Source organism: Streptomyces sp. NPDC048182 (genome assembly GCF_043202555.1).
GTDB lineage: Bacteria > Actinomycetota > Actinomycetes > Streptomycetales > Streptomycetaceae > Streptomyces.
Window position 1 is genome coordinate 392,478 of the sequence record NZ_JBIDAQ010000006.1, and the last position, 47,508, is coordinate 439,985.

Genomic DNA, 47,508 nt, shown 5'->3' on the forward strand with positions numbered 1-47,508 from the left:
CCTCGTCCTTCTGCCCCTGGGCATAGGGCTCCAGGAACTGGCGGTCGGTGGCGATGGCGTAGCCGCGCAGGCCGGTCTCCTGGTTCACCAGGGCCGACTGGAGCCGGTACGCCTCGGTCTGGGCCGGCTGGAGGCGGTCGGCGACCTGGTCGGTGGCCTCCGAGGTCTGCCCGAGCACCCGGACGCCGATCACCGTGCCGGCCACGACCAGCAGCACCATGAGGGCCAGCACGACCTGGAACCAGCCCTGCACGGTCATCCGCCGCCCGACCCGACGCCGGGACGCCGGGGCACCGCCGTGCACGGCCGCGCCGCTCTGCGCACCCGCGCCGTCCCGCGCCGTGGCGCTGTCGTCCGCCGCCGCGCCGTCGCGCGCCGCCTTGCCGTCGTCGGCCACCGCGTCGTCCTCCGCCACCGTGCTGTTCTCCGCCGCGCCGCTGTCCGGCACCGCGCTGTCTCTCGTCCCCGCGTCGCTTCCGGGCGCCGCACCGCTGCTGCGGACCGCCCCGCCGCTGCGGACCGCGCCGCTGCCGGGAGCCGCGCCGCTCACCCAGGCACCGCCCTCTGCCGCCGCGGCGTCCATCCGCCCCGGCTCGTCGTCGAGGCGCACCGCACCGTTCTCCGTCACGTCCCGCTTCCGCCCGTTCTCAGTTCCATCGCAGGTGCAGTACGGCCACGTCGTCGTCGAGGCCCCCACGGCTCTCGGCCAGGGCCTCGGCGCGTTCGATCAGGCCGTCCACGAAGGGCGCGGGCTCGTACCCGGCGACCTCGCGGGCCAGCCGCAGCAGGCCGTCCTCGCCCAGGCGCTCCCTGCCCTCGCCGATGTAGCCCTCGAAGAGGCCGTCGGTGAAGAGCACCAGCGCCGCGCCGGCCGGCACGGCCATGTCCCGCTCGGGCCAGTGGGCCCCGCCGGGGACGACGCCGAGCGCGGGGCCGCCGTCGATCTCGACCCACCGCACGCCGCCGTCCGCGGTGCGCAGCAGCATCCCGGGGTGGCCGGCCCGGACGACCCGCACATGCGGGGTGCCCGGGTGGGCGGTGAGCACGGTGAGGGTGGCGAAGACATGGGTGCGGGCCCGCTCCGCGACGAGGATCTCCTCCAAACGGACCAGCTGCTCGGCGCCGGTGATGCCGCTGAGCACCAGGGTGCGCCAGGCGATGCGCAGGGCCACGCCGAGCGCGGCCTCGTCGGGGCCGTGCCCGGAGACGTCGCCGATCAGGGCGTGCACCGAGCCGTCGCCGCTCTGGACGATGTCGTAGAAGTCGCCGCCGAGCAGGGCCTGCGCACGCCCGGGGCGGTAGCGGGTGACGATGTCGACGTCGGCGTCCCGCAGCAGCGGACGCGGCAGCAGGCCGCGTTCCAGGCGGGCGTTCTCCTGGGCCTGCATCTGGCTGGCCTGGAGGGCGACGGCGGCCTGCTCGGCCTGCTTGCGCTGGATCGCGTAGCGCACGGCGCGGCCGAACAGCTCCGGCTCCACCCGGCCCTTGACCAGGTAGTCCTGGGCACCGGCGGCCACCGCCGCGAGCCCGGTCTCCTCCCCGGCTAGGCCGGTGAGCACGACGACGGCGACCTGCTCGTTGACCGACTGGATCATGGACACGGCCTCCAGGCCGCGCGCGTCGGGCAGGTTGAGGTCGAGTAGCACGCAGTCGGGCACCTCGGCCGCGAGCACCTCGCGCGCCTCGGCCATGGACCGCACCCACCGCAGCCGCATCTTCAGCGTGCTGTCGGCGACCAGCTCCTCGACGAGGAGGGCGTCCCCGGCGTCGTCCTCGACCAACAGGACCGAGGGGTCCGGCGACTGCCAAGCCTCCGCCCCGGCTCCGCCCACGCTCCCCGCCTCTCGCACCCTGTCCCCGCACCCTGTCCCCCGGGAAACAACCACTGGGAGTTTACCGGCAGCGCTCGACCAGGTGTTTGCCGGATGCGCACAAAAAGGTCACGACTTCCCCAGGGGTCTGGACCAGGTGCGCATCCGGCGGGGTACGGCGGGTCAGCTCAGGGTGGTCAGGGACGCCGCGTCGAAGGCGGCCAGCTCCCCGAAGCGCCCGGCGAGGACCTTCTCGGCCCACTGCGGGTCCTGGAGCAGGGCGCGTCCCACGGCGACGAGGTCGAACTCGTCACGCTCCATGCGGTCGAGGAGGTCGTCCAGGCCGGCGGCCGGGGCTCCCTCGCCCGCGAAGGACGAGGTGAAGTCGCCGTCCAGGCCGACCGAGCCGACGGAGACGACCGGCTTGCCGGTGAGCTTCTTGGTCCAGCCCGCGAGGTTGAGGTCCGAGCCGTCGAACTCGGGGCGCCAGTAGCGGCGGGTGGAGGCGTGGAAGGCGTCGACGCCGGCCGCGGCGAGCGGGGCGAGGATCGCCTCCAGCTCCTGGGGGGTCTCGGCGAGCCGGGCGGCGTAGTCCTGCTGCTTCCACTGCGAGTAGCGGAAGAGGACCGGGAAGCCGGGCGAGACGGCCGCGCGGACGGCCGCCACGATCTCCCGCGCGAACCGGGCGCGGGAGACCGGGTCGCCGCCGTAGGCGTCGGTACGGCGGTTGGTGCCCGCCCACAGGAACTGGTCGACCAGGTAGCCGTGGGCGCCGTGCAGCTCCACGCCGTCGAAGCCGATGCGCTCGGCCGCGGCGGCGGACTCGGCGAACGCGGCGATCACGTCGTCCAGGTCCTGCTGGGTCATGGCCCGGCCGGTGACCTCGGCGCCCTCGGTGACCAGGCCGGAGGGGCCGACGGCGGGGGCGTCCGCGAAGGGCGGCTCGCCCTGCTTGCGGACCATGCCGATGTGCCACAGCTGCGGCACGATCGCGCCGCCCGCCGCGTGCACGGCGTCCGCGACCCGCGCCCACCCGGCCAGCTGCTCCTCGCCGTGGAACCGGGGCACCCGGTCGCTCTGCCCGGCGGAGTCGTGTCCGACGTACGTCCCCTCGGTGACGATCAGCCCGACGCCGGCGGCGGCGCGGCGGGCGTAGTAGGAGAGGACGTCCTCACCCGGGACACCGCCCGGCGAGAACATGCGGGTCATCGGCGCCATCGCGATGCGGTTGCGGACGGTCAGTCCGTTGATGGCGGCCGGGCGGCCGAGAACCTGGGCCGCGCGGGAGGCGGCGGCCTCCGCGGTGGTGGCGGTCGTCATATGGGGGGCTCCTCGTGGACGGAGGGGTGAGGGATACCACTCGGTATGTGCACGCGCATGGTGCGCCACCCGGCGACAACCCCACCGCCCGTCCGCCCATTCCACGCGTCAGGAACGAGTGACCGGCACCACAACGACCGGTTCCCGGCAGACCGGAGACCTCCGTGGCGCGTCCACCGGCGAAACCGCCCGAGGGCGGCACCCCCTGTCCAACAGGGGGTGCCGCCCTCGGTTCGTGCGACGGACGGGTCCGATCCTCGGGGCGAGCCCCGGTGAGGATCAGAAGTCCATGTCACCGCCCGGCATGCCGCCGCCGGCCGGGGCCGCGGCCTTCTCCGGCTTGTCGGCGATGACGGCCTCGGTGGTGAGGAACAGCGCGGCGATGGACGCGGCGTTCTGCAGGGCGGAACGCGTGACCTTCGCCGGGTCGATGATGCCCTCGGCGATCATGTCGACGTACTCACCGGTCGCGGCGTTCAGGCCGTGGCCGACGGTGAGGTTGCGGACCTTCTCCACCACGACGCCGCCCTCGAGGCCGCCGTTGACGGCGATCTGCTTGAGCGGGGCCTCAAGCGCGAGCTTCACGGCGTTGGCGCCGGTCGCCTCGTCGCCGTCCAGCTCCAGCTTCTCGAAGACCTGGGAGGCCTGGAGCAGGGCCACGCCGCCACCGGCGACGATGCCCTCCTCGACGGCCGCCTTCGCGTTGCGGACGGCGTCCTCGATGCGGTGCTTGCGCTCCTTGAGCTCGACCTCGGTGGCGGCACCGGCCTTGATGACGGCCACGCCGCCGGCCAGCTTCGCCAGGCGCTCCTGGAGCTTCTCGCGGTCGTAGTCCGAGTCGCTGTTCTCGATCTCGGCGCGGATCTGGTTGACGCGGCCGTTGACCTGGTCGGTCGAGCCGGCGCCGTCGACGATGGTGGTCTCGTCCTTGGTGATGACGACCTTGCGGGCGCGGCCCAGGAGGTCCAGGGTCGCGTTCTCCAGCTTGAGGCCGACCTCCTCGGAGATGACCTCGCCGCCCGTGAGGATGGCGATGTCGCCGAGCATGGCCTTGCGGCGGTCGCCGAAGCCCGGGGCCTTGACGGCGACGGACTTGAAGGTGCCGCGGATCTTGTTGACGACCAGGGTCGACAGGGCCTCGCCCTCGACGTCCTCGGCGATGATCAGCAGCGGCTTGCCCGACTGCATGACCTTCTCCAGGAGCGGCAGCAGGTCCTTGACGTTGCCGATCTTGGAGTTGGCGATCAGGATGTACGGGTCGTCCAGGGACGCCTCCATACGCTCCATGTCGGTGGCGAAGTACGCCGAGATGTAGCCCTTGTCGAAGCGCATGCCCTCGGTGAGCTCGAGCTCGAGACCGAAGGTCTGCGACTCCTCGACGGTGATGACGCCTTCCTTGCCGACCTTGTCCATCGCCTCGGCGATCAGCTCGCCGATCTGGGTGTCGGCGGCGGAGATGGAGGCCGTGGAGGCGATCTGCTCCTTGGTCTCGACGTCCTTCGCCTGCTCGAGCAGGGCGGTGGAGACGGCCTCTACGGCCTTCTCGATGCCGCGCTTGAGGGCCATCGGGTTGGCACCCGCGGCCACGTTGCGCAGGCCCTCCTTGACCAGGGCCTGGGCGAGGACGGTGGCGGTGGTCGTACCGTCGCCGGCGACGTCGTCCGTCTTCTTGGCGACTTCCTTGACCAGCTCGGCGCCGATCTTCTCGTACGGGTCCTCGAGCTCGATCTCCTTGGCGATGGAGACGCCGTCGTTGGTGATCGTGGGCGCGCCCCACTTCTTCTCGAGGACGACGTTGCGGCCCTTGGGGCCGAGCGTCACCTTGACGGCGTCCGCGAGCTGGTTCATGCCGCGCTCGAGGCCGCGCCGCGCCTCCTCGTCGAACGCGATGATCTTGGCCATGTGAAGTGGTCCCTCCAGGACTGGGGGTGATTCCTTCGGACCGCGCCCGCGCCCGCGACGGACGGCTCACCGGCCTTGTGGTTCCTTCCCCACCCGGCCCGCGGGCCTCACCGACCCGGTCCTTCGTTGTCACTCTCACCTTCAGAGTGCTAACGCCAATGATTAGCACTCGCCCCCTGCGAGTGCAAGCGCCTCTCCGGGATCGGCGGCCGGAACAGGCCGAAGGGCCCGCACCCCTGGCTGAGGGTGCGGGCCCTCCGGAGAAGAACCGTGCTGCTTGCGGTGGCCGGACGTCTCAGGCGCTGAGGCGAACCATGTCGGCCTGCGGGCCCTTCTGACCCTGCGAGATCTCGAACTCGACCCGCTGGCCTTCTTCGAGGGTGCGGTAACCGTCCATCTGGATCGCGCTGTAGTGGACGAAAACATCCGCACCACCGTCGACCGCGATGAAGCCGTACCCCTTCTCCGCGTTGAACCACTTGACGGTGCCCTGAGCCATGCCTAACTCCCCTGTTACTGGCCCTTGCGCAGATCCACACCTCGCGGATCCGGGTCAGACCTCACTCCCCAACGGGTGGGGGCGTGCGCCGGAACGCGTCGACCGCGGCTGAATGTATCTGTCCAACTGCCGTGTGCAACAGGTCAATCGGACGAGAAATCTGGACGCCACGGGTCCGGAATGTGGGGAGAATGCGGTGGACTTCAGGTCAAGTCGGGCCGCGCAAAGGACCCAAAAGCCGCGAAAAGCGCGCACACTTTGGCTACATCTTGTCGGGCACGGGCGACGGATTTCGAAGATCCCGACCGAGCGGCCGGCGGCGCATTCCCCAACCCTACCGCGCTCAATCACATGGAATTGCCCCCTCCGCATCTCTCACGGAAGGGGCAATGCCGGTCAACGGTGCGTCACGCGGTCAGCCGCCGGCGACCGCCGGGATGATCGAGACGCCGGCGCCGTCCGGCGTCGCCGTCTCCAGGCCCTGCTCGAAGCGCACGTCGTCGTCGTTGACGTACACGTTGACGAAGCGGCGCAGCTTGCCCTGGTCGTCCAGGACGCGGGCGGCGATGCCCGTGTGGTTCTTCTCCAGGTCGGCGATGACCTCGCCCAGGGTGCCGCCGGCGGCGTTCACCTCGGCCTGCCCGCCGGTGTAGGTGCGCAGGATGGTCGGGATGCGGACGGTCACGCTCATGCGAGGCCAGCCTCTCGGAAGGAGTCCAGGTTCGGGCGGATGGTCGCGGTGAGGCCGGTGCCGGCCACCGCGTCCAGGGTCTTCAGGCCGTCGCCGGTGTTGAGAACGACGGTGGTCTTGGCCGGGTCGAGCGCGCCGCTCTCGATGAGCTTGCGGGTGACGCCGACGGTCACGCCGCCCGCGGTCTCCGCGAAGATGCCCTCGGTGCGGGCGAGCAGCTTGATCGCGTCCACGATCTGCTCGTCGGTCACGTCCTCCACGGCGCCGCCGGTGCGGCGGGCGATGTCCAGGACGTAGGGGCCGTCGGCCGGGTTGCCGATGGCGAGCGACTTGGCGATGGTGTCCGGCTTCTGCGGGCGCACCACGTCGTGGCCGGCCTTGAAGGCGGCGGAGACCGGGGAGCAGCCCTCGGCCTGCGCACCGAAGATCTTGTACGGCTTGTCCTCGACCAGGCCGAGCGCGATCAGCTCCTTGAGCCCCTTGTCGATCTTCGTGAGCTGGGAGCCGGAGGCGATCGGGATCACCAGCTGGTCGGGGAGCTGCCAGCCGAGCTGCTCGCAGATCTCGTACGCCAGGGTCTTGGAGCCCTCCGCGTAGTACGGCCGCAGGTTGACGTTGACGAAGCCCCAGCCCTCGCCGGCCGGGTCGCCGATCAGCTCGGAGCAGAAGCGGTTGACGTCGTCGTAGTTGCCCTCGATGCCGACCAGCTCGCCGCCGTAGACCGCGGCCATGACGACCTTGCCCTGCTCCAGGTCGTGCGGGATGAACACGCAGGAGCGGAAGCCGGCCCGGGCGGCGGCGGCGCCGACCGCGCCGGCCAGGTTGCCGGTGGAGGAGCAGGACAGGGTGGTGAAGCCGAAGGCGCGGGCGGCCTCCAGGGCCTGCGCGACGACGCGGTCCTTGAAGGAGTGCGTCGGGTTGCCGGAGTCGTCCTTGACGTAGAGGCCGCCGGTGACGCCCAGCTCGCGGGCGAGGTTGTCGGCCTTGACCAGCTTGGTCCAGCCCGGGTTCAGGTTCGGCTTCTCGGCCACGTCGGCGGGGACGGGCAGCAGCGGCGCGTACCGCCAGATGTTCGCGGGGCCCGCCTCGATCGTCCGGCGCAGCTCCTCGGGGTCGTGGCCCGAGAAGTCGTAGGCGATCTCCAGCGGGCCGAAACACTCCTCGCAGGCGAAGAGCGGGCCGAGCGGGACGCGGTGGCCGCATTCGCGGCAGGAGAGCGCGGTGGCGGGACCGAGGTCGGTCGCGGAAGCGGTGGTGGTGCTTTCAGCAGTGGTGCTTTCGGCAGTCTGCACAGCCATGTGAGGCGAGGCCCTTTCTCCTCATCTTCCTCACGACGCATCTCGTCGCGAGACGGAATTGGCACCTTCCCGAGCCGGGAGCCTCGCGATGGCGAGACCGGCTGGAGGGTTGCCGGGGCTTCAACGGGCCGTTCCCTCTGCCCCTCTGGATGAGCGGTATGCGGTTGTGTCTGCGGTTGTCGGCGCCCGGGCCCCCGGCATGCGGAGGTCACCGGCGCTGTTCAAGACTGTAACCGAAGGCCAGGACACTTGAGATAGTCGTCCGTACCGCGAGATGGATCACAGAGGAGCCGCCGACCGTGCTGGAAGAAGTCGAGCGCTGGCTGAGCACGCGCTCCTGGTCCGCCGCCGACCGGCCGCTCGCCCGGCTTCTCGCGGCCAAGCGGGCCACCGGCCAGACGGTCAGCGTGGTGCTGCCCGCCCTGGACGAGGAGGCGACGGTCGGGCAGATCGTCGCGGTGATCCGGCGCGAGCTGATGGAGCGGGCGCCCCTGGTGGACGAGGTCGTGGTGATCGACTCCGGCTCCACCGACCGCACCTCCGAGGTGGCCGCGGCGGCCGGCGCCCGCGTGGTGCACCGCGACGAGGTGCTGCCCCGGCTGCCGGCCGTGCCCGGCAAGGGCGAGGTGCTGTGGCGCTCGCTGCTGGTGACCGGCGGCGACATCGTCTGCTTCGTCGACGCCGACCTGCGCGACTTCTCGGCCGACTTCGTCTCCGGCATCGTCGGCCCGCTGCTCACCGACCCGGAGCTGCACCTGGTCAAGGCGATGTACGACCGCCCCCTCGGGGAGGCCGCCGGCGAGGGCGGCCGGGTCACCGAGCTGGTCGCCAGGCCGCTGCTCAACCTGCACTGGCCCCGGCTGGCCGGCTTCGTGCAGCCCCTCGGCGGCGAGTACGCGGCCCGGCGCACGCTCCTGGAGCGGCTGCCGTTCCCGGTCGGCTACGGCGTGGAGCTGGGCCTCCTCGTGGACGCCCTGCACCTGGTCGGCCTGGACGCGCTGGCACAGGTCGACGTGGGGGTGCGGCTGCACCGGCACCAGGACGGGCGGGCGCTCGGCCGGATGGCCGCGGCGATCTACCGCACGGCCCAGCTGCGCCTGGCGCGCGGCCATCTGGTGCGGCCCTCGCTGACCCAGTTCGAACGCGGCGCGGACGGCTTCGAGCCGCGCACGTACGCCGTGGACACCGAGGAGCGCCCGCCGATGGCGGAGCTGGCGGAGTACGCGGCGCGGAGAGTGGCGTGAACTCGGGAAACGCGCGACGGCGTACGCGTGTTTGAGCGCTCGGGGGCCGGGCTACGTTGAGGCGTATGTCGACGTTCGGTGATGCCCAGGTGCTGGTGGCCTCCAATCGCGGGCCGGTCTCCTACGAGGTGCGGGAGGACGGCTCCCTGCGCGCGAAACGCGGCGGGGGCGGGCTGGTGTCCGGGCTGTCGGCCATCGGCCCCGACGCGGGGGCGCTGTGGGTGTGCTCCGCGCTCGGCGAGGGCGACCGCGAGGCGGTGCGGCAGGGCGTCGGCGAGGACGGCGTGCGGATGCTGGACGTGCCGGCCGAGGTGCACGCGGACGCGTACAACGGGATCGCCAACTCGGTGCTGTGGTTCGTGCACCACATGCTGTACCAGACCCCGCTGGAGCCCGTCTTCGACGCCGAGTTCCGCCGCCAGTGGGCGTCCTACGAGGCGTACAACCGGGCCTTCGCCGAGGCCCTTGCCGAGGAGGCCGCCGAGGGGGCGGTCGCCGTCGTGCAGGACTACCACCTGGTGCTGGTCCCCGGCATGCTCCGCGAGCTCCGTCCCGACCTGCGCATCGGGCACTTCTCGCACACGCCCTGGGCGCCGGTCGACTACTTCCGGATGCTGCCCGACGACATCGCCGAGCAGGTGCTGCGCTCGATGCTCGGCGCCGACCGGCTCGGCTTCCTGACCCGGCGCTGGGCGGACGCCTTCACCGCCTGCTGCGACGCGCTGGTGGGCGGCACGGGCGGCACGGAGATCGGCGTGCACGGGCTCGGCGCCGACGCCGACTTCCTGCGCAAGCGGTCCCACGAGGCGGACGTCGACGAGCGGATGGCGGCGCTGCGCGAGCAGATCGGTGAGGGCCGGCGCACCATCGTCCGGGTCGACCGCACCGAGCTGTCGAAGAACATCGTGCGCGGCCTGCACGCCTACCGGCAGCTGCTCGCCGGCCGCCCCGAGTGGCGCGAGCGCGTCGTGCACGTGGCCTTCGCCTACCCCTCGCGGCAGGACCTCGCCGTGTACCGGGACTACACGGCCGAGGTGCAGCGGGTCGCCGAGGAGATCAACGCCGAGTACGGCACGGCCGGGTGGACGCCGGTCGTGCTGCACGTCGAGGACGACTTCGCCCGCTCCCTGGCCGCCTACCGGCTGGCCGACGTGGCCCTCGTCAACCCCATCCGCGACGGCATGAACCTGGTCGCCAAGGAGGTCCCGCTCGTCTCCGACCAGGGCTGCGCGCTGGTGCTGTCGCGCGAGGCGGGGGCGTACGAGGAGCTGGGCGAGGACGCGATCGTAGTCAACCCGTACGACATCACCGGCACCGCGGATGCCCTCCACCGGGCGCTGACCCTGCCGTCGGCGGAGCGGGTCGCGCGCAGCGAGCGCCTCGCGGCAGCGGGGACGGCGCTGCCGCCGGCCCGGTGGTTCATGGAGCAGCTGGAGGCGCTGCGGGGCTAGGGGGGCGGAGGGCGCGGGTCGTGGTCGCCTGCGGGCGCGTCGTGGCTGGTCGCGCCCACGCGGCGGAGCCGCAGATCGACACAGCCCCGCGCCCCTAGGGCATGCAGTCACGTCGGCCGCACGTGTGCCGCCGCTGCCCCCAGGCGCGCCCTAGCCGAGCGCCGCTGACAGGGCGCGCAGCAGGCGCACCACGCCCGCCGGGCCGTCCACCGTCAGGTCGGCCCGGTCGCGCAGCTTCGTGACCTCGTCGCTGCCGCTGCACACCAGGAGGCCCGGGGTGCCGGCGGCGCGGAGGGCGTCGACGGCGGCGAAGGCGGGCAGGTCGCCGAGGTCGTCGCCGGCGTAGAGGACCGAGGTCGCGCCGGCCGCACGGGCGTACTCGCGCAGCGCCACGCCCTTGTCCATGCCCGGCGGGCGCAGTTCCAGGACCATCCGGCCGGGCTCCACGACCAGGCCGTTGCGCTCGGCGAGGGCGGTCAGGGGGCCGCGCAGGGCGTCGAAGGCGGCCTGGGGGTCGGGGGCGCGGCGGGTGTGGACGGCCACGGCGTGCCCCTTCTCCTCCAGCCACGCGCCCCCGACCCCGGCGAGCAGGCTCGGCAGCTCGGCGCGTACGGCGGCGACGCCGGGGTGCGGGGCGGGGGCGGAGAGGGTGCCGGTGGCGGCGTCCCAGCGCTCGGCGCCGTAGTGGCCGAGGACGACGAGGTGCTCCAGGCCCGGCACGTCCGCGAAGCCGCCGTGCTCGACGGCGACGGCGGCCGGGCGGCCGGTGATCACCGCGACGGAGGCGAGCCGGGGGGCCAGGGCCGCCAGCGCGGGCACGGCGTCGGGGTGGGCGCGGGCCCGGTCGGGGTCCGGCACGATCGGCGCGAGGGTCCCGTCGAAGTCCAGCGCGACGACCGCCCCGCCGGGCCGCGCGAGCAGCGCGTCGAGCCCGTCGCGCCCGGCCCGGGACGACGGCACGGGAAGGTCTGCTGAGGTGGAGTACGCGTGGCTGCCCATGGCCGGAACCTATCCCGCGTGCGGGAATCGACGCCTCAGCGCTCCGCGCGCCGCGCCTCCCGCACCCGGCGCAGCCGGTTGACCGTCACCGGGTCGGCGGCCAGGGCGCGGGGATCGTCGAGGAGGGCGTTGAGCAGCTGGTAGTACCGCACCGGCGCCAGCCCCAGCTCCTCCCGCACGGCCCGCTCCTTCGCCCCGGGCCCCGGAAACCCGCGCCGCTCCAGGGCGAGGATGTCCAGCTCCCGGCGCTCCAGCGGTCCGTCGTCCATGCCGGGCAGCCTAACTGCCGCTGTCCGCCCGCACCGCCGACGACTGGATATCGGTCAGGACCGCCTTCGGGCTGCCGCCGGAGACGACCGTCTGGCCGATGCGCTTCTTGACGTCCGCGCTGACCGAGGCCCAGGACGCGTCGCCGACCGGGTACAGCTCCGAGAGCAGGAGCTCGTCCAGGAAGGGCTTGAGGGCCTTGTCCTCGGCGGCCGACGACATGGTCTCCGACGCCGAGGTGGTGACCGGCAGGAGGTCGTACTCGCGGGAGAAGTCCAGGACGTTGTCGTCGCTGTAGACGAAGTCGAGGAAGTCGCCGATCTGGTCCTGGTGGCCGTTCTTCTTGAAGGCCGTCATCCAGTCGCTCACCCCGAGGGTGTTCTTGCTCTCCCCGTCGATGCCCGGCGTCGGCACCATGCCGTACTTCACGCCCTTGGCGGAGGCCGCCTTCATCAGCGACGGGTGGCCGTTGAGCATGCCGACGTCGCCGCGCGTGAAGGCGGCGAAGGCGTCGGCGCGGTTCAGCTTGCCGGGCGCGACCGGGCCGGTCAGGCCGGGGCCGACCAGGTCGTCCTTGAGCCAGGTGAAGGTGTCGACGTTCTGCGGGGAGTCGACGGAGTAGGTGCCGACGGTGTCGGTGTAGCCGCCCCCGCCGCTGAGCATCCACTGCATCGTCTCGGCCTGCGCCTCCTCGGGCCCGAGCGGCAGCGCGTAGGGGTACTTCACGCCCTCCGACTTCAGCGCCCGCGCGGCCGAGGCCAGCTCGTCCCAGGTCTTCGGCGGGGTGGCGCCGGCCTTGGCGAACAGGGCCTTGTTGTAGAACAGCACCCGCGTCGAGGCCGCGAACGGCATCCCGTACTGCACCCCCCGCACCTGCCCGGCCGCCGCCAGCTGCGAGACGAAGTCGGCCTGGACGGGGATGGAGAGCAGGTCGTCGGCGCGGTAGAGCAGCCCCCTCGCCGCGTAGTCGGAGTACGCGCCGATCTGCGCCATGTCCGGCGGGTCGCCGGCGTCGACCATCTCGCGGACCTTGCGGTCGACGTCGTTCCAGGAGTAGACGGACACCTCGACGTGCGTGTCCGGGTGCTGGGACTCGTACGCCTTGGCCAGCTCGTTCCAGTAGGCCTGCGAGCCGTTGGCCCTGCTGTCGCCGTAGTCGGCGGCGACCAGCTTCAGGGTCGTCGTGTCGGAGTCGCCGGTGAGCCCGCAGCCGCCGAGGGCCGCCGTCATGCCCACCGCGGACACCATCGCGGTCATTGCCGTCCTACGCCGCTGCACCCTCACTGCCCCAACCCCGCTGCCGCCGTACCCCGAGCACGCGCGGACGTCACCGCGCGTTCACTTACCGGACTAAGGTCTACACCACCCCAATGGACTAGACCTCTCCCGGGTGTAAGGGCCACACTGTCCCCCGTGAGACATGTCATCGCCCTCGACGTGGGCGGCACCGGGATGAAGGCCGCCCTCGCGGGACCCGAGGGCGAGCTGCTGCACCAGGCGCGCCGGGCCACCGGGCGCGACCGGGGCCCCGAGGCGGTCGTCGCCGAGATCCTGGACTTCGCCGCCGAACTGCGCGCTCTCGGCGCCGAGCGGTACGGCGAGAGCGCCGCCGCGGCCGGTGTCGCGGTGCCCGGCATCGTCGACGACGCCGAAGGCATCGCCGTCTACGCCGCCAACCTCGGCTGGCGCGACGTCCCGCTGCGCGCCCTGCTCACCGAGCGGCTCGGCGGCATCCCCGTCGCCCTCGGCCACGACGTGCGCACCGGCGGCCTCGCCGAGGGCCGGATCGGGGCAGGGCACGGCGCCGACCGGTTCCTGTTCGTGCCGCTGGGCACCGGCATCGCCGGCGCGATCGGCGTGGACGGCCGGGTGGAGGCGGGGGCGCACGGCTTCGCCGGCGAGATCGGCCACATCGTCGTCCGCCCCGGCGGGCTGGCCTGCCCGTGCGGGCAGCGCGGCTGCCTGGAGCGGTTCGCCTCCGCGTCGGCGGTCAGCCTGGCCTGGGCCGAGGCGTGCGGCGACCCGGCGGCGGACGCCGCCGACTGCGCCAAGGCCGTCGAGTCGGGCGACGTCCGCGCCGTCGCCGTCTGGCAGGCCGCGGTGGACGCGCTCGCCGACGGCCTGGTCACCGCGCTCACCCTGCTGGACCCGCGGGTCCTGATCATCGGTGGCGGGCTGGCCGAGGCGGGGGAAACCTTGTTCACACCGCTGCGGGACGCCGTCCGGCGGCGGGTCACCTTCCAGAAGCTGCCGGAGATCGTCCCCGCGGCCCTGGGCGACACGGCCGGCTGCCTGGGCGCGGGCCTGCTGGCCTGGGACCTGCTGCACGCGGGCTCCCCCACCCCCACTCATCCGGAGGTAACCACCTGATGGCCCCAAGCAAGGTTCTCGCCGGCGCCCGGGTGGTCCTGCCCACCGGCACCGTGGACGACGGCCGCGTGGTCGTGGACGGCACGCGGATCGCCGAGGCGGCGCCCCCGGATGCCGAGACCTACGACCTCGCCGGCCACTGGGTGGTCCCCGGCTTCGTGGACCTGCACAACCACGGCGGCGGCGGCGCCTCCTTCGCCGGCGGCGACGCCGAGGCGGTGCTCAAGGGCGTGCACACGCACCGCCTGCACGGCACCACCACCCTGGTCGCCTCCGCCGTCACCGGCGACCTGGACTTCCTCGCCCGGCACGCCGGGATGCTCGCCGAACTGGCCCAGCAGGGCGACATCGCGGGCATCCACTTCGAGGGCCCCTTCATCTCCCCGTGCCGCAAGGGCGCGCACGACGAGACGCTGCTGCGCGACCCCGACCCGGCGGAGGTCCGCAAGCTGATCGACGCGGCGCACGGCCACGCCAAGATGATGACGCTCGCCACCGAGCTGCCCGGCGGCCTGGACTCCGTCCGCCTCCTGACCGAGCACGGCGTGATCGCGGCGGTCGGCCACACCGACGCCACCTACGAGCAGACGCTCCAGGCCATCGACGCCGGCGCCACCGTCGCCACCCACCTCTTCAACGCGATGCCCCCGCTCGGCCACCGCGACCCGGGGCCGATCACCGCCCTCCTGGAGGACGAGCGGATCACCGTCGAGCTGATCAACGACGGCACCCATCTGCACCCGGCCGCGCTCCAACTGGCCTTCCACCACGCCGGCGCCGCCCGGGTCGCCTTCATCACCGACGCGATGGACGCGGCCGGCTTCGGCGACGGCCGCTATCTGCTCGGCCCGCTGGAGGTCGAGGTCCGCGAGGGCGTGGCCCGGCTGGTGGAGGGCGGCTCCATCGCCGGCTCGACGCTCACCCTGGACCGCGCCTTCAAGCGGGCGGTCACGGTGGACGGCCTCGCGGTGGAGGACGTGGTCACCGCCATCTCCGCCAACCCGGCCCGCCTCCTCGGCCTCGCCGACCGGATCGGCTCCCTGGAGCCGGGCAAGGACGCCGACCTGGTGGTCCTGGACGCGGGCTTCGACGTGGTGGGCGTGATGCGGCGCGGCGAGTGGATCGTGGAACCCCAGCTCGCCCCCTAGGCCGCTCGGCCTCGATTTGGCATGATCGTGTTCCCGGAAGGTTCCCGGAAGATCCTTTGCAGGCGTCTTCCGCCCTTTCCGCGACCCACTCATGCATGCACGCAGCGACCGGGGGAGGTCGGCACCGGTGATCCTCACCGTCACCCTGAACACCGCGCTGGACGTCACCTATCGCGTCCCGGCGCTACAGCCGCACGCCTCGCACCGGGTGCGGGAGGTGACCGAGCGCCCCGGCGGCAAGGGCCTGAACGTGGCCCGCGTGCTGGCCGCGCTCGGGCACGAGGTGACGGTCACCGGCTTCGCGGGCGGCGCCACCGGGGCCGTCGTGCGCGAGGGCCTCGCGGGCACGGACCGGGTGACGGACGCGCTGGTGCCGCTGGCGGGGCAGACCCGCCGCACGGTCGCCGTCGTGGACGAGACCACCGGCGACACCACCCAGTTCAACGAGCCGGGCCCGACCGTCTCGCCCGCCGAGTGGCGGGCCTTCCAGGACGCCTACGAGTCCCTGCTGGCCGGCGCCGCCGCGGTCGCCCTGTGCGGCAGCCTGCCGCCGGGGGTGCCGGTGGGGGCGTACGCCGGTCTGGTGCGGGACGCGCGCGCCGCGGGGGTGCCGGTGCTGCTCGACACCAGCGGGGAGCCGCTGCGCCGGGCGATCGCCGCCCGGCCCGACCTGATCAAGCCCAACGCCGACGAGCTGGCCGAGCTGACCGGCTCGCACGACCCGGTGCGCGCCACGCACTCCGCCCGCCGCCGCGGGGCCCGCGCGGTGGTCGCCTCGCTCGGCGCGGAGGGACTGCTCGCGGTGACCCCGGAGGGCCGCTGGCGCGCCGCCCCGCCGGCCCGGGTGCGGGGCAATCCGACCGGCGCGGGCGACTCGGCGGTGGCGGGCCTGCTCTCCGGCCTGGTGGAGGACCTCCCCTGGCCGGCCCGGCTGACCCGCGCGGTCGCCCTCTCGGCGGCGACGGTGCTCTCCCCGACGGCCGGCGAGTTCGACTCCCGGGCCTACGAGGACCTGCTCGGCCGGGGCATCGCGGTGACGGCCGAAGCCGCGTAACCGGCCGCCCTAGTCGCGCTTGACCTGGCCGGCCTTCAGGTGGAACTGGTCGAGCAGCACGTTGCACTTGTCGCCCTCGGCGCAGGACAGCGTGATGGTGTTGGTGCCCTTGGTGAGCGACGGCCAGGCGTAGGTCTCCGTCCAGCCCTTGGCGAAGTCGCCGCCCTTCGCCTGGGCGAAGTTGCCCAGGTTCAGCTTGTTGCCGAACGGCTTGCCGTTGACCGTGAGGGTCATCGACTGGTCCTCGTCGGTGGTGCTGTAGTTGGCGAAGAGGGTGTAGACGCCGTCCTTCGGTATGCCGTTGACCTGCCAGGTCACCGAGGCGCCGGGCTGGTTCAGATTGCCCACGTACGCCCCGCCGTCGGCCTTCGCGCCCGGGACGTCGGTCGCCGTGGCGACCCCCGGCGACAGGCGGAGCGCCTTCGCGTCGGTCTTCGGCAGCTCGGCCGCCGGCTCGCCCCCGTCGCCGGCGGACGGCGTCGGGTCGGTCGGCTGGGCGGACGGGGCCTGGGTGGCGGCGCCGGCGGCCTGCGAGTCGTCGCCCTTGCCGTCGTCGTCCGTGCCGCTGCTGGTCATCGCCACCGCGATGCCGACGACGACCGCGGCGACCACCGCGACCGCGCCGATCAGCAGGCCCTTGGTGTTGGGACCCCGGCGCCCGCCGCCGCCACCGCTGCCGCCCGCACCGCGCTGCGGCTGCTGCGGGCCCGAGGGGGCGCCGCCGCCCGGGAAGGTCTCCGGCGCGGCGTAGTGCGCGTTGGGCTGCCCGTAGGCGCCCTGCTGCTGGGGCGGCGCGGCCTGCGCGTACGCGGCGGTCGGCGCGGTGCCCTGGCCCTGCGGCGCTCCGTACTGCGGCGCCCCGTACTGCCGGGCGCCGACGGGCCGCACCCGGTTGACCGAGCCCGGGTAGCCGTAGCCACCGGACGGCGGCTGGGCCCCGTTGGCCTGCCCGTCGGCGTACAGATAGCCGAAGGGGTCGTCGTCCTCGGGCGTGCTCGCGCCGTTGTTGCCGGGCGTCATCCCTTGGTCTCCTCACCAGGTGCGGGTGCTGTTGCGATTCGAGTGGCGATACGAGCCGTAAGAGGCCGAGCCTACCCGCTCCCGCTGGGCCGAACGGGTGACCGGTCGCACGTCAACCCGCTGACCTGGGGCTCATCCCGCCCGGCGATGCTGTTTGGGACGAGATCGTTTCTCTACGTACATCCGCTCGTCGGCGGACTTCAACACTTCGTCCGCGGTCATGCCGCAGTGCGCCCAGCCGATGCCGAAGCTGGCGCCCACCCGGACGGCCCGGCCCTCGGCGCGGATCGGCTGGATGATCTCGTTGCGCAGCCGCACCGCGAGGTCGGCGGCGTCGGCCCGGCCGAGCCCGTCGGCGAGGACGACGAACTCGTCGCCGCCGAGCCGGGCCACCGTGTCCCCGTCGCGCAGCCCGCCGCTGAGGCGCCGGGCGACCTCGATCAGCACGGCGTCACCGGCGTTGTGCCCGAACCGGTCGTTGATCGACTTGAAGCCGTCCAGGTCGCAGAAGAGCACCGCGAGGCCCTTCGCCCCGTCGTCCGGCCCTTCCGGGCCGTCTTCCGGGGCGGTGACGTGCTCGTGGTGGTCGAAGGCCCCGTACGGCCCGGCGGCGGCCGGGGCGAAGTCGTCCGGGGGCGCCGAGAAGTCGTAGGTGTGGCCGCCGGAGTCGATCACTGGGTGCCCGTACGCCGCGTCCATCGCGTCGGCGACGGCCGCGTGCCCGGCGGCGGCCTGCGGGCGCCGGCACAGCCGGGCGGCGAGCCGGGCGCGCAGCTCGGCGGAGTTGGGCAGGCCGGTCAGGGAGTCGTGGGAGGCGCGGTGGGCGAGCTGGAGCTCGCGGCGCTTGCGCTCCTCGATGTCCTCGACGTGGGTGAGCAGGAAGCGGGGCCCGTCGGCGGCGTCGGCGACGACGCTGTTGCGCAGCGAGACCCATACGTAGCTGCCGTCGCGCCGGCCCAGGCGCAGCTCGGCTCGGCCGCCCTCGGCGGAGGTGCGCAGCAGGGTGCCGATGTCCTCGGGGTGGACCAGGTCGGAGAAGGCGTAGCGGCGCATCGCGGAGGCCTGGCGGCCCAGCAGGCGGCACAGGGCGTCGTTGGTGCGCAGGATCCGCCCGTGCTGGTCGCCGCCCATCTCGGCGATGGCCATGCCGGAGGGGGCGTACTCGAAGGCCTGCCGGAAGCTCTCCTCGCTGGCGCGCAGGGCCTGCTGGTCGCGCTCCAGGCGTATCAGGGCGCGCTGCATGTTGGAGCGCAGGCGGGCGTTGGTGATGGCTATCGCGGCCTGGAAGGCGTACATCTGCAGGGCCTCGCGGCCCCAGGCGCCGGGCAGCCGGCCGTTGCGCGGCCGGTCCACGGAGAGCACGCCGACCAGCTCGCCGCTGCTGGTGCCGCCGGGCGGCCCGGGCGCGTACATCGGGGCGAAGAGGCGGTCGGAGGGGTGCCACTCGTCCTCGAAGCGGGGCGCGGGGCCGTCGGTGTACCACTGCGGGACGTCGTCGTCGTCCAGCACCCAGCCCTCGCTGTGCGGGATGAAGACCAGCCCGCCCCACTGCCGGCCCATGCCGAGCCGGCGGTCCCAGGACGCGCGGGAGCCGGTGCGGCCGGTGATCAGCGCCTCGGCGGCCTGGTTCCCGGAGAAGGCCGCGACGACGAGATCGCCGTCGGGGCGGACCAGGTTCACGCAGGCCAGCTCGTACCCGAGCGCGGCGACGACGCCGTCGGCGACGGTCTGCAGGGTGTCGGCCAGGCTGCGGGCGGTGTTCATGTCGGCCATGACCTGGTGCAGTTGCCGCAGGGAGGCCAGGCGGACATAGGGCTCCGACTCGGTCTCCATGCTCACCCTCCCCCCGAGACCCCACCGAACGATGCCCTTGCACTGAATCACAGCGCGCTGCTCACTCGGTACACAGGGTCAACAATTATCGCCCCTTGTGACCCAAGTCACAGCGAAACCTGAGCAATTGCGTGGCGATTGTGCGTTTTCCCGGTGCGATTTCTGAACGCGAAGTGTGGAGGAGGGTCCTAGGACCAGGTCGGGACCCGGTCGGGACCATGGGCCGAGGCGGGGGTGGTGGGTGGGCCGTTAGCGTGATGATGTGCCGAATACGCCTGTGCCCGCCCCCGCCCTCACGTCCGCCGCCCAGCACGCCGCCGCGGCCGTCGCCGCCGGGCATGCTGAGGGGGTGAGCAACGACGAGTTCCGTGCCGCCATGTCCCGGCTGGCCTCGGGCGTGGTCCTGGTGACCGCGCAGGAGGCGCCGCTGGACCCGGACGACCCGGGGGCGCCGGCCGGCGAGGACGTCGGGATGACGGCGACCGCCTTCCTGTCGGTCTCCCTGGAGCCGCCGCTGGTGATGGTGAGTCTGCGCGAGGGCTCCCGGATGGACGATCTGCTCGCCGAACAGCCGCTGTGGGCCGTCTCCGTGCTCGCCGAGGGCCAGCATCAGATCGCCGGCCGCTTCGCCATGAAGGGCCGCGTCAGCGACCGCCTGCTCTTCGCCGACCTCCCCCGCACCCGGGGCGCGGCCTCCGGGGCGCCGATCCTGGACGGCGCCCTGGCCGCCCTGGAGTGCCGCACCGAGCAGCGCGTGCCGGCCGGCGACCACGTCCTGGTCATCGGCCGCGTCCTGACCGCCCGCACCGGCGGCACGGACACCGGGCCGCTCGCCTACTTCCGGGGGCGGTACCGGCACCTGGGGTGAGGCGTCCTAGGGTGCGGCCATGAGCACGCCCCCGACGCCGAACCCCCGCCTGGTCGAGATCGACCCGGCCAACATCGACGCCGCGCTCGGCATCCGGGTCCACCCCGACCAGGAGTTCGCGGTCAGCCCGGTCGTCAAGTCCCTCGCCGAGGCGTACGTCCACCCCGGCACCGCCTGGCCCCGGCTGATCCTCGACGGGGAGCGCGCGGTGGGCTTCCTGATGGCCTTCCTGGACATCGACTGGTTCGGGGACGGCCGTGAGCGGCGCTCGGGGCTGTGGCGGCTGAACATCGCGGCCGGGGAACAGGGCCGCGGGTACGGACGGTTCGCCGTGGAGTCGGTCGCCGCCGAGATCCGCCGGCGCGGCGGCACCGAGCTGTACGTCACCTGGCACCGGGGCGAGCACGGCCCCGAGGACTTCTACCTGCGCCTCGGCTTCCGGCCCACGGGCGAGCTGAGCGAGGGCGAGACGGTCGGCGTGCTGGGACTGGCCTGAGCACCTGGGGCCACTGCCCCGGGGCCACTGCCCTGGGGCTACTCCCAGCTCCGCCCCGAGCGGCCCCGCTTGGTGTCCGAGCGCTGCTTCTTCTCGCGCAGCCGGCGCTCGTTGATGCCGCGCGGGATGCGGGTGGGGCGGCGCGGACGGGGCGGCGGCGCGGTGGCCTCGGCGAGCAGCGCCGCGAGGCGCACGGCGGCGGCCTCGCGGTTGCGCCACTGCGAACGGTGCTCGGAGGCCCGTACCGCGATGACGCCGTCGGTCAGCCGGCCCGCCAGCCGCTCAAGAGCCCGCCGCTTCCAGACCTCGGGCAGCGCCTCGGTGCGGGCCAGGTCGAAGCGCAGCTCCACCTGGGAGTCGGTGGTGTTGACGTGCTGTCCGCCGGGCCCCGAGGAGCGCGAGAAACGCCAGACCAGCTCGGCCTCCGGGAGGGAGACGGAGCCGCGGATGACATGGGGACCGGACATGCCCTCCATGTTCCCGTCCGGGCCGCTCCCACGTCACCCGAATATCCCGTCCGCGGCGGTCGGGTGGGCGGTCGGGTAAAGAAAGTAAAGCCGGGCGGAACCTTGCGGACCCCTCTCGGCGTTCATGGAGGTAGCTGTACCTTTCGTGCCAGCGCAAGAACACTTCAGGAAGGGACTCCCGACAATGGCAGTAAGCCTGTCCAAGGGTGGCAACGTCTCGCTCACCAAGGAGGCTCCGGGCCTCACCGCGGTCACCGTGGGCCTCGGCTGGGACGTCCGCACCACCACCGGCACCGACTTCGACCTCGACGCCTCCGCCATCGCGGTCAACACGCAGGGCAAGGTCTACTCCGAGGGCCACTTCGTCTTCTTCAACAACAAGCAGACGCCGGACAACACCATCGTCCACACCGGCGACAACCGCACGGGCGAGGGCGCCGGCGACGACGAGGCGATCAACGTCAACCTGGAGGGCCTGCCCGCCGACATCGACAAGATCGTCTTCCCGGTGTCGATCTACGACGCGGAGAACCGCTCGCAGAACTTCGGCCAGGTGCGCAACGCCTACATCCGCATCGTCAACCAGGCCGGCGGCACCGAGATCGCCCGCTACGACCTCTCCGAGGACGCGGCCACCGAGACGGCGATGGTCTTCGGCGAGCTGTACCGCAACGGCGCCGAGTGGAAGTTCCGCGCCGTCGGCCAGGGCTACGCCTCGGGCCTGACGGGCATCGCCCAGGACTTCGGCGTCAACGTCTGACGGACGCGTGTGTGCTGCCCTGGGGAGGAACCCCTAGGGCAGCAGCCGGCGTTCCTTCGCCACCGCGACCGCGCCCGCCCGGGTGTCGACGCCGAGCTTGTCGTAGATGCGGCGCAGGTGCGTCTTCACCGTGGTCTCGCTGATGAACAGGGCCCGCGCGATCTCCCGGTTGCCGAGCCCCGTGGCGAGCTGGGCCAGGATGTCGCGCTCCCGGCCGGTCAGCGCGGGCCGCGGGCTGCGCAGCCCGGCCAGGACCCGCCCGGCGACCGGCGCCGACAGCGTCGTACGGCCCTCGGCGGCGGCGTGGATGGCGGCGAACAGCTCCTCGGGGCGCTCCGCCTTGAGGAGATAGCCGGTGGCGCCCGCCTCGATGGCGCGGGTCACGTCGGCGTCGGTGTCGTAGGTGGTCAGGACCAGTACGTACGGGTTCGGGCCGGGGCCCGCGGTGAGGCGGCGGGTGGTCTCCACGCCGTCGATGCCGCCGCCCAGCGAGAGATCCATCAGCACCACGTCCGGCGCCAGCCGCGCCGCCAGCGCCAGCGCCTCCTCCCCCGTGCCCGCCTCCCCCGCCACCTCGATGCCGGGCGCGCTGTCCAGCAGGGCGAGCAGCCCGGCGCGGACGACGACATGGTCGTCGCAGACCAGGATGCGCACGGGGCGAGGGCGGCGGGCGGGGCCGGTGGCGTCGGTCACGGGGCGGGCTCCAGGGGTACGGCGGCGGACAGGACGGTGCCCTCGCCGGGCGCCGACTCCACGGTGAGGGTGCCGCCCAGCTGACGCAGCCGCGCGCGCATCGCCGGCAGCCCGTGCCCGCGCGTCCCGTCCGGGGCGTCGGGCAGCGCGGCCGGGTCGAAGCCGCGCCCGTCGTCGCCGACGTCCAGGACGGCCTGGTCGTCCAGGAGGGTCAGGGTCAGCGCGGCGGAGGACGCGCCCGCGTGCTCGCGCACGTTGGCCAGCGCGCCCTGCGCGATGCGCAGCAGCGCCGACTGGACCGGGTCGGGCAGCAGCGGGGCCCGCCCGCCGTCGTCCACCCGGACCCGTACGGCGAGACCGGCGCCGGACTCCCGTGCCGCCAGCGCCCGCAGCGCCGCCGCGAGGCCCCCGCCGCGGGCGAGGTCGGCCGGCGCGAGGTCGTGCACGAAGCGGCGGGCCTCGGCGAGGTTGTGCTCGGCGACGGACGCGGCGGAGCGGACGTGCGCGCGGGCCCGGTCCGGATCCCCCGCCCAGATCCGCTCGGCGGCCTGCAGGAGCATCCGCTGGCTGGACAGGCCCTGGGCGAGGGTGTCGTGGATCTCCATGGACAGCCGCTGCCGCTCGGCGAGGGTGCCCTCGCGGCGCTCGGCGGCGGCGAGTTCGCGCCGGGTGCGCAGCAGGTCGTCGATGAGGGCGCGCTGCCGGGCCGTCTGCCGCTCGCCGCGCAGGAAGACGGCGGTGGCGAGGGCGGCGACGGCGGGCGGCGCGAGCAGCAGGTTCGGGTCGAAGTCGCCGGCGAGGCGGAGCTGCGCGCCGACGACGAACACCGTCAGCACCGCGACCAGGGCGAGCGAGGCGCGGACCGGGAGGGTGCGCAGGCCGGTGTAGAAGAGGGGGACCGCGCACCAGGCGAAGCTCGGCGCGAGGACGACCAGGACCATCCACACCGCGACCACCGCCCCCAGCCAGGCCGCGCGCCGGGGGGCGGGGTGCGCGGCGGGGCCCAGCAGATGGAGCAGGGCCAGGGCCACGGAGAGGGCGAGCACCCAGGGGGTGCGGGGCTCGCCGGGGTGGTGGAGCAGGAAGCGGGCCAGGGCGCCGCCGAGCAGGAGCAGGAACGCGGCGTGCACGACGGCGGCGAACCAGCGGGCGTCGGGGGCGTGCGTCGCCTCCGTGGGCGTCGGCATCCGCGTCCACGTGGGCGTCGGCATCCGCGTCGCCTCCTCCCTCTCGCTGTCCCGAAGTGCGCAAACACTCCCATCATCACCCGTCGGCGGACCGCGCGTGTCGTCCGATCGGACGACCCCCGCATCGTCCGTACCGCCGCCCGGCACCGGCCTTACCGCCGACGGTCCCCGCCCCGTTCCGGGCGGAGGGTGGAGAGCGGACACAGCAGCCCCCACCCCGACCGAACCGAGGAGCCACCCGCATGAAGAAGACCCTCTCCCGCCGCGCCCGCCTCGCCGCCGGCGGCGCCGCCGTGGCCGCCGTCGCCGCCGCCACCTTCGGCACCGTGGCCGCGAACGCCTCCGCCCCGGCCGCCCCCGCCTCCGTCACCGCCGCCCCCGCGAAGGCCCCGTCGGCCGGCCGGCACACCACCACGACCGCCACCCGCCTCACCGTCGACGCCGCCGCCAAGGCCGCGCACGCCGCGCTCGACGCCGCCGAGAAGGAGGGCCAGCGGGTCACGGTCGCCGTGGTGGACCGCGACGGCAACACCGTCGTCACCCTGCGCGGCGACGGCGCGGGCCCGCAGTCCTACGAGTCCGCCGAGCGCAAGGGCTTCACCGCGGTCTCCTGGAACGCGCCCACCTCCGAGCTGGCCGGCCGCCTGGCGCAGACCCCGAACCTCAAGGACATCCCCGGCACCCTCTTCCTGGCCGGCGGCGTCCCCGTCACGGCGGACAACGCCCCGATCGCGGGCATCGGCGTGGCCGGCGCGCCCTCCGGCACGCAGGACGAGAAGTTCGCCAGGGCGGGCGCGGACGCGCTGTCCCGCTGACCGAGGCGCACGGCGCTTCGTCGGGCTCTGTCCGATGATCGCCCCATAGGATCACCGGTGTGCGCACCGCCCGCCTGCTCCTCGCCGCCGCCACCGCCACCGCCCTGACCGCCCTGACCGGCTGCGACGGCGGGGTGGGCGGCCGGCCCGGCGGCTCGGGCGTGCGCGACCCGCTCTTCCCCAGGGCGGGCAACGGCGGCTACGACGTCGGCCACTACGACCTCGCCCTCGCCTACGACCCCGCCGACCGCCGTCTCACCGGCACCGCCACCCTCACCGCCCGCGCCACCCGGCACCTCTCCGCCTTCGACCTGGACCTCAAGGGCCTGGACGTCGACAAGGTCACCGTCGAGGGCCGAGCCGCCCGCTTCCAGCACGCCGGTCAGGAGCTGACCGTCCGCCCGGCCGAGGAGCCGGCCGACGGGGAGACCTTCCGGGTCACCGTCCACTACTCAGGCCGGCCGCAGACGCTGACCGACGCCGACGACTCCGAGGAGGGCTGGCTGCCCACCGCCGACGGCGCCGCCGGACTCGGCGAGCCGGTCGGCTCGATGGCCTGGTTCCCCTCCAACAACCACCCCTCCGACAAGGCGACCTACGACCTCGCGATGACCGTGCCCGAGGGCCTGGGCGTCGTCTCCAACGGCGAGCTGACCCGGCAGACCACGGCGAACGGCCGCACCACGTTCTCCTGGCACACCGCCGAGCCGATGGCCAGCTACCTCGCCACCGTCGCCGTCGGCCGCTGGGAGGTCCGCCGCACCACCACCGGCACGGGGCTGCCGGTGTACACGGCCGTCGACCCCACCCAGGCCGCCGCGAGCCGGGCCAACCTGGCGAGGCTCCCCGAGATCGTCGACTGGGAGCAGCAGAACTTCGGCCCGTACCCCTTCGCCTCCGTCGGCGCGATCGTCGACCGCCCCGAGGACAGCGGCTACGCCCTGGAGACCCAGAACCGCCCCTACTTCCCCGGCGCCCCCAGCGTCGGGCTGCTCGTCCACGAACTCTCCCACCAGTGGTACGGCGACTCCGTCACTCCGAAGACCTGGCGCGACATGTGGCTCAACGAGGGCTTCGCCACCTACGCGGAGTGGCTGTGGGAGGAGGACCACGGCGGCGACAGCGCCCAGGACAGCTTCGACGCCGTCTGGGCCGACGAGTACTTCGACGACGCCGACGAGAACGACGAGATCTGGTCCTTCCCGCCCGCCGACCCGCCCGACGCGGCGAGCGTCTCCGACCACCCCGTCTACGAGCGCGGCGCGATGGTCCTGCACAAGATCCGGCAGCAGGTCGGCGACGACGCCTTCCGGGCCCTGCTGCGCGGCTGGCCCGCCGCCCACCGCCACGGCAACGCGGACACCGACGACTTCACCGCCTACGTGGAGAGGTCGGCGCCGGACGAGGACTTCTCGGGGATCTGGAAGGACTGGCTGTACGGGGACGGCAAGCCCGATCACCCCTGAGCCCCCCTAAGCCGTGTCCCCCAGCGCCTCCAACAGCGCGGGCAGCTCCGGCGGCCACAGCGCCTCCTCGGCGGCGGCCAGTTCGCGCGGTGTCCACCAGCGCCAGGTGAGGATGCCGTCCGCCGCGTGGGCGGCGGCCACCTGGGCCTCGGCCAGGTCGCGGCGGGGGCCGCGGGCGAGGTAGACGTGCTCGTACTGGCGGACCGGGCCGACGTCGAGGTGCGTGAAGTCGTGCTCCCAGGTGCACAGCAGCGGGCCCGGCGCCAGGTCGGCCCAGCCGGTCTCCTCGGCCAGCTCGCGCAGGGCGCCCTCGCGGGGCGACTCGTCGGCCTCCAGGCCGCCGCCGGGCGGGGACCAGTACACGCCGACCTCGACGTTGTCGTACCGCAGCAGCAGCACCGCGCCCTCGGGATCGGTCACCACCACGCGGGCGGCGCGGCGCGGGGTGCGGGCCAGCTCGCCGGGGCGGGCGGTGGGCGGGCGGCGCAGCGACTTGGCCAGCACCGTGCAGGGGCGCCCGCCCTGGAGGTCGGGCCGGTGGCCGACGGGCTCGTAGCCCAGCTCGCGCCAGAAGGCGAGCGCGCCGGTGTTGCCCTCCAGGACGGCCAGGCGCACGCCGGTGCGTCCGGCGGCCCGCAGCCGGTCCTCCACCAGCCCGGCGAGCCGCCGGCCCCAGCCCTGCCGCCGCAGCGCCCCGTCCACCATCAGCAGCCCGATCCACGGGTCGGGCTCGGCCGCCGGGTCGGGATGCCGGGCCAGCGTGACGGCGAGCCCGACCAGCCGCCCGGCGTCCCGCGCCAGCAGCACCCGGGCGCCCGGGACCGCCAGCTCGTCCGCGAGCGCCGCCGCCACCTGCTCCGGGGTGAGGTGGTCGGGGTCGGGGAAGTCGCCGCCGAGGGCGTGGAAGTCGCGGTTCGAGGCGTACAGCGCGGTGAGTTCGCCGAGGAGGTCGCCGGGCAGGGCGTGGTCCGGGCCGGCGGGGAGCGGGGTGAGGATCACGCGGGCAACCTATCGCGCCGATCCGGGGAGCAGCGGGGGCGTTGTCGGTGGCGGGGTGCAGCATGGGGGCATGGCGAGAAGAACGACGGCGGGGGCGGTGCGGGGCGCGCGGCGGCCGGAGGTGCGGCTGCCGCCGCTGCGGCCGTACGGCGGGACGGGCCTGGAGCCGGACGGGGACTACGACGGGCTGGAGTTCGCGGACGCCGACCTGCGCGGCCAGGACGGCTCGGGCGCCCGCTTCATGGACTGCGCGCTGACCGGCTGCGCGCTGGACGAGACGGCGCTGCGGCGGGCCCGGCTGCTCGACTCGGTGCTCACCGGCGTGCGGGGGGTGGGGACGGACCTCGCGGAGGCGACCTTGCGCGATGTGGAGCTGGTCGACGCCCGGCTGGGCGGCACGCAGGCGCACGGGGCGGTCCTGGAGCGGGTGCTGGTGCGCAGCGGCAAGATCGACTACCTGAACCTGCGCGGGGCCCGGCTCAAGGACGTCGTCTTCGAGGGCTGCGTCCTGGCCGAGCCGGACTTCGGCGGGGCCCGCCTGGAGCGGGTGGCGTTCGTGGGCTGCGCGCTCACCGGGGCGGACCTGAGCGCGGCCACCCTCACCGACGTCGACCTGCGGGGCGCCGCGCCGCTTGAGGTGGCCCGCGGAGTGGCGCGGCTCGCCGGGGCGGTGATCAGCCCGGGGCAGCTGCTCGACCTGGCGCCGGTGCTGGCGGCGGAGTTGGGGGTGCGGGTGGTGGGCGAGGGGGCGTAGGGGCGGGCGAGGGGGCATAGGGGGCCCGCCATCCTTTGGCGGCCCGGGGTCAGGGCAGGCGCGGGAAGCGGGACTGGAGGGTCCAGATCGCCGGGTTCTCCCCCAGCTCCTCGTGCAGGTCCGTCAGGTCGGCCAGCAGGTCGTGCAGGAAGTCGCGGGCCTCGCGGCGCAGTTCGGCGTGGGAGAAGGAGAGCGGGGCCTCGGCGGCGGGCAGCCACTCCCCCTCGATGTCGACCCACCCAAAGCGGCGCTCGAAGAGGAGCCGGTCGCTGGACTCCGTGAAGTCCAGCTCGGCGCGCTGCGGCCGGGAGGCGCGGGAGCCCGCCGGGTCCCGGTCGATCCGCTCGACGATGTCGCACAGCGCCCAGGCGAAGTCGAGCACCGGCACCCATCCCCAGGCTGTGGAGATCTCCCGGTCCTCCTTGGTGTCCGCGAGGTAGACGTCCCCGGCGAACAGGTCGTGCCGCAGCGCCCGCACGTCCGCGCGGCGGTAGTCGGTCTGCGGCGGGTCGGGGAAGCGGGTGGAGAGGGCGTAGCCGATGTCGAGCACGCAGGTGATGGTGTCATGGCGCGCGGCGGGGCCGCGGGGGCGGCATGGTGTCACGGCGCACGGCGGGGCCGCCGGGCCGGCATGGCGTCACGGCGCACGGCGAGGCCGCCGGGCCGGCATGGCGTCACGGCGCACGGCGAGGCCGCCGGGCCGGCATGGCGTCACGGCGCACGGCGAGGCCGCCGGGCCGGCTTGACCTCGAGCGCGGTCGAGGTCGTCGACTGGGCCGGGACGCACCGGTCACGCACCCACGGGGAGCCCTCATGCGCGCCGTCCACCTGCACGCCTTCGGCCCGGCCGAGAACCTCGTCCTGGAGGAGGCCCCGGACCCGAGCCCCGGCCCCAGCCAGGTCCGGATCGCCGTACGCGCCGCCGGCGTCCACTTCCTGGACACCCTCCTGCGCACCGGCGCCCGTGGCCCGCTGCCCGAGCCGGTCGCGCTGCCCACCGTCCCCGGCCGCGAGGTCGCCGGCGTCGTGGACTCCGTCGGCGAGGGGACCGGCCCGGAGTGGCTGGGCAAGCCCGTCGTCGCGCACCTCGGCTTCGCGCCCGGCGGCTACGCCGAACTGGCCGTCACCGACGCCGCCCGGCTGCACGAGATCCCCGCCGGCCTGGACTTCGCCGCCGCCGTCGCCATGATCGGCACCGGCCGCACCGCGCTGGGCATCGTGCGGTTCGCCGACCTCGGACCGGGCGCCGTGGCGGTCGTCCTCGCGGCCGCCGGCGGGCTCGGCACCCTGCTGACGCAGTACGCCCGCAACGCCGGCGCCACCGTCGTCGGCCTGGCCGGCGGCCCGGCGAAGACCGCCCGCGTCGCCGCCAACGGCGCCCACCACGCCGTCGACTACACCGCCCCCGACTGGCCGGCCGAGGTCCGCGCCCGCCTCGGCGCCGCCGCCGCCACCGTGGTGTTCGACGGCGTCGGCGGCGACGCGGCCCGCGCGGCCGTCGCCCTGCTCGGCCCCGGCGGCCGGCACCTGGTGTACGGCTCGGCCGGCGCACCGGAGCCGTACGCCGTGGAGGGCGTCTCCGAACGGGTACTCGGGCCCGCGATGACGACGCGAACCGGCGGTCCGAATGCCGCCCGCACCCTGGAACCGCGCGCCCTCGGCGAAGCCGCCGCGGGCCGCCTCACGCCCGCCCTGCACCGCTTCCCCCTCGCCGGGGCCGCCGCCGCGCACCACGCGCTGGAGACCCGCAGCACCATCGGAAAGGTGGTCCTCGAACCATGACCGGCAAGCACACCGGCAAGCACGCCGACCCGCACGGCACCCGGTACACCGGCCACGGCACCGGTCACCACACCGCCCGGCACGCCGCCGACCACCCGCACGGCGCCGACCACCCGCACGGCGCAACCGACAGCGTGGGGAACGAAGATGCGATACGTCCCGATCCATGGTCTTCTGGCCGAATGAGCGACACCCGGACAGGCGAGCCGGCCGCGACCCCCGAGCCCGACCCCCGCCGCTGGTGGGGCCTGGTGATCATCGCGCTGGCCCAGCTGATGGTCGTGCTCGACGCGACCATCGTGAACATCGCGCTGCCCTCCGCGCAGCGCGCCCTGGGCATGTCCGACGGCAACCGCCAATGGGTGATCACCGCCTACACCCTCGCCTTCGGCGGCCTGCTGCTGCTCGGCGGCCGGATCGCCGACCTGGTCGGCCGCAAACGCACCTTCGTCATCGGCCTGATCGGCTTCGCCGCCGCCTCCGCGCTGGGCGGCGCCGCCACCAACTCCGCGATGCTCTTCGGCGCCCGCGCCCTGCAGGGCGTCTTCGCCGCCGTCCTCGCGCCCTCCGCGCTGTCCCTGCTGACGACCACCTTCACCGACCCGAGGGAGCGCGGGAAGGCGTTCGGCATCTACGGCGCCCTGGCCGGCAGCGGCTCGGCCATCGGCTTCATCGTCGGCGGCGTCCTGACCGAGTACCTGAACTGGCGCTGGTGCCTGTACGTCAACGTGCCCATCGCCGTCATCGCCGTCGTCGGCGCGCTCAGCCTGCTGCACGACCGCCCCGGCCACGCCGGCGCCCGCCTCGACGTCCCCGGCGTCCTGCTCGGCTGCGGCGGCCTGGTCGCCCTCGTCTACGGCTTCAGCGAGGCCCAGCCGCGCGGCTGGAGCGACCCGCTGGTCCTCGGGCTCTTCGCGGCCGGCGTGGTCCTGCTCGCCACCTTCGTGTGGTGGCAGACCCGCGCCCCGATGCCCCTGCTGCCGCTGCACATCATCCGCGACCGCAACCGCGCCGGCTGCTTCCTGACGATGATGCTCGCCGTGATCGGCATGTTCGGGCTGTTCCTGTTCATGACCTACTACCTCCAGGTCATCCTCGGCTACTCGCCCGTCAAGACCGGCCTGGCCTTCCTGCCGCTGACCGCCGCCATCGTCATCGGCTCCACGCAGATCTCGGCCCGGCTGCTCAACCACGTCGGCCCGCGCATGCTGATGGTCCCCGGCATGCTCCTCGCCTCCGGCGGCATGGTCATCCTCACCCAGCTGACCGTGCACTCGGAGTACGCCTCCGAGATCCTGCCCGCGCTGATCCTGATGGGCCTCGGCATGGGCCTCACCTTCATGCCGGTCTTCTCCACCGCCACCGCAGGCGTCGCCCCGCAGGACTCCGGCGTCACCTCGGCGACGGTCAACACCTCCCAGCAGGTCGGCGGCTCCATCGGCACGGCGCTGCTCAACACCATCGCCACCACCAGCTCGGCCAACTACATCGCCGCCCACCTCACCAACCCCTCCCAGCGGGCCCGCGTGATCCCCGAGGGCGTCGTGCACGGCTACACGACGGCCATCTGGATCGCCGCCGGCGTCATGCTGCTGGCCGGCCTGGTGGCGGGGCTGCTGGTCAACGCGAAGGCCCCCAAGCACGGCGCCCACACCGGCAGCCCGGTCCCGGAGCCGGTGGGCTGACCCGGGGAGGGGGCGGGAGCTGAGGGGGGCGGGAGCCGGCGGGCCGAGCGGCCCTCCGCCGCCCCGGTGGGGCGGGGTCAGCCCCGCCCCGCCACCCGGTCCGCCACCCGCGCCAGCCGCGACGAGCGCACGCTGTGCGTGACCCGCTCCCGCCGGTCCGCCTCCCGGTACACCGCGTACATCCCCTGCACCCCCAGCCACCGCAGCGGCTCCGGCTCCCAGCGCCGCACCCGGTGGTTCACCCACGGCAGCCCGGTCAGCTCGGTCTCCCCACCCCGCCCCGCGTCCCGGCGCACCAGGTCGCCCAGCGTGCGGCCGGCCAGGTTGGCGGTGGCGACGCCGGAGCCGACGTAGCCGCCCGCCCAGCCCAGGCCCGTCGCGTGGTCCAGCGTGACGGTCGCGCACCAGTCGCGCGGCACGCCGAGCACCCCCGACCAGGCGTGGTCGATCCGCAGCCCGGCGAGGGCCGGGAAGAAGCGGACCAGGATCTCACGCAGCGCCTCGACGGTCGCCGCCTGGGTGGTGCCGTCGTTGTCGGTGCGCGAGCCGAAGCGGTACGGCACCCCGCGCCCGCCCAGCGCGATCCGGCCGTCGGCGGTGCGCTGCGCGTACATGTACGCGTGCGCCATGTCGCCCAGCGTCTCCCGGCCCGCCCAGCCGACCGCCTCCCACTGCGCGTCGGTCAGCGGCTCGGTGGCGATCATCGAGGAGTTCATCGGCAGCCAGGTGCGGCGCTGGCCCTTCAGGGCGGCGGTGAAGCCCTCCGTGCAGCGCAGCACGTAGGGCGCCCGCACGGTGCCGTACGGCGTCACCGCGGCCCGCGGCCGGATCTCGGTCACCGGCGTCGACTCGTGGAGGGTGACGCCCAGCCGCTCCACGGCCGCCGCGAGACCCTTCACCAGCTTCACCGGGTGCAGCCGGGCCCCGTGCGGCGTCCAGGACGAGCCGACCGCGCCGGCCACCCGGATCCGCTCGGCCGTCTCCCGCGCCCCGTACAGCTCCCGGTCGTCCTCCCCGAAGGCCGCCTCCGCCTCGTGGAACGCCCGCAGCCGCGCGGCCTGCGCCGGGGTGCACGCCACCTCCAGGACGCCGCCCTTGTGCAGGTCCGCGTCGATGCCCTCGGCCCCGGCGGCCCGGATCACCTCGTCCACCGTCTCGTTCATCGCCCGCTGGAGCCGCACCGCCGCCTCGCGCCCGTGCAGCGCGGCGTACCGGTCCCGCCCGGCGATGCCGTTGTACAGCCAGCCGCCGTTGCGGCCCGAGGCGCCGTACCCGCAGAACCGCTGCTCCAGGACGGTGACCCGCAGCGAGGGATCCGCCTTCTTCAGGTAGTAGGCGGCCCACAACCCGGTGTACCCGCCCCCGACGATCACCACGTCCGCCGAGGCGTCCCCGGCAAGCGGCTCCCGCACCCCCGGCAGACCGTCGTCGGCGTACCAGTAGGAGACGCCACCGTTCACGACACCGCTGGTAGAGCTGTCCATGCACGGGACGCTAACCCGCCCGCGCGGCCCCTGTCTCCTTCGGATTTCGTTGGATTCCGGCACCCTGCGCGGCTAGCGTCACCCCACATGATCGAGGTACCGGACGCCCTCGCCCGAGCCCAGGCCAAGTTCAACGGCGCGGCGGGCCGGGCCTTCGTCGCGGGGCTCCCCGCCCTGGCGGCCGACTTCCTGCACCGCTGGGACCTCCGCCCCGACGGCGCCCCCATGCACGGCGTCTCGGCCCTGGTCATCCCGGTCGTCCGCCGCACCGACGACACCCCGGCCGCCCTCAAACTCCAGCTCCTGGACGACGAGTCGATCGGCGAACCGATCGCCCTGCGCCTCTGGAACGGCGACGGCGCGGTCCGCCTCCTCGACCACGACCCGCCCACCGGCACCATGCTCCTGGAGCGCCTCGACGCGACCCGCATGCTCAGCCACGTCCCCGACACCCGCGAGGCCGTCCAGGTCATCGCCCGCCTCCTGGCCCACCTCACCACCACCCCCGCCCCACCCGGCATGCACCGCCTCGGCGACATCGCGGCGGCCATGCTCGACCGGACCCCCCGGGCCCTGACCCGCGTCCCCGACCCCGAGGCCCGCCGCCTACTGGCCTCCTGCGCCGCCGCCGTACGCGAGGTCGTCGCCGCCCCCGGCGACCGCCTCCTCCACTGGGACCTGCACTACGAGAACGTCCTGTCCGCCGCCCGCGCCCCCTGGCTGGCCATCGACCCCAAGCCCCTCGCCGGCGACCCGTCCTTCGACCTGCTCCCCGCCCTGGACAACCGCTACGACCCGGCGGAGACCCGCTGGCGCTTCGACGCGATGACCGACATCCTCGCCCTCGACCGCGCCAGGGCCCGCGCCTGGACGCTCGGCCGCGTCCTCCAGAACTCCCTCTGGACCATCGAGGACGGCGACCCCCTGGAAGCCCCCCAACTCGAGATCGCCCGACTCCTCCTGCCCTGACCTGGACCGGGTTAGCCTGCCGCCCATGGAGGACTTGGGCGGGGTGGAAGTCGTCGCGTTCCCGGACGCGGCGGCCTTCGAGGACTGGCTGGCCGAGCACCACACCCGCCGCGAGGGCGTGTGGATCAAGCTCGCGAAGAAGGCGTCGGGCATCGCGTCGGTCACCGCCGACGAACTGGTCGACGTCGGCCTGTGCTGGGGCTGGATCTCCGGGCAGCGCCGGGGCCTGGACGACCGCCACTACCTCCAGCGATACGGCCCCCGCCGCCCACGGAGCCTGTGGTCGCAGGTGAACGTCGAAAAGATCGCCGCGTTGTCGGCCGCGGGCCGCATGCGCGAACCCGGCCTCGCCGAGATCCGCCGCGCCCAGGCGGACGGCCGCTGGGACCGCGCCTACGCCTCCCAGGCGGCGGCCACCGTCCCCGACGACCTCGCGGCGGCCCTCGCCGCGGACCCGGCGGCCCGCACGGCCTTCGACACCCTCGACCGCACCGCCCGCTACCTCGTCCTGCTCCCCCTCCTCCAGGCCCCGACCCCGGAGACCCGACGCCTGCGCCTGGAACGGGCGCTGCGCGACCTGAAGCACGCGTAAGGCCCAGCTCGGAACCACTCCGACCTGGGCCTTCCCGGGAGCCCCCTGTCGGATTCGAACCGACGACCTTCGCTTTACAAGAGCGGCGCTCTGACCAGCTGAGCTAAGGAGGCGACGCGCATGTCAAGGCCATGCGCGAAATCGGCTCCACTGTACACAGGGCTCCGCCCCCGGGCCACGAGCTTCCCTCACCGGACATTCGCCTCGTTCCCGAAGGAACGAGGCACCACCAGTGAGCCGGAAGCGCGGCCCGCCCATCCCGCCTGGCAACTCCCACACGCTCAGGCGGTGTCCTCGGTACCGTGCTGGTGACGAACTCTGTACGGACAGACCGGCGCACTCCGCGCGGAGGTCCGACGGTTGGGGAGGTGTCCTGATGCTGGAGGAGGCCGAGGAGATCGGCCGACGCGTCCGCAGGGCGAGGCTTCGCCTCGGGATGCCACAGGCGGACCTCGCGACGGCGCTGGGCAAGTCGCAGGGCTGGGTGTCCAAGATGGAGCGGGGCCTGATCGAGCTGGACCGGGTCGGGTTGCTCAACCAGGTCGCCTCCGAGCTCCACGTCCACCCGAACGACCTGATCGGGCGCCCGTACAACAGCTCCCCCGACGAGAACCAGTGGCAGGTCGCGGCCTCGTCGATCCTGCGCGAGCTGCGCCGCTACGACCTCACCCCGGTGTTCGACGGGACGCCGCGGCCGGCCTCTCAGCTGTGGCGAGAGGTGACCCGGCTCCACCGGCTCCGGGACACCGCTGCCAACGTGGCGATCCTGCGCGTCCTGCCGGACGTGTTCCGCGAGGCGCGGGCCTTGGCGGAGGTGTCCGAGGGGCATGAGCGGGAGGAGGCGTACGCGATCTACGCGGTGTGCTGCAAGTTCGCTCACACCGCCGCACACTCGCTTGGCCACCCTGAGTTGGTCGCGATGGCCTGTGAGCGGGCGGCGTGGTCGGCCCGTCTGTCCGGGGACCCGGTGCTGCCGGCGGTCGCGGACTGGATGCGGGTGTGGGACATGTGGGCGACGGCGGACTGGGCAGACGCACTGACGCTCTCGGACAAGGCGATCGGATCGGTGCAGCAGGCGTACGAGGACGGTGACCCGCTGGCTGTACGGGCCTGGGGCACGCTCCAGCTACGGGCAGCGGTCTCGGCCGCCCGCGCGAGCCGTGCGTCCGAGGCGGAGGACCGGATCGGGTACGCGAAGGATGCCGCCGAGCGGATGGACGCCTACGTCGGGGCTCCGGTGTACGACAGGCACTCACTGACGTTCTCCGCCGGGAACGTGCAGATCCACGCCATCAGCGTCGCTCTGGAGATGGGCCGGCAGGGCAGGGCTCTGGAGATGAACCGCCGCACGAGCCCGGAGCTCGTCGGCGTCCTGCCCAACTCCCGTCAGGGGCATCACCACATGGACATCGCACGGGCGTGGCTGTGGGACGGCAACCGAGACCAGGCTCTCGTCGAGTTGGAGACCGCCGAACGGATCGCACCCCAGCTCGTAAGGAATCACCCCATCGCCCGCTCCACGCTCCGCAGCATCGTCTACGCCGAACGGGCAGCCACACGTGAGAAGTTGCGGCGCATGTCCGACCGCTTCCACCTGGACGGATAGGGGTCGTATTCCTCCGGCTCATATTCAGGGGCACGGCCGTCCCTAACTTCGGAGCATGACCGGACGACACCTTCCCCATCTCCCCGACCAAGGGGCCGAGTTAAGGTCAGCGGCTCCCTTCTTCCCCCAGCTCGGGGACCTCGCCTCCGACACCGCTCGCAGCGGCCGGGTCGGCGTCGTGGTCACCCTCCCTGGCGAGGACTCCGCCACCACTTATCACCTGCGACCCCCCGGCGGCGGTCCCACCTGGTCCGCGCCGGCGGACGGCACGACGCTGCGCCCGGTGCCGGCGCAGGTCACCCACGTCACGCTGCTGCCCGGCCGGGACGCGGTCTACGACCCGCGCGCCCGCCAGGGCTCGGTGCCCGTGGAGTTCCGCCTGGAGGACGGATCCACCCGCGAGGGGGCCCTTGTCCTCACCGGGGTCGAGCTCGAGAGGCTGTACGCGCAGACCTGCCGCCTTCTCGACAAGCACGAGAACGCCCTCGGCGGGAGTTCCTCACCTTCGCCGGTCGGATCGGTCCCGCCTGGGCGTTGCGTACCACCACGGGGCAGCTCCTCGACGCCGCTGGCCACCGAGTGGCCGTGATTGCGCCGGCCGCCGTGCCGCCATCCCCCGCCACCAGGCACCGAACAACCCTCCCGACCACTACCGCCCGAGGGCCGGACAGGCTCCTGGCGCAGCCGCTCCTCCTGCGCGCCCCGCGCGGTCTCGCCTACGCCGGCGAGCGCGACGAGGACCGCTCGGTCGAGGGCGTACTCCGGAGCCGGACCGACACCGGGGCCGTATCCCAACGGACAGCGATGGAGCAGCTGCTGTGCCTGGTCTGCTCGGCGCCGACCGGACGGTCCAAGGCGGGCGTCCTGTGGCGACTGCCGTTCCCGACGAGCGGTCACCGGTGGGACAGCCGGCCCAAGGGCGCCATGACCACCGAGCCGCCTGTCTGCCTCCGGCACTCCGCGCCGCCCCGGTCGGACGTCGGATACCGGGCCTTCTTCGCCGCCGAGGCCGAGATCGTCGGAGTCCACGGAACGCTCCACCGTCCACCGAGACTCCTGGCCTCCCCGGTCGAATGGACGCTGCGCTTCAGCGACCCGCGGATGCCGTGGATGGTCGGCACCCACTTCGTGCGGCAGTTGCGGCAGCTCACCCCAGTCGTCGAGCAGGGAGAGGAACTGTGATCGGCCTCGGGCCGCTCGGCCCCGACGGAGTGCGCAGGGTCAGGGGATGGGCCACACGGGCCGCCGCCACCGCCCGCGCCACCCACCTGACCGCCGCCTACCGGGCCGATGGCACGGAAGTCGTCCGCAATCCGCACCTGACCGCCGAGTGGGCCCGCCACGCCGTCCGCTCCCCGGCCCTTCTCAGCGCCGTACGCCGGGTCCTCGGGCCGGCCATCGCCGTGGAGAACACGTTCCTGGTGATCAAGTGGCCCGGCCGGTCCTTCGAGGTCCCGTGGCACCAGGACGGCATCAACGACCGGATCGTTCTCGATCCGCGTCGCTCGGTCGCCGCCTGGCTGGCTCTGACCGACGCCGATGAGACCACCGGCTGTCTCCGCGTCTTCCCCGGTTCCCAGCGGCGCGGCTACCTGGCTTACGACGCCGAGCCGGACGCGGGAGCCATGCGCGGCCGGGCTCTCGGCATCGTCGGCGTCGACCCGTCCGGGGCACGTCCGCTGCCTTCACAGGCCGGGGACGGCTGCCTCATGGACGTCCGCCTCGTCCACAGCTCGGCCTCCAACACCGGGGCCGACGTCCGCATCGGCCTCAACATCCGCTTCGTTGCGCCTGGCGGCTGCACTGTCCGCGACGGCTCAGACCCCAGCCTGTACCCGGTCTCCGGGACCGGCTGGCAGCTCCACCCATCCACGAGATCCATCAACGAGAGGAGTGCACCACCGTGACCATCCTCAAGGAGTTCCTCGCCCAGGACGCACCCGCGCGGGTCCGCGTTCTGAACGGCGAGGACACCGACGCCGCCCGCCGCGGCGACAAGAAGCCGGCCCTCCGCAGCGAGTGCACCTACTACTGCCCGGACGAGTCGACCGCCCGCCGCTGCATCGAGGCCCTGGAGGAGTCGGACAGGCGGCTGCGCGAGCGCCCGGACGAGCTGATGCTCTGGGACTGGCAGGCCACGTACTTCGAGGCCGAGCAGGACAACGCCAACGGCGGCGGCACGGTCATCCTCGGTGTCGCCTGGTACGACGAGGAGTTCTTCACCGACCGGCGGGACGCCTGGTTCGGCGTGATGCACCAGCGCATCTACAAGGACCTCGGCATCCCACTGGAGAACATCGAGGTCTCCCACTGGCGGCTGATCGCCTGACGAACGGCCGGCGAATGAGCGGGCCCGGGGCAGCTAGCGGCTCCGGGCCCGTTCGCTCGCGCCCGCCCCGACGGGTTCTTGGACGAGTCCGGAACCGACGGGAGACCAGCGGGCAGCGAGGACCGCGCCGAGCAGTGCGACGCCGACCAAGCCGAGGCCGGCTACGGCGAAGGCGAGGCCCGGACGGTTGGCGGCGAGCGCGGGTACGAACAGCATCGAGACCGTCCCGGCGGTACGGATGACCGTGAGGTCCACAGACATCAGACGCAGCCGATGGGCTGGAGGAAAGCCCGACAGGTGAGTGATGAGAGTGACTTGCACGAACGGATTGACCGACCCCAGCAGAAGGGACAACGCCAGCAGCGCCGGGACCGATCCGGCGAGCGCGATCGCGGCGAGGGCCGCTCCGGAGACCGCCCAGGCCAGGCAGTAGAAGGCCGGCAGGTTGGACGGCAGCCGGAGGTTCCCGGCGAGACCGTTCGCCGCGAGGGCTCCAGCGCCCGTGGCGGCGAGCGCGGCTCCGTACGTCCCGGCTCCGGCGCCCAGTTGGAGGGTGATGAAGGCCGGCAGCGCGAGGGCGACGGTTTGGGCAGCGATGCCGACGCCGTGGATGCCGACGGCGACGGCTGTGTCCGGCCGCGAGCGCAGCAGCATCCGGGCTTGTGCCGGGGCCGTTTCCTTCTCCGGAGCGTAGTCCTGCCGCACTGTCGGGCCGCTACGGGACAGGAGAGCGAGGGCGGCGGCGGAGACGAGGAAGGTGGCTCCGTCCAGCCAGAACAGGGTGGTCATCGGCATGACCGCGAGCAGCAGCCCGGCCGCGCCGGGCCCGGCGATCCGCGCGATCCGGCCCGACAGGTCCATCAGTCCGCTGACCGCCTGGACGTCCCGCTGCTCGACCAGCTCGGGCGTCAGCGATCCGAGGTTCGGATCGAACACGGCTCCCGCGAACCCGGCCACGAGCACCAGCGCGAGCGCCCCGACCAACCCGAGATGCACCCACGCCAACGGCAGAACGGCCACGAGCCCGGCCCGCACGACGTCGATCGCGGCCAGCGCCCTGAGCGAGCCGAACCGGCCCACGAGGCGGCGCCCAACCGTGCCGAGCACGATGTACGGGGCGGACTCGGCGATCGCCACGAGGCCCATCGCGAACGCCCCGGACTCCTCGAAGGCGATCCACATGACCGCCATCGCGTACAGCCGGTCCCCGAAGACCGACAGAGCCTGCCCCGCCCACAGCGTGAGCACGGACCGGCTCCGCAGCAGCCGCACGTAACCCAAGATCACCACCGGTCCAGGAACGAACAGAACCCGGCCACACAACGGAGCACCGGGAAGGCACGTCACCCTAGAGCACCACGACAGGAGAGTCAGTCGATGTCCGAAGAAATCAGGATTCCCAGTGAGGCCACGGCCTTCGTCGAATCCCACTGCGGACGACCGGTGGTCTGGGAGATCGTGAGCAGCCGCCGAGGGTCCACCGTCTGGAGGGGCACCGGCCCAGCCGCCTCAGTCGCGCTCAAGGCGGGCCGGGACGAAGGAGCCCTGATCACCTCCCGAGAGATCACGGTCGCCGAACACATGCCGGGCCACAGCCCGCTCATCGCCTCCGGGAGCACCAGAACCACCTCCTGGCTGATCAACCCATGGCACGACGGCCCGTCCACCTGGGATGTCTTCCACACCGTCCGCACCACCCACCAAGGAACGGAGGAGGCCCGGAACGCAGCCGTCGACCTGTGCCACGCCGTCGCCGACCTCCACCGACAGGGCTGGGTCCACGGCGACCTTCAACCGGATCACGCGATCCACACAGAGACCGGCGTCCAGCTCATCGACTGCACCTGGGCCGCCTCTCCCTGCCTCACCCCCTCAAGGACCTTCCAAGGCGGCCTCCCCCACCTCCTGGCCCCCGGACTGGCCGCCGAGATCGAAGCCGGCCACCGCCCGGTCAAGGTCACGCCGGCTGCGGAGACCTACACCCTTGCCGCGGCCCTCTGGCGTGCCGCCACCGGCAGGTGGCCCTTCGACTACAGCGCCGCGGCAAACGACGAGGGCCCCATCACAGGCCCCAGGGCCCGCCAGCTGATCGCCGCTGGGCAGCTGCCACCGACACTCGCCCCGCAGTGGCCCGCCTTGCTCTCCATCCTGCGTACCGCCATGGCCGCGCCTCCCGAGACGTGCCCGTCCGCCCACGACCTTGCATTACGCATTGCCGATGAACCGCACTAGCACCCTCGAAGATCATCGCGAAGTTCGCACCGGCCCAGGTACTGACATCCAGGTGAACGCCAGGTACCGTCCTGACCCAGTTCACCCGTGTGGACTACACCACCACCTTCCTACAACGGATCGTCCGGCACGTTCCTGCCGGTAGAAGGGGGCCTTCACCATGGCCACTGTCTCGTTCGACAAGGCGACCCGGGTCTACCCCGGCTCGACCAAGCCCGCCGTCGACGCCCTCGACATCCAGATCGAGGACGGCGAGTTCCTCGTCCTGGTCGGGCCGTCCGGCTGCGGCAAGTCGACCTCGCTGCGCATGCTCGCCGGTCTGGAGGACGTCAACGGCGGCGCCATCCGCATCGGCGACCGCGACGTCACGCACCTGCCGCCGAAGGACCGGGACATCGCCATGGTGTTCCAGAACTACGCGCTCTACCCGCACATGACCGTCGCCGACAACATGGGCTTCGCCCTGAAGATCGCCGGCGTCAACAAGGCGGAGATCCGGCAGAAGGTCGAGGAGGCCGCGAAGATCCTCGACCTCACCGAGTACCTGGACCGCAAGCCGAAGGCCCTCTCCGGCGGTCAGCGCCAGCGCGTCGCGATGGGCCGCGCGATCGTCCGTGAGCCGCAGGTCTTCCTCATGGACGAGCCGCTCTCCAACCTGGACGCCAAGCTCCGCGTGTCGACGCGTACGCAGATCGCGTCCCTCCAGCGCCGCCTGGGCATCACCACCGTCTACGTCACCCACGACCAGGTCGAGGCCATGACGATGGGCGACCGGGTGGCCGTGCTGAAGGACGGCCTGCTCCAGCAGGTCGACTCCCCGCGCAACATGTACGACCGCCCCGCCAACCTCTTCGTCGCCGGCTTCATCGGCTCCCCCGCCATGAACCTGGTCGAGGTGCCCATCACCGACGGCGGCGTGAAGTTCGGCAACAGCGTGGTGCCGGTCAACCGCGACGCGCTCAAGGCCGCCGCCGACAGGGGCGACCGCACGGTCACCGTCGGCGTCCGCCCCGAGCACTTCGACGTGGTCGAGCTGGGCGGCGGCTCGGCCGCCACCACCCTGACCAAGGACGCCGCCGACGCCCCGGCCGGCCTCGCCGTCTCGGTGAACGTCGTCGAGGAGCTGGGCGCCGACGGCTACGTCTACGGCACCGCCGAGGTCGGCGGCGAGCAGAAGGACCTGGTCGTCCGCGTCAACGGCCGCCAGGTGCCGGAGAAGGGCGCCACGCTGCACGTCGTGCCGCGCCCGGGCGAGACCCACGTCTTCTCCACGTCGACGGGCGAGCGCCTCACCGACTGAGCCGACGGCCCCGTTCGGCCCCGTTTCCAGAGACGTCCGGTGTGCCGGTGATACCCCGGCACACCGGACGTTTCGAGCAGTGTGCGTCAACCCTCTACCCCATCGGGGACCCCTTCCCATCCCCCGAACCGGTGACTAAATGTCGCCAAATCATCACCGGACGCTACCCTCTCTCGCGTGAAGCACTCCGTGAAGCACTCCACCACGCGACAGACGCGACGCGACCGGGGCCCCGCCCGCCGGATCGGCCGCTCTCTCGCCTTCGTCCTGCCCGTCGTCCTGGTGCTCTCCGGGACCCTCGCGGTGACCCGTGTCGACTGGTCCGGTGACCCCTCGGGCTCGGTGCTGGCCGCGTCGGAGGCGTCCTCCGCCAGGACCGCCGCCCACACCGCCCCCCGCGCCGCCCACGAGGTGCTGCGCGACCGGCTGCTGACCGAGCTCCAGGAGAAGGACCCGGGCGTCGCCCTGACCCACCTCCAGGAGGCGGTCGACGGCCGCCCGTCGCTGGCCCGGCACTGCGCGTCCATCGCCCGCGCCCTCGGCCGCGCCGCGGTGAAGGCGTACGGCCCGACGCGCGCCCAGTCCTACTCCCGCCCGGTCTGCGACACCGCCTTCGCATCCGGGGTCCTCGCCGCGCACAGCTGAGCACCCCACGGGGGGCCGCGGGGCGCCGCGTACAGTTCGGGCATGACCGATCCGAACGCCGCGTCCCGCCGTCCCGTGCAAGCCGTCGTCCTGGCCGGCGGACAGGGTTCCCGGCTGCGTCCCTACACCGACGACCGGCCCAAGCCGATGGTCGAGATCCCGGGCACCGGGACCCCGATCATCGGCCACCAGCTCTCCTGGCTCGCCGAGGAGGGCGTGACGGACGTCGTCGTCTCCTGCGGCCACCTCGCCGAGGTGCTCCAGAAGTGGCTGGAGAACGCGGATCTGCCGCTCTCCGTCACCACCGTCGTGGAGCCCGAGCCCCTCGGCCGCGGCGGCGGCCTCAAGTACGCCGCCGCCCACCTGCCCCACCCCGACCGGCCCTGGTACGCCACCAACGGCGACATCTGGACCCGTTTCTCGCTGCGCGACATGGCCGACTTCCACGCCGAGCGGGACGCCGTCGCGACCCTCGCGATGGCCCGGCCCCGGCTGCCCTGGGGCGCGGTGCGCACGGACGGCTTCGGGCTCATCACCGACTTCATCGAGGCCCCGCCGTCGACCTTCGAGATCAACGCGGGCGTCTACGTCTTCTCGTCCGGCTTCGCCGCGATGCTCCCCGAGCGCGGCGACCACGAGCGGACGACGTTCCCGCGGCTGGCCCGCGAGCGCCGGCTGTCCGGCTTCCCCATCCCGCAGGGCTCCTACTGGCGGGCCATCGACACCGCCAAGGACCTGACGGAGGCCGCCAAGGAGCTGGCCGCGCAGACCCGCTGAGGGGCACACGAGAAGGGGCCCGCACGAGGAGATCGTGCGGGCCCCTTCTGGTAACCACCTGCCGGTACTACCCCAGCAGGCCGCCCACCAGGCGGCTGCCGCCCGGCTGGCCCGTGGAGGACGAACCGCCGCCGTCCCCGTCGCCGCCGCCGGGGGCCGCCGCGCCACCGCCGCCGGTGGAGCCGCCGGCGCCGCCGGACGTGCCGCCCGAGGAGGGCCCGGCGCCGGTGCTGGGCGCCTGGCCGGACGGGGAGGAGGAGCGGCGGGAGGGGGACGTCTGCCCCGGGGCCCCGCCCTGGGACCTGCTCGGCGCCGCGCCCGGCGCGGTACCGCTCTCGCGGGCCGCCTCGGGGGTCGCGGAGGCGTCCCGGGAGGGCTTCTTGTCCTTGTCGCGGCCCTTGGTGCCCTCGGTGGGCGCGGAGGACGCCTCCCCCGAGGACTCGCGCTCCTTGTGCGTACGGGACTCCCCGGGCAGCGGCGTGCCGGGCAGCTCGTTGCGCGGCGCCTCGCCGGGCCCCGGCACGACCACCCGGTCCGCGTCGCGCACCGCGCCGCCGAGCAGCGAGCCGGCCAGCAGGGTGACGCCGGTGACCAGGAAGGTGACGACGATCCCGCGGCGCAGCACGTAGCGGCGCAGCTCCCAGATGTCGGCGCGCGGGCCGAGCCGCCGCCAGGCGCTGCCGGCGAGCCGGCCGTCGACGGAGTAGACCGGGGCGCCCGCGATGATCAGCGGGGACCAGGCGGCGAGGTAGATGATGTCGGGCGCGTCGTAGACCGGGACGCTCTTCCAGCTGACGGTGACGAGCAGCGCCGCCGAGAGGCCGGCCCCGATGACGGCGGCGACCCGCTGCCAGCAGCCCAGGACGGTCAGCACGCCGACGATGACCTGGAGGAAGGCGATGACCAGGCCGGAGCCCACCGGGTGGGAGAGGGCGAACTGGCGCAGCGGCTCGGCCACGTCCCAGGGGTGCAGGGTGTCGAGCCACTTCACCATGGAGCCGCGCTTGCCGCCGTCGAAGTAGACGGGGTCGCAGAGCTTGCCCATGCCGGCGTAGATGGAGATGAAGCCGAGGAAGACGCGCAGCGGGAGCAGCACGACGCCCAGGTTCATCCGGCGGCCGGGGTAGTAGGCGTGCCGCGCGGGGTCGTCGCCGCCGTGCCGCCGGGAGCGGTGCCCGGCGCCGTCCGGGTCGTCGTCGCGGCCGTAGCCGTCGTAGGCGCCGGGGTCGGTGCCGAGGGCGCCATAGCCGTCGTCGCCGTATCCGGAACCCTCATAGCCCGGTTCGCCGTAACCCGGTTCGTCGTAGGCGCTGCCGACCGTGCGCATGGCGGGCAGCAGGCGGGTGCCCTCCGCCGGGACGGGGCCGCGCTGGGCGCCGACGAGCGGGGTCTCCACCGTCTCGTCGACGCGCGGGATGACCTGGGTGGCCCCGGCGTCGGCGGGGGCGGGGGCCTCGGCCGTACGCCCCGCGCCGGCGCGGACCGCCTGGAGGAGGCGGTGGGCGCCGGTGTCGTCCGGCTCGGAGCGGCCGCTCCAGACGACGGGCCGGCGGCGGGCGGGCGCGGGGGCGCCCGCGGCGGCGGGCATGCGGGAGGTGTCCTGGGTGGCGCTCAGGTGGCGGGCGATCCGCGGGGACCGGGCGGGGCGGGTCGAGGCGCCCAACTGCACGCGGAAACTCGCGTGGTTGACGATGACCTGCGCCGGATCGCTCGGCACCTTCACCATGCTCAGCGCGGGAGCGTCGTCGATTCCCGACGAGCGGTCCCCCGTGGGAGTGCGGGGTGTTCTGGTGTCCACACTCATCTAACCGAGTGATGTGTGGTTTGGACACTGCCTTGACCGCGCGGATGTGTCCGGACCCCGTCAAGGCGGCCCGGACAGCCACGGCCTCTGGCGTCAGGCCCGGCGGCGCGCCGCCTCGTAGAGCACGATGCCCGCCGCGACACCGGCGTTGAGCGACTCCGCGCCGCCCGGCATCGGGATCCGCACCCGGAAGTCGCAGGTCTCGCCGACCAGCCGCGACAGCCCCTTGCCCTCGCTGCCGACGACGACGACGACCGGCCCGCCCAGCGCCTCGAGATCACCCAGCTCGACCTCGCCGTCGGCGGCGAGCCCGACGACCGTGATCCCGGCCTTCTGGTACGCCTCCAGGGCGCGGGTGAGGTTGGTGGCGCGGGCCACCGGGGTGCGGGCGGCGGTGCCGGCGGACGACTTCCAGGCGCCCGCCGTCATGCCGGCCGCACGCCGTTCGGGCACGAGCACGCCGTGGCCGCCGAAGGCGGAGACGGAGCGGACGACGGCGCCGAGGTTGCGCGGGTCGGTGACGCCGTCCAGGGCGACGATCAGCGGGTCCGCGCCCTCGTCGGCGGCGGCGTCGGCGAGGTCCTCCGGGTGCGCGTACTCGTACGGCGGGACCTGGAGGACCAGGCCCTGGTGGTTGAGCCCGTTGGTCATCCGGTCCAGCTCGGGGCGGGGCGCCTCCATGAGGTTGATGCCGCCGCGCTCGGCGGCGAGCTGGAGGGCCTCACGCACCCGCTCGTCGCTGTCGATGAACTGCTGCACGTAGAGCGTCGAGGCGGGCACGCCGTCGCGCAGCGCCTCGAACACCGGGTTGCGCCCGACGACCAGCTCGGACGTCGACCGGCCGCCGCCGCGCCGCTGCTGCGGGCGGCCGGTGGCGCGGCGCGCCTTCGCCTGGGCGGCGCGCTGCTTGGCGTGCCCCTTGCGCATCTCGGCGGGGGGCGTCGGCCCCTTGCCCTCCAGGCCCCGGCGCCGCTTGCCGCCGCTGCCGACCTGCGCACCCTTCTTGCCGGACATGCGGCGGTTGTTGGCCATGAGTCACTCGTCTCTGTTCTCGTACGTCTGTGTCTGCTGAAGCTGGTGGTGCTCAGCGGCCGGGGCCGCCGAGACTCCAGCGGGGTCCCTGCGGGCCGTCCTCGATGGCCAGCCCGGACTCTCCGAGCCGGTCCCGGATGGCGTCCGCCGTGGGCCAGTCCTTGCGCGCCCGCGCCGCCTCCCGCTGGTCGAGGACCAGGCGTACGAGGCTGTCGACCACGCCGTGCAGGTCCTCACCGGCATCGGCCTCGCCGGCCCACCGGGCGTCCAGCGGGTCGAGTCCGAGGACACCCAGCATGGCGCGGACCTCGGCGAGGCGCGCGACGGCGGCCTCCTTGTCGTCGGCGGCCAGTGCGCTGTTGCCCTGCCGGACGGTGGTGTGCACGACGGCGAGGGCCTGCGGGACGCCCAGGTCGTCGTCCATCGCCTCGGCGAAGGCGGGCGGCACCTCGGCGGCCGGCTCGACCTGGCCGGCCAGGTCGGTGACGCGCTGCACGAAGCCCTCGATCCGGCCGAAGGCCGACTCGGCCTCGCGCAGCGCCTCCTCGCTGTACTCCACGGTGGAGCGGTAGTGCGGGGTGCCGAGGTAGTAGCGGAGCACGATCGGGCGCCACCGCTTGACCATCTCGGAGACCAGCACCGAGTTGCCGAGCGACTTGGACATCTTCTCGCCGCTCATGGTGACCCAGGCGTTGTGCACCCAGTACCGGGCGAAGGCGTCGCCGAAGCCGTGGGCCTGGGCGATCTCGTTCTCGTGGTGCGGGAAGATCAGGTCGATCCCGCCGCCGTGGACGTCGAACTCCTCGCCGAGGTACTTGTGCGCCATGGCGGAGCACTCCAGGTGCCAGCCGGGCCGCCCGCGCCCCCACGGCGTCTCCCAGCTGGGCTCCCCCGGCTTGACCGCCTTCCACATGGCGAAGTCCCGGGGGTCCCGCTTGCCGGTCTCGCCCTCGCCGGAGGGCTGGCGCAGGTCGTCGAGGTCCTGGTTGGACAGCGAGAGATACCCCGGCAGGGAGCGCACGTCGAAGTAGACGTTGCCCTCCGCCTCGTAGGCGTGGCCGCGCTCGATGAGGCCGCGCATCATCTCGACCATCTCGGTGATGTGGCCGGTGGCACGGGGCTCGTAGGTGGGGGGCAGGCAGCCGAGGGCGGTGTAGGCGTCGTTGAACGCCCGCTCGTTCTCGTAGCCGATGGACCACCAGGGGCGGCGCTGCTCGGCGGCCTTCTTGATGATCTTGTCGTCGATGTCGGTGACGTTGCGGATGAACGTGACGTCGTAGCCGCGGTAGGTGAACCAGCGGCGCATGATGTCGAAGTTCAGCCCCGACCGGATGTGCCCGATGTGCGGGGCGGCCTGCACGGTGGCGCCACAGAGGTAGATCGAGACACAGCCCGGCGTGAGCGGGGCGAAGTCACGGATCTGCCGGGCGCTGGTGTCGTACAGGCGAATAGTCACGGGTCCAGGGTAGTGGGCGGACGGCAATGCCAAGGCCCGCGCAGTGATGCTCTTCTCCAGCTTCTCTGTCCGACAGTGAACGGGTGGTGGGTGGGCACAGGCCGGGGTCCAGGGGCGGAGCCCCTGGCGGGGTCCGGGGCAGCGCCCCGGCAACGGCGCCGCCCCCCCCCCCCCCCCCCCGGCCCCCCCCCCCCCCCCCCCCCCCCGGGGCCCCCCCCCCCGGGGGGGGGGGGGGGGGGGGGGGGGGGGGGGCCCCCCGCACGGGGCTCCGCCCCTGGACCCCGGCCTATGCCCACCCGCCGCCCGTTTACGGTCGGACAGAGACGCCGGGGGGGGTGGGTCCCTCCTGGTCGGGCAGAGAAGTGTCCATCCGCCGACTCCCCCGCCGTGCACCGGAGTTCAC

At 73.6% G+C, this 47,508-nt stretch carries 46 protein-coding genes, 1 tRNA gene and 1 riboswitch (1 of these 48 cut by a window edge); of the genes, 24 read left to right on the plus strand and 23 right to left on the minus strand.

Features of this window, described 5'->3' with window-relative positions; translation table 11 throughout:
- From ACGFZL_RS15230 to thrC, 7 genes are all read right to left on the minus strand, one after another.
- Nucleotides 1-259: the beginning of an ATP-binding protein gene (locus ACGFZL_RS15230; protein ID WP_393691906.1), read on the minus strand. The gene continues 1,343 nt to the left of window position 1, outside the view; the window shows 259 of its 1,602 coding nt (coding positions 1-259); its start codon is at nucleotides 257-259; its stop codon lies beyond the left edge, outside the window.
- 388 nt (nucleotides 260-647) lie between these two features.
- A complete protein-coding gene (locus tag ACGFZL_RS15235; protein WP_393691805.1) occupies nucleotides 648-1,832 on the minus strand; it encodes a PP2C family protein-serine/threonine phosphatase in 1,185 nt (394 codons plus the stop codon).
- Nucleotides 1,833-1,994: 162 nt separating this feature from the next.
- On the minus strand, nucleotides 1,995-3,131 hold the full coding sequence (locus tag ACGFZL_RS15240) for an NADH:flavin oxidoreductase (protein WP_355172380.1): 1,137 nt from the start codon (nucleotides 3,129-3,131) through the stop codon (nucleotides 1,995-1,997).
- 279 nt (nucleotides 3,132-3,410) lie between these two features.
- Nucleotides 3,411-5,033, minus strand: a complete 1,623-nt coding sequence (gene groL, locus ACGFZL_RS15245) for a chaperonin GroEL (RefSeq protein WP_355172382.1) — start codon at nucleotides 5,031-5,033, stop codon at nucleotides 3,411-3,413.
- A 295-nt stretch (nucleotides 5,034-5,328) separates the two neighbouring features.
- Entirely contained in the window at nucleotides 5,329-5,532 is a 204-nt protein-coding gene (locus ACGFZL_RS15250; protein ID WP_004929928.1) for a cold-shock protein, read from the minus strand.
- Between the two features lie 415 nt (nucleotides 5,533-5,947).
- Nucleotides 5,948-6,223, minus strand: coding sequence for a MoaD/ThiS family protein (locus ACGFZL_RS15255; RefSeq protein ID WP_393691808.1), 276 nt, complete (start codon nucleotides 6,221-6,223; stop codon nucleotides 5,948-5,950).
- A complete protein-coding gene (gene thrC / locus ACGFZL_RS15260) occupies nucleotides 6,220-7,521 on the minus strand; it encodes a threonine synthase (RefSeq protein ID WP_393691810.1) in 1,302 nt (433 codons plus the stop codon). Before thrC ends, ACGFZL_RS15255 begins: the two co-directional genes overlap by 4 nt.
- Before the next feature lie 18 nt (nucleotides 7,522-7,539).
- Nucleotides 7,540-7,677: riboswitch (SAM riboswitch) on the minus strand.
- A 143-nt stretch (nucleotides 7,678-7,820) separates the two neighbouring features.
- Between thrC and ACGFZL_RS15265 the strand changes: the two genes are divergently transcribed.
- Both ACGFZL_RS15265 and ACGFZL_RS15270 read left to right on the plus strand, forming a co-directional pair.
- The gene (locus ACGFZL_RS15265) at nucleotides 7,821-8,765 is read left to right on the plus strand and encodes a glucosyl-3-phosphoglycerate synthase (RefSeq protein WP_393691812.1); all 945 of its coding nucleotides are present in this window, start codon (nucleotides 7,821-7,823) and stop codon (nucleotides 8,763-8,765) included.
- Nucleotides 8,766-8,830: 65 nt separating this feature from the next.
- Nucleotides 8,831-10,216 (plus strand): trehalose-6-phosphate synthase, encoded by a 1,386-nt coding sequence (locus ACGFZL_RS15270; RefSeq protein WP_393691814.1) that lies wholly within the window; start codon nucleotides 8,831-8,833, stop codon nucleotides 10,214-10,216.
- Between the two features lie 150 nt (nucleotides 10,217-10,366).
- On the opposite strand, the gene otsB is transcribed toward ACGFZL_RS15270, so the two are convergent.
- The 3 genes from otsB to ACGFZL_RS15285 are packed head-to-tail and all read right to left on the minus strand — an operon-like array spanning nucleotide 10,367 to nucleotide 12,730.
- Entirely contained in the window at nucleotides 10,367-11,215 is an 849-nt protein-coding gene (gene otsB / locus ACGFZL_RS15275; protein WP_393691816.1) for a trehalose-phosphatase, read from the minus strand.
- Between the two features lie 35 nt (nucleotides 11,216-11,250).
- Nucleotides 11,251-11,484: a DUF3263 domain-containing protein gene (locus ACGFZL_RS15280; RefSeq protein WP_355172394.1), complete on the minus strand. Its 234-nt coding sequence runs from the start codon at nucleotides 11,482-11,484 to the stop codon at nucleotides 11,251-11,253.
- A gap of 10 nt (nucleotides 11,485-11,494) precedes the next feature.
- Nucleotides 11,495-12,730, minus strand: coding sequence for an ABC transporter substrate-binding protein (locus ACGFZL_RS15285; RefSeq protein WP_393691908.1), 1,236 nt, complete (start codon nucleotides 12,728-12,730; stop codon nucleotides 11,495-11,497).
- 204 nt (nucleotides 12,731-12,934) lie between these two features.
- Here ACGFZL_RS15285 and ACGFZL_RS15290 point away from each other — a divergent pair, with 204 nt between their 5' ends.
- The 3 genes from ACGFZL_RS15290 (at nucleotide 12,935) to ACGFZL_RS15300 (ending at nucleotide 16,054) form a co-directional block, all read left to right on the plus strand.
- Nucleotides 12,935-13,852: an ROK family protein gene (locus tag ACGFZL_RS15290; protein WP_393691910.1), complete on the plus strand. Its 918-nt coding sequence runs from the start codon at nucleotides 12,935-12,937 to the stop codon at nucleotides 13,850-13,852.
- Complete coding sequence (nagA, locus tag ACGFZL_RS15295; protein WP_393691818.1) at nucleotides 13,852-15,000, plus strand: N-acetylglucosamine-6-phosphate deacetylase; 1,149 nt, start codon at nucleotides 13,852-13,854, stop codon at nucleotides 14,998-15,000. The genes ACGFZL_RS15290 and nagA overlap by 1 nt, the downstream gene beginning before the upstream one ends.
- 127 nt (nucleotides 15,001-15,127) lie before the next feature.
- Nucleotides 15,128-16,054: a 1-phosphofructokinase family hexose kinase gene (locus ACGFZL_RS15300; RefSeq protein WP_393691820.1), complete on the plus strand. Its 927-nt coding sequence runs from the start codon at nucleotides 15,128-15,130 to the stop codon at nucleotides 16,052-16,054.
- A gap of 9 nt (nucleotides 16,055-16,063) precedes the next feature.
- Here the strand turns inward: ACGFZL_RS15300 and ACGFZL_RS15305 are convergent, their stop codons facing one another.
- Entirely contained in the window at nucleotides 16,064-17,074 is a 1,011-nt protein-coding gene (locus tag ACGFZL_RS15305) for a carbohydrate-binding protein (RefSeq protein ID WP_393691822.1), read from the minus strand.
- 132 nt (nucleotides 17,075-17,206) lie between these two features.
- The gene (cdgB, locus tag ACGFZL_RS15310; RefSeq protein WP_393691824.1) at nucleotides 17,207-18,907 is read right to left on the minus strand and encodes a diguanylate cyclase CdgB; all 1,701 of its coding nucleotides are present in this window, start codon (nucleotides 18,905-18,907) and stop codon (nucleotides 17,207-17,209) included.
- 262 nt (nucleotides 18,908-19,169) lie between these two features.
- Between cdgB and ACGFZL_RS15315 the strand changes: the two genes are divergently transcribed.
- Both ACGFZL_RS15315 and ACGFZL_RS15320 read left to right on the plus strand, forming a co-directional pair.
- Nucleotides 19,170-19,775: a flavin reductase family protein gene (locus ACGFZL_RS15315; protein WP_393691826.1), complete on the plus strand. Its 606-nt coding sequence runs from the start codon at nucleotides 19,170-19,172 to the stop codon at nucleotides 19,773-19,775.
- A gap of 19 nt (nucleotides 19,776-19,794) precedes the next feature.
- Nucleotides 19,795-20,271: a GNAT family N-acetyltransferase gene (locus ACGFZL_RS15320; RefSeq protein ID WP_393691828.1), complete on the plus strand. Its 477-nt coding sequence runs from the start codon at nucleotides 19,795-19,797 to the stop codon at nucleotides 20,269-20,271.
- Between the two features lie 38 nt (nucleotides 20,272-20,309).
- On the opposite strand, the gene arfB is transcribed toward ACGFZL_RS15320, so the two are convergent.
- Complete coding sequence (gene arfB, locus ACGFZL_RS15325) at nucleotides 20,310-20,747, minus strand: alternative ribosome rescue aminoacyl-tRNA hydrolase ArfB (protein WP_355172408.1); 438 nt, start codon at nucleotides 20,745-20,747, stop codon at nucleotides 20,310-20,312.
- 175 nt (nucleotides 20,748-20,922) lie between these two features.
- On the opposite strand from arfB, the gene ACGFZL_RS15330 reads away from it, so the two are divergent.
- Entirely contained in the window at nucleotides 20,923-21,498 is a 576-nt protein-coding gene (locus ACGFZL_RS15330) for a TerD family protein (RefSeq protein WP_355172410.1), read from the plus strand.
- A gap of 33 nt (nucleotides 21,499-21,531) precedes the next feature.
- Here ACGFZL_RS15330 and ACGFZL_RS15335 read toward each other — a convergent pair whose 3' ends face one another.
- Nucleotides 21,532-22,191: a response regulator gene (locus ACGFZL_RS15335; protein WP_393691831.1), complete on the minus strand. Its 660-nt coding sequence runs from the start codon at nucleotides 22,189-22,191 to the stop codon at nucleotides 21,532-21,534.
- On the minus strand, nucleotides 22,188-23,402 hold the full coding sequence (locus ACGFZL_RS15340) for a sensor histidine kinase (RefSeq protein ID WP_393691833.1): 1,215 nt from the start codon (nucleotides 23,400-23,402) through the stop codon (nucleotides 22,188-22,190). Before ACGFZL_RS15340 ends, ACGFZL_RS15335 begins: the two co-directional genes overlap by 4 nt.
- 218 nt (nucleotides 23,403-23,620) lie before the next feature.
- Here ACGFZL_RS15340 and ACGFZL_RS15345 point away from each other — a divergent pair, with 218 nt between their 5' ends.
- Together ACGFZL_RS15345 and ACGFZL_RS15350 are read left to right on the plus strand one after the other, a co-directional pair.
- Entirely contained in the window at nucleotides 23,621-24,193 is a 573-nt protein-coding gene (locus ACGFZL_RS15345) for a heme-binding protein (RefSeq protein WP_393691835.1), read from the plus strand.
- Between the two features lie 59 nt (nucleotides 24,194-24,252).
- Complete coding sequence (locus tag ACGFZL_RS15350) at nucleotides 24,253-25,659, plus strand: M1 family metallopeptidase (protein ID WP_393691837.1); 1,407 nt, start codon at nucleotides 24,253-24,255, stop codon at nucleotides 25,657-25,659.
- A 6-nt stretch (nucleotides 25,660-25,665) separates the two neighbouring features.
- Here ACGFZL_RS15350 and ACGFZL_RS15355 read toward each other — a convergent pair whose 3' ends face one another.
- Nucleotides 25,666-26,658, minus strand: coding sequence for a GNAT family N-acetyltransferase (locus ACGFZL_RS15355; protein WP_393691839.1), 993 nt, complete (start codon nucleotides 26,656-26,658; stop codon nucleotides 25,666-25,668).
- Between the two features lie 70 nt (nucleotides 26,659-26,728).
- Here ACGFZL_RS15355 and ACGFZL_RS15360 point away from each other — a divergent pair, with 70 nt between their 5' ends.
- Entirely contained in the window at nucleotides 26,729-27,412 is a 684-nt protein-coding gene (locus ACGFZL_RS15360) for a pentapeptide repeat-containing protein (RefSeq protein WP_393691841.1), read from the plus strand.
- Nucleotides 27,413-27,461: 49 nt separating this feature from the next.
- Here the strand turns inward: ACGFZL_RS15360 and ACGFZL_RS15365 are convergent, their stop codons facing one another.
- Nucleotides 27,462-27,962: a hypothetical protein gene (locus tag ACGFZL_RS15365; RefSeq protein ID WP_355172678.1), complete on the minus strand. Its 501-nt coding sequence runs from the start codon at nucleotides 27,960-27,962 to the stop codon at nucleotides 27,462-27,464.
- A gap of 263 nt (nucleotides 27,963-28,225) precedes the next feature.
- On the opposite strand from ACGFZL_RS15365, the gene ACGFZL_RS15370 reads away from it, so the two are divergent.
- Nucleotides 28,226-29,194, plus strand: coding sequence for a zinc-binding dehydrogenase (locus ACGFZL_RS15370; protein WP_393691843.1), 969 nt, complete (start codon nucleotides 28,226-28,228; stop codon nucleotides 29,192-29,194).
- 182 nt (nucleotides 29,195-29,376) lie between these two features.
- Nucleotides 29,377-30,879 (plus strand): MFS transporter, encoded by a 1,503-nt coding sequence (locus ACGFZL_RS15375; RefSeq protein WP_393691912.1) that lies wholly within the window; start codon nucleotides 29,377-29,379, stop codon nucleotides 30,877-30,879.
- Nucleotides 30,880-30,956: 77 nt separating this feature from the next.
- Here ACGFZL_RS15375 and ACGFZL_RS15380 read toward each other — a convergent pair whose 3' ends face one another.
- The gene (locus ACGFZL_RS15380) at nucleotides 30,957-32,363 is read right to left on the minus strand and encodes an NAD(P)/FAD-dependent oxidoreductase (RefSeq protein ID WP_393691845.1); all 1,407 of its coding nucleotides are present in this window, start codon (nucleotides 32,361-32,363) and stop codon (nucleotides 30,957-30,959) included.
- An 87-nt stretch (nucleotides 32,364-32,450) separates the two neighbouring features.
- Here ACGFZL_RS15380 and ACGFZL_RS15385 point away from each other — a divergent pair, with 87 nt between their 5' ends.
- Both ACGFZL_RS15385 and ACGFZL_RS15390 read left to right on the plus strand, forming a co-directional pair.
- The gene (locus ACGFZL_RS15385; protein ID WP_393691847.1) at nucleotides 32,451-33,332 is read left to right on the plus strand and encodes an aminoglycoside phosphotransferase family protein; all 882 of its coding nucleotides are present in this window, start codon (nucleotides 32,451-32,453) and stop codon (nucleotides 33,330-33,332) included.
- A gap of 25 nt (nucleotides 33,333-33,357) precedes the next feature.
- Nucleotides 33,358-33,924, plus strand: coding sequence for a YdeI family protein (locus tag ACGFZL_RS15390; protein WP_393691849.1), 567 nt, complete (start codon nucleotides 33,358-33,360; stop codon nucleotides 33,922-33,924).
- Between the two features lie 39 nt (nucleotides 33,925-33,963).
- On the opposite strand, the gene ACGFZL_RS15395 is transcribed toward ACGFZL_RS15390, so the two are convergent.
- Nucleotides 33,964-34,037 (minus strand) — tRNA-Thr (locus ACGFZL_RS15395).
- A 263-nt stretch (nucleotides 34,038-34,300) separates the two neighbouring features.
- On the opposite strand from ACGFZL_RS15395, the gene ACGFZL_RS15400 reads away from it, so the two are divergent.
- From ACGFZL_RS15400 to ACGFZL_RS15420, 5 genes are all read left to right on the plus strand, one after another.
- A complete protein-coding gene (locus tag ACGFZL_RS15400) occupies nucleotides 34,301-35,530 on the plus strand; it encodes a helix-turn-helix domain-containing protein (protein WP_393691851.1) in 1,230 nt (409 codons plus the stop codon).
- 55 nt (nucleotides 35,531-35,585) lie between these two features.
- On the plus strand, nucleotides 35,586-36,119 hold the full coding sequence (locus ACGFZL_RS15405; protein WP_393691853.1) for a hypothetical protein: 534 nt from the start codon (nucleotides 35,586-35,588) through the stop codon (nucleotides 36,117-36,119).
- A 215-nt stretch (nucleotides 36,120-36,334) separates the two neighbouring features.
- Nucleotides 36,335-36,712 (plus strand): hypothetical protein, encoded by a 378-nt coding sequence (locus ACGFZL_RS15410; RefSeq protein ID WP_393691855.1) that lies wholly within the window; start codon nucleotides 36,335-36,337, stop codon nucleotides 36,710-36,712.
- A complete protein-coding gene (locus tag ACGFZL_RS15415) occupies nucleotides 36,709-37,437 on the plus strand; it encodes a phytanoyl-CoA dioxygenase family protein (protein WP_393691857.1) in 729 nt (242 codons plus the stop codon). The genes ACGFZL_RS15410 and ACGFZL_RS15415 overlap by 4 nt, the downstream gene beginning before the upstream one ends.
- Nucleotides 37,434-37,859: a hypothetical protein gene (locus ACGFZL_RS15420; protein ID WP_393691859.1), complete on the plus strand. Its 426-nt coding sequence runs from the start codon at nucleotides 37,434-37,436 to the stop codon at nucleotides 37,857-37,859. Before ACGFZL_RS15415 ends, ACGFZL_RS15420 begins: the two co-directional genes overlap by 4 nt.
- A gap of 33 nt (nucleotides 37,860-37,892) precedes the next feature.
- On the opposite strand, the gene ACGFZL_RS15425 is transcribed toward ACGFZL_RS15420, so the two are convergent.
- Nucleotides 37,893-39,107 carry an MFS transporter gene (locus tag ACGFZL_RS15425; RefSeq protein ID WP_393691861.1) on the minus strand — a complete coding sequence of 405 codons (1,215 nt, stop codon included), beginning with the start codon at nucleotides 39,105-39,107 and terminating at the stop codon, nucleotides 37,893-37,895.
- Between the two features lie 129 nt (nucleotides 39,108-39,236).
- On the opposite strand from ACGFZL_RS15425, the gene ACGFZL_RS15430 reads away from it, so the two are divergent.
- The 4 genes from ACGFZL_RS15430 to ACGFZL_RS15445 all read left to right on the plus strand — a co-directional run bounded on the left by ACGFZL_RS15430 (nucleotide 39,237) and on the right by ACGFZL_RS15445 (nucleotide 42,813).
- Nucleotides 39,237-40,091 (plus strand): hypothetical protein, encoded by an 855-nt coding sequence (locus ACGFZL_RS15430; RefSeq protein ID WP_393691863.1) that lies wholly within the window; start codon nucleotides 39,237-39,239, stop codon nucleotides 40,089-40,091.
- A 160-nt stretch (nucleotides 40,092-40,251) separates the two neighbouring features.
- On the plus strand, nucleotides 40,252-41,391 hold the full coding sequence (locus ACGFZL_RS15435) for an ABC transporter ATP-binding protein (RefSeq protein ID WP_393691864.1): 1,140 nt from the start codon (nucleotides 40,252-40,254) through the stop codon (nucleotides 41,389-41,391).
- Nucleotides 41,392-41,568: 177 nt separating this feature from the next.
- Entirely contained in the window at nucleotides 41,569-42,036 is a 468-nt protein-coding gene (locus ACGFZL_RS15440) for a hypothetical protein (protein ID WP_355172432.1), read from the plus strand.
- 42 nt (nucleotides 42,037-42,078) lie between these two features.
- Nucleotides 42,079-42,813, plus strand: coding sequence for an NDP-sugar synthase (locus tag ACGFZL_RS15445; RefSeq protein ID WP_393691865.1), 735 nt, complete (start codon nucleotides 42,079-42,081; stop codon nucleotides 42,811-42,813).
- Nucleotides 42,814-42,880: 67 nt separating this feature from the next.
- On the opposite strand, the gene ACGFZL_RS15450 is transcribed toward ACGFZL_RS15445, so the two are convergent.
- From ACGFZL_RS15450 to cysS, 3 genes are all read right to left on the minus strand, one after another.
- Nucleotides 42,881-44,617 carry a DoxX family protein gene (locus ACGFZL_RS15450; protein ID WP_393691867.1) on the minus strand — a complete coding sequence of 579 codons (1,737 nt, stop codon included), beginning with the start codon at nucleotides 44,615-44,617 and terminating at the stop codon, nucleotides 42,881-42,883.
- A gap of 93 nt (nucleotides 44,618-44,710) precedes the next feature.
- Nucleotides 44,711-45,649, minus strand: a complete 939-nt coding sequence (gene rlmB / locus ACGFZL_RS15455) for a 23S rRNA (guanosine(2251)-2'-O)-methyltransferase RlmB (RefSeq protein ID WP_393691869.1) — start codon at nucleotides 45,647-45,649, stop codon at nucleotides 44,711-44,713.
- A gap of 52 nt (nucleotides 45,650-45,701) precedes the next feature.
- On the minus strand, nucleotides 45,702-47,105 hold the full coding sequence (gene cysS, locus ACGFZL_RS15460; RefSeq protein ID WP_393691871.1) for a cysteine--tRNA ligase: 1,404 nt from the start codon (nucleotides 47,103-47,105) through the stop codon (nucleotides 45,702-45,704).
- Nucleotides 47,106-47,508 lie beyond the last annotated feature (403 nt).

Excerpts from the sequence above, each read along its gene's own strand:
- ACGFZL_RS15385 (WP_393691847.1), top strand. The coding sequence starts at position 32,451 with ATGATCGAGGTACCGGACGCCCTCGCCCGAGCCCAGGCCAAGTTCAAC.
- ACGFZL_RS15290 (WP_393691910.1), top strand. The coding sequence starts at position 12,935 with ATGAAGGCCGCCCTCGCGGGACCCGAGGGCGAGCTGCTGCACCAGGCG.
- ACGFZL_RS15240 (WP_355172380.1), bottom strand. The coding sequence starts at position 3,131 with ATGACGACCGCCACCACCGCGGAGGCCGCCGCCTCCCGCGCGGCCCAG.
- ACGFZL_RS15450 (WP_393691867.1), bottom strand. The coding sequence starts at position 44,617 with ATGAGTGTGGACACCAGAACACCCCGCACTCCCACGGGGGACCGCTCG.
- groL (WP_355172382.1), bottom strand. The coding sequence starts at position 5,033 with ATGGCCAAGATCATCGCGTTCGACGAGGAGGCGCGGCGCGGCCTCGAG.
- ACGFZL_RS15405 (WP_393691853.1), top strand. The coding sequence starts at position 35,586 with ATGACCGGACGACACCTTCCCCATCTCCCCGACCAAGGGGCCGAGTTA.
- ACGFZL_RS15250 (WP_004929928.1), bottom strand. The coding sequence starts at position 5,532 with ATGGCTCAGGGCACCGTCAAGTGGTTCAACGCGGAGAAGGGGTACGGC.
- ACGFZL_RS15410 (WP_393691855.1), top strand. The coding sequence starts at position 36,335 with ATGGAGCAGCTGCTGTGCCTGGTCTGCTCGGCGCCGACCGGACGGTCC.
- ACGFZL_RS15340 (WP_393691833.1), bottom strand. The coding sequence starts at position 23,402 with ATGCCGACGCCCACGTGGACGCGGATGCCGACGCCCACGGAGGCGACG.
- ACGFZL_RS15285 (WP_393691908.1), bottom strand. The coding sequence starts at position 12,730 with ATGGTGTCCGCGGTGGGCATGACGGCGGCCCTCGGCGGCTGCGGGCTC.
- ACGFZL_RS15370 (WP_393691843.1), top strand. The coding sequence starts at position 28,226 with ATGCGCGCCGTCCACCTGCACGCCTTCGGCCCGGCCGAGAACCTCGTC.
- nagA (WP_393691818.1), top strand. The coding sequence starts at position 13,852 with ATGGCCCCAAGCAAGGTTCTCGCCGGCGCCCGGGTGGTCCTGCCCACC.
- rlmB (WP_393691869.1), bottom strand. The coding sequence starts at position 45,649 with ATGGCCAACAACCGCCGCATGTCCGGCAAGAAGGGTGCGCAGGTCGGC.
- ACGFZL_RS15390 (WP_393691849.1), top strand. The coding sequence starts at position 33,358 with ATGGAGGACTTGGGCGGGGTGGAAGTCGTCGCGTTCCCGGACGCGGCG.
- ACGFZL_RS15360 (WP_393691841.1), top strand. The coding sequence starts at position 26,729 with ATGGCGAGAAGAACGACGGCGGGGGCGGTGCGGGGCGCGCGGCGGCCG.
- ACGFZL_RS15330 (WP_355172410.1), top strand. The coding sequence starts at position 20,923 with ATGGCAGTAAGCCTGTCCAAGGGTGGCAACGTCTCGCTCACCAAGGAG.
- otsB (WP_393691816.1), bottom strand. The coding sequence starts at position 11,215 with ATGGGCAGCCACGCGTACTCCACCTCAGCAGACCTTCCCGTGCCGTCG.
- ACGFZL_RS15400 (WP_393691851.1), top strand. The coding sequence starts at position 34,301 with ATGCTGGAGGAGGCCGAGGAGATCGGCCGACGCGTCCGCAGGGCGAGG.
- ACGFZL_RS15375 (WP_393691912.1), top strand. The coding sequence starts at position 29,377 with ATGAGCGACACCCGGACAGGCGAGCCGGCCGCGACCCCCGAGCCCGAC.
- ACGFZL_RS15435 (WP_393691864.1), top strand. The coding sequence starts at position 40,252 with ATGGCCACTGTCTCGTTCGACAAGGCGACCCGGGTCTACCCCGGCTCG.
- ACGFZL_RS15270 (WP_393691814.1), top strand. The coding sequence starts at position 8,831 with ATGTCGACGTTCGGTGATGCCCAGGTGCTGGTGGCCTCCAATCGCGGG.
- ACGFZL_RS15380 (WP_393691845.1), bottom strand. The coding sequence starts at position 32,363 with ATGGACAGCTCTACCAGCGGTGTCGTGAACGGTGGCGTCTCCTACTGG.
- ACGFZL_RS15345 (WP_393691835.1), top strand. The coding sequence starts at position 23,621 with ATGAAGAAGACCCTCTCCCGCCGCGCCCGCCTCGCCGCCGGCGGCGCC.
- ACGFZL_RS15445 (WP_393691865.1), top strand. The coding sequence starts at position 42,079 with ATGACCGATCCGAACGCCGCGTCCCGCCGTCCCGTGCAAGCCGTCGTC.
- thrC (WP_393691810.1), bottom strand. The coding sequence starts at position 7,521 with ATGGCTGTGCAGACTGCCGAAAGCACCACTGCTGAAAGCACCACCACC.
- ACGFZL_RS15280 (WP_355172394.1), bottom strand. The coding sequence starts at position 11,484 with ATGGACGACGGACCGCTGGAGCGCCGGGAGCTGGACATCCTCGCCCTG.
- ACGFZL_RS15430 (WP_393691863.1), top strand. The coding sequence starts at position 39,237 with ATGTCCGAAGAAATCAGGATTCCCAGTGAGGCCACGGCCTTCGTCGAA.
- cdgB (WP_393691824.1), bottom strand. The coding sequence starts at position 18,907 with ATGGAGACCGAGTCGGAGCCCTATGTCCGCCTGGCCTCCCTGCGGCAA.
- ACGFZL_RS15305 (WP_393691822.1), bottom strand. The coding sequence starts at position 17,074 with ATGACGCCCGGCAACAACGGCGCGAGCACGCCCGAGGACGACGACCCC.
- ACGFZL_RS15255 (WP_393691808.1), bottom strand. The coding sequence starts at position 6,223 with ATGAGCGTGACCGTCCGCATCCCGACCATCCTGCGCACCTACACCGGC.
- arfB (WP_355172408.1), bottom strand. The coding sequence starts at position 20,747 with ATGGAGGGCATGTCCGGTCCCCATGTCATCCGCGGCTCCGTCTCCCTC.
- ACGFZL_RS15320 (WP_393691828.1), top strand. The coding sequence starts at position 19,795 with ATGAGCACGCCCCCGACGCCGAACCCCCGCCTGGTCGAGATCGACCCG.